The 53,701-nt window shown below is 72.4% G+C and carries 46 protein-coding genes and 3 pseudogenes; 19 read left to right on the top strand and 30 right to left on the bottom strand.

Annotated features, from left to right (window positions below):
• Positions 1 to 721 (top strand): annotated as a pseudogene (locus ACFQLX_RS21255) (hypothetical protein); the annotation flags it as partial.
• A 179-nt stretch (positions 722 to 900) separates the two neighbouring features.
• On the opposite strand, the gene ACFQLX_RS21250 reads toward ACFQLX_RS21255, so the two are convergent.
• The 6 genes and pseudogenes from ACFQLX_RS21250 to ACFQLX_RS21225 all read right to left on the bottom strand — a co-directional run bounded on the left by ACFQLX_RS21250 (position 901) and on the right by ACFQLX_RS21225 (position 9,263).
• The gene (locus ACFQLX_RS21250) at positions 901 to 1,107 is read right to left on the bottom strand and encodes a hypothetical protein (protein ID WP_386417493.1); all 207 of its coding nucleotides are present in this window, start codon (positions 1,105 to 1,107) and stop codon (positions 901 to 903) included.
• Between the two features lie 257 nt (positions 1,108 to 1,364).
• Positions 1,365 to 2,384: a tryptophan--tRNA ligase gene (locus tag ACFQLX_RS21245; RefSeq protein WP_386417491.1), complete on the bottom strand. Its 1,020-nt coding sequence runs from the start codon at positions 2,382 to 2,384 to the stop codon at positions 1,365 to 1,367.
• A gap of 176 nt (positions 2,385 to 2,560) precedes the next feature.
• Positions 2,561 to 3,472 (bottom strand): hypothetical protein, encoded by a 912-nt coding sequence (locus tag ACFQLX_RS21240; RefSeq protein ID WP_386417489.1) that lies wholly within the window; start codon positions 3,470 to 3,472, stop codon positions 2,561 to 2,563.
• Between the two features lie 329 nt (positions 3,473 to 3,801).
• Positions 3,802 to 7,650, bottom strand: a complete 3,849-nt coding sequence (locus ACFQLX_RS21235; protein ID WP_386417487.1) for a DEAD/DEAH box helicase — start codon at positions 7,648 to 7,650, stop codon at positions 3,802 to 3,804.
• Between the two features lie 390 nt (positions 7,651 to 8,040).
• Positions 8,041 to 8,433, bottom strand: a pseudogene (locus ACFQLX_RS21230) (FUSC family protein); the annotation flags it as partial.
• Between the two features lie 162 nt (positions 8,434 to 8,595).
• Positions 8,596 to 9,263: pseudogene (locus ACFQLX_RS21225) on the bottom strand (class I SAM-dependent methyltransferase).
• 117 nt (positions 9,264 to 9,380) lie between these two features.
• Here ACFQLX_RS21225 and ACFQLX_RS21220 point away from each other — a divergent pair.
• The 5 genes from ACFQLX_RS21220 (at position 9,381) to ACFQLX_RS21200 (ending at position 15,036) form a co-directional block, all read left to right on the top strand.
• Positions 9,381 to 10,430 (top strand): phosphotransferase enzyme family protein, encoded by a 1,050-nt coding sequence (locus tag ACFQLX_RS21220; RefSeq protein WP_386417485.1) that lies wholly within the window; start codon positions 9,381 to 9,383, stop codon positions 10,428 to 10,430.
• Between the two features lie 207 nt (positions 10,431 to 10,637).
• Positions 10,638 to 11,741: an esterase/lipase family protein gene (locus ACFQLX_RS21215; RefSeq protein ID WP_386417483.1), complete on the top strand. Its 1,104-nt coding sequence runs from the start codon at positions 10,638 to 10,640 to the stop codon at positions 11,739 to 11,741.
• 11 nt (positions 11,742 to 11,752) lie between these two features.
• The gene (locus tag ACFQLX_RS21210; RefSeq protein WP_386417481.1) at positions 11,753 to 12,778 is read left to right on the top strand and encodes an alpha/beta fold hydrolase; all 1,026 of its coding nucleotides are present in this window, start codon (positions 11,753 to 11,755) and stop codon (positions 12,776 to 12,778) included.
• Entirely contained in the window at positions 12,775 to 14,223 is a 1,449-nt protein-coding gene (locus tag ACFQLX_RS21205; RefSeq protein ID WP_386417479.1) for a carboxylesterase/lipase family protein, read from the top strand. The genes ACFQLX_RS21210 and ACFQLX_RS21205 overlap by 4 nt, the downstream gene beginning before the upstream one ends.
• A 75-nt stretch (positions 14,224 to 14,298) precedes the next feature.
• On the top strand, positions 14,299 to 15,036 hold the full coding sequence (locus tag ACFQLX_RS21200; RefSeq protein WP_386417477.1) for a class I SAM-dependent DNA methyltransferase: 738 nt from the start codon (positions 14,299 to 14,301) through the stop codon (positions 15,034 to 15,036).
• Between the two features lie 21 nt (positions 15,037 to 15,057).
• Here ACFQLX_RS21200 and ACFQLX_RS21195 read toward each other — a convergent pair whose 3' ends face one another.
• The 5 genes from ACFQLX_RS21195 to ACFQLX_RS21175 all read right to left on the bottom strand — a co-directional run bounded on the left by ACFQLX_RS21195 (position 15,058) and on the right by ACFQLX_RS21175 (position 18,722).
• Positions 15,058 to 16,599 (bottom strand): DEAD/DEAH box helicase, encoded by a 1,542-nt coding sequence (locus ACFQLX_RS21195; RefSeq protein WP_386417475.1) that lies wholly within the window; start codon positions 16,597 to 16,599, stop codon positions 15,058 to 15,060.
• Positions 16,600 to 16,773: 174 nt separating this feature from the next.
• A complete protein-coding gene (locus tag ACFQLX_RS21190) occupies positions 16,774 to 16,977 on the bottom strand; it encodes a cold-shock protein (RefSeq protein ID WP_386417473.1) in 204 nt (67 codons plus the stop codon).
• A 434-nt stretch (positions 16,978 to 17,411) separates the two neighbouring features.
• The gene (locus ACFQLX_RS21185) at positions 17,412 to 17,696 is read right to left on the bottom strand and encodes a hypothetical protein (protein WP_386417471.1); all 285 of its coding nucleotides are present in this window, start codon (positions 17,694 to 17,696) and stop codon (positions 17,412 to 17,414) included.
• Between the two features lie 198 nt (positions 17,697 to 17,894).
• Positions 17,895 to 18,131, bottom strand: coding sequence for a LemA family protein (locus ACFQLX_RS21180; protein ID WP_386417469.1), 237 nt, complete (start codon positions 18,129 to 18,131; stop codon positions 17,895 to 17,897).
• A gap of 168 nt (positions 18,132 to 18,299) precedes the next feature.
• A complete protein-coding gene (locus ACFQLX_RS21175) occupies positions 18,300 to 18,722 on the bottom strand; it encodes a YjbQ family protein (protein WP_386417467.1) in 423 nt (140 codons plus the stop codon).
• 85 nt (positions 18,723 to 18,807) lie between these two features.
• Here ACFQLX_RS21175 and ACFQLX_RS21170 point away from each other — a divergent pair, with 85 nt between their 5' ends.
• The 3 genes from ACFQLX_RS21170 to ACFQLX_RS21160 all read left to right on the top strand — a co-directional run bounded on the left by ACFQLX_RS21170 (position 18,808) and on the right by ACFQLX_RS21160 (position 21,030).
• Positions 18,808 to 19,164, top strand: a complete 357-nt coding sequence (locus ACFQLX_RS21170; protein WP_386417466.1) for a VOC family protein — start codon at positions 18,808 to 18,810, stop codon at positions 19,162 to 19,164.
• 2 nt (positions 19,165 to 19,166) lie between these two features.
• On the top strand, positions 19,167 to 19,568 hold the full coding sequence (locus ACFQLX_RS21165) for an NUDIX hydrolase (RefSeq protein WP_386417464.1): 402 nt from the start codon (positions 19,167 to 19,169) through the stop codon (positions 19,566 to 19,568).
• Positions 19,569 to 19,695: 127 nt separating this feature from the next.
• The gene (locus ACFQLX_RS21160) at positions 19,696 to 21,030 is read left to right on the top strand and encodes an esterase-like activity of phytase family protein (protein WP_386417463.1); all 1,335 of its coding nucleotides are present in this window, start codon (positions 19,696 to 19,698) and stop codon (positions 21,028 to 21,030) included.
• Positions 21,031 to 21,113: 83 nt separating this feature from the next.
• Here ACFQLX_RS21160 and ACFQLX_RS21155 read toward each other — a convergent pair whose 3' ends face one another.
• Both ACFQLX_RS21155 and ACFQLX_RS21150 read right to left on the bottom strand, forming a co-directional pair.
• Entirely contained in the window at positions 21,114 to 21,629 is a 516-nt protein-coding gene (locus ACFQLX_RS21155; RefSeq protein ID WP_386417461.1) for an O-acetyl-ADP-ribose deacetylase, read from the bottom strand.
• 42 nt (positions 21,630 to 21,671) lie between these two features.
• Positions 21,672 to 23,489 carry an ABC transporter ATP-binding protein gene (locus ACFQLX_RS21150; RefSeq protein WP_386417459.1) on the bottom strand — a complete coding sequence of 606 codons (1,818 nt, stop codon included), beginning with the start codon at positions 23,487 to 23,489 and terminating at the stop codon, positions 21,672 to 21,674.
• 123 nt (positions 23,490 to 23,612) lie between these two features.
• On the opposite strand from ACFQLX_RS21150, the gene ACFQLX_RS21145 reads away from it, so the two are divergent.
• On the top strand, positions 23,613 to 24,071 hold the full coding sequence (locus ACFQLX_RS21145; protein ID WP_386417457.1) for a MarR family winged helix-turn-helix transcriptional regulator: 459 nt from the start codon (positions 23,613 to 23,615) through the stop codon (positions 24,069 to 24,071).
• Between the two features lie 7 nt (positions 24,072 to 24,078).
• On the opposite strand, the gene ACFQLX_RS21140 is transcribed toward ACFQLX_RS21145, so the two are convergent.
• Positions 24,079 to 24,828, bottom strand: a complete 750-nt coding sequence (locus ACFQLX_RS21140) for a hypothetical protein (RefSeq protein WP_386417456.1) — start codon at positions 24,826 to 24,828, stop codon at positions 24,079 to 24,081.
• 135 nt (positions 24,829 to 24,963) lie between these two features.
• Here ACFQLX_RS21140 and ACFQLX_RS21135 point away from each other — a divergent pair, with 135 nt between their 5' ends.
• Both ACFQLX_RS21135 and ACFQLX_RS21130 read left to right on the top strand, forming a co-directional pair.
• Positions 24,964 to 26,778, top strand: a complete 1,815-nt coding sequence (locus ACFQLX_RS21135) for an ABC transporter transmembrane domain-containing protein (protein ID WP_386417455.1) — start codon at positions 24,964 to 24,966, stop codon at positions 26,776 to 26,778.
• Entirely contained in the window at positions 26,775 to 28,601 is a 1,827-nt protein-coding gene (locus tag ACFQLX_RS21130) for an ABC transporter ATP-binding protein (protein WP_386417454.1), read from the top strand. Before ACFQLX_RS21135 ends, ACFQLX_RS21130 begins: the two co-directional genes overlap by 4 nt.
• A 73-nt stretch (positions 28,602 to 28,674) precedes the next feature.
• Here ACFQLX_RS21130 and ACFQLX_RS21125 read toward each other — a convergent pair whose 3' ends face one another.
• Positions 28,675 to 29,469, bottom strand: coding sequence for a metal-dependent hydrolase (locus ACFQLX_RS21125; protein WP_386417452.1), 795 nt, complete (start codon positions 29,467 to 29,469; stop codon positions 28,675 to 28,677).
• A gap of 155 nt (positions 29,470 to 29,624) precedes the next feature.
• On the opposite strand from ACFQLX_RS21125, the gene ACFQLX_RS21120 reads away from it, so the two are divergent.
• Positions 29,625 to 32,138: a DEAD/DEAH box helicase gene (locus ACFQLX_RS21120; protein ID WP_386417451.1), complete on the top strand. Its 2,514-nt coding sequence runs from the start codon at positions 29,625 to 29,627 to the stop codon at positions 32,136 to 32,138.
• A gap of 50 nt (positions 32,139 to 32,188) precedes the next feature.
• Here the strand turns inward: ACFQLX_RS21120 and ACFQLX_RS21115 are convergent, their stop codons facing one another.
• Positions 32,189 to 33,253, bottom strand: coding sequence for a DUF6397 family protein (locus ACFQLX_RS21115; RefSeq protein ID WP_386417449.1), 1,065 nt, complete (start codon positions 33,251 to 33,253; stop codon positions 32,189 to 32,191).
• Positions 33,254 to 33,369: 116 nt separating this feature from the next.
• Between ACFQLX_RS21115 and ACFQLX_RS21110 the strand changes: the two genes are divergently transcribed.
• On the top strand, positions 33,370 to 33,798 hold the full coding sequence (locus ACFQLX_RS21110) for a PPOX class F420-dependent oxidoreductase (protein ID WP_386417447.1): 429 nt from the start codon (positions 33,370 to 33,372) through the stop codon (positions 33,796 to 33,798).
• A 22-nt stretch (positions 33,799 to 33,820) separates the two neighbouring features.
• On the opposite strand, the gene ACFQLX_RS21105 is transcribed toward ACFQLX_RS21110, so the two are convergent.
• The 5 genes from ACFQLX_RS21105 to ACFQLX_RS21085 all read right to left on the bottom strand — a co-directional run bounded on the left by ACFQLX_RS21105 (position 33,821) and on the right by ACFQLX_RS21085 (position 38,873).
• Complete coding sequence (locus ACFQLX_RS21105) at positions 33,821 to 34,438, bottom strand: GTP-binding protein (RefSeq protein ID WP_386417445.1); 618 nt, start codon at positions 34,436 to 34,438, stop codon at positions 33,821 to 33,823.
• Positions 34,419 to 34,832, bottom strand: a complete 414-nt coding sequence (locus tag ACFQLX_RS21100) for a DUF742 domain-containing protein (protein WP_386417443.1) — start codon at positions 34,830 to 34,832, stop codon at positions 34,419 to 34,421. The genes ACFQLX_RS21105 and ACFQLX_RS21100 overlap by 20 nt, the downstream gene beginning before the upstream one ends.
• A 14-nt stretch (positions 34,833 to 34,846) precedes the next feature.
• The gene (locus tag ACFQLX_RS21095; RefSeq protein WP_386417441.1) at positions 34,847 to 35,287 is read right to left on the bottom strand and encodes a roadblock/LC7 domain-containing protein; all 441 of its coding nucleotides are present in this window, start codon (positions 35,285 to 35,287) and stop codon (positions 34,847 to 34,849) included.
• Positions 35,284 to 38,010, bottom strand: coding sequence for a sensor histidine kinase (locus ACFQLX_RS21090; RefSeq protein WP_386417439.1), 2,727 nt, complete (start codon positions 38,008 to 38,010; stop codon positions 35,284 to 35,286). Before ACFQLX_RS21090 ends, ACFQLX_RS21095 begins: the two co-directional genes overlap by 4 nt.
• Before the next feature lie 89 nt (positions 38,011 to 38,099).
• Positions 38,100 to 38,873: an MHYT domain-containing protein gene (locus ACFQLX_RS21085; RefSeq protein ID WP_386417437.1), complete on the bottom strand. Its 774-nt coding sequence runs from the start codon at positions 38,871 to 38,873 to the stop codon at positions 38,100 to 38,102.
• Between the two features lie 277 nt (positions 38,874 to 39,150).
• Between ACFQLX_RS21085 and ACFQLX_RS21080 the strand changes: the two genes are divergently transcribed.
• The gene (locus tag ACFQLX_RS21080; RefSeq protein ID WP_386417435.1) at positions 39,151 to 39,486 is read left to right on the top strand and encodes a hypothetical protein; all 336 of its coding nucleotides are present in this window, start codon (positions 39,151 to 39,153) and stop codon (positions 39,484 to 39,486) included.
• A 68-nt stretch (positions 39,487 to 39,554) separates the two neighbouring features.
• On the opposite strand, the gene ACFQLX_RS21075 is transcribed toward ACFQLX_RS21080, so the two are convergent.
• Together ACFQLX_RS21075 and ACFQLX_RS21070 are read right to left on the bottom strand one after the other, a co-directional pair.
• The gene (locus ACFQLX_RS21075) at positions 39,555 to 39,740 is read right to left on the bottom strand and encodes a hypothetical protein (protein ID WP_386417434.1); all 186 of its coding nucleotides are present in this window, start codon (positions 39,738 to 39,740) and stop codon (positions 39,555 to 39,557) included.
• Between the two features lie 136 nt (positions 39,741 to 39,876).
• Positions 39,877 to 41,031 carry a citrate synthase gene (locus ACFQLX_RS21070; protein WP_386417433.1) on the bottom strand — a complete coding sequence of 385 codons (1,155 nt, stop codon included), beginning with the start codon at positions 41,029 to 41,031 and terminating at the stop codon, positions 39,877 to 39,879.
• A gap of 92 nt (positions 41,032 to 41,123) precedes the next feature.
• Here ACFQLX_RS21070 and ACFQLX_RS21065 point away from each other — a divergent pair, with 92 nt between their 5' ends.
• Entirely contained in the window at positions 41,124 to 42,365 is a 1,242-nt protein-coding gene (locus ACFQLX_RS21065; protein ID WP_386417431.1) for a citrate/2-methylcitrate synthase, read from the top strand.
• 12 nt (positions 42,366 to 42,377) lie between these two features.
• On the opposite strand, the gene ACFQLX_RS21060 is transcribed toward ACFQLX_RS21065, so the two are convergent.
• Together ACFQLX_RS21060 and xylA are read right to left on the bottom strand one after the other, a co-directional pair.
• On the bottom strand, positions 42,378 to 43,349 hold the full coding sequence (locus ACFQLX_RS21060; RefSeq protein WP_386417429.1) for a serine hydrolase: 972 nt from the start codon (positions 43,347 to 43,349) through the stop codon (positions 42,378 to 42,380).
• A 228-nt stretch (positions 43,350 to 43,577) separates the two neighbouring features.
• Positions 43,578 to 44,759 (bottom strand): xylose isomerase, encoded by a 1,182-nt coding sequence (gene xylA / locus ACFQLX_RS21055; protein ID WP_386417427.1) that lies wholly within the window; start codon positions 44,757 to 44,759, stop codon positions 43,578 to 43,580.
• A 148-nt stretch (positions 44,760 to 44,907) separates the two neighbouring features.
• Between xylA and xylB the strand changes: the two genes are divergently transcribed.
• The gene (gene xylB, locus ACFQLX_RS21050) at positions 44,908 to 46,335 is read left to right on the top strand and encodes a xylulokinase (protein WP_386417425.1); all 1,428 of its coding nucleotides are present in this window, start codon (positions 44,908 to 44,910) and stop codon (positions 46,333 to 46,335) included.
• Positions 46,336 to 46,377: 42 nt separating this feature from the next.
• Here xylB and ACFQLX_RS21045 read toward each other — a convergent pair whose 3' ends face one another.
• On the bottom strand, positions 46,378 to 47,373 hold the full coding sequence (locus ACFQLX_RS21045; RefSeq protein WP_386417423.1) for a hydroxyacid dehydrogenase: 996 nt from the start codon (positions 47,371 to 47,373) through the stop codon (positions 46,378 to 46,380).
• Between the two features lie 259 nt (positions 47,374 to 47,632).
• A complete protein-coding gene (locus ACFQLX_RS21040) occupies positions 47,633 to 49,123 on the bottom strand; it encodes an SCO1417 family PLP biosynthesis transcription factor (RefSeq protein WP_386417422.1) in 1,491 nt (496 codons plus the stop codon).
• Between the two features lie 190 nt (positions 49,124 to 49,313).
• Between ACFQLX_RS21040 and yczE the strand changes: the two genes are divergently transcribed.
• Positions 49,314 to 50,009: a membrane protein YczE gene (gene yczE / locus ACFQLX_RS21035; RefSeq protein ID WP_386417495.1), complete on the top strand. Its 696-nt coding sequence runs from the start codon at positions 49,314 to 49,316 to the stop codon at positions 50,007 to 50,009.
• Between the two features lie 256 nt (positions 50,010 to 50,265).
• Positions 50,266 to 50,640 (top strand): RNA polymerase-binding protein RbpA, encoded by a 375-nt coding sequence (locus tag ACFQLX_RS21030; RefSeq protein WP_386417421.1) that lies wholly within the window; start codon positions 50,266 to 50,268, stop codon positions 50,638 to 50,640.
• 107 nt (positions 50,641 to 50,747) lie between these two features.
• Here the strand turns inward: ACFQLX_RS21030 and fxsA are convergent, their stop codons facing one another.
• From fxsA to lnt, 3 genes are all read right to left on the bottom strand, one after another.
• Positions 50,748 to 51,320 (bottom strand): FxsA family membrane protein, encoded by a 573-nt coding sequence (fxsA, locus tag ACFQLX_RS21025; protein WP_386417420.1) that lies wholly within the window; start codon positions 51,318 to 51,320, stop codon positions 50,748 to 50,750.
• Positions 51,321 to 51,323: 3 nt separating this feature from the next.
• Complete coding sequence (locus tag ACFQLX_RS21020; protein ID WP_386417419.1) at positions 51,324 to 52,091, bottom strand: polyprenol monophosphomannose synthase; 768 nt, start codon at positions 52,089 to 52,091, stop codon at positions 51,324 to 51,326.
• A partial coding sequence (lnt, locus tag ACFQLX_RS21015) for an apolipoprotein N-acyltransferase (RefSeq protein WP_386417417.1) occupies positions 52,088 to 53,701 on the bottom strand: 1,614 nt, incomplete at its 5' end. The genes lnt and ACFQLX_RS21020, both read right to left, overlap by 4 nt.

Raw genomic sequence — 53,701 nt, 5'->3', positions numbered from 1 at the left:
AGCGCCAGCATCGCGATCACAGCGAGCGACGACCCGTTACTGGGAAAGGCTCACTACCGCGCAGGCCCTCGCCACCGCCGGACGCTGGGCTGAAGCCGCCCGCCACCTCCACCAGCACCGAGGCGTAGGCGACCGCATGCTCGACGGCCGCCAGATCAAGATCCTGGCCCACCTCGCCGACCACGACCATGCCGGAGCCCGCAACCTGATCGAGCACACCAGAGCAGGAGACCCCTGGGAGGGAGCGGTCACCGCGGTGCTCACCCTCCTATGCGGCACACCGCCGAGCACGGACGAAGCCGCCCGAGCCTGCGCCGCCCACCAAACCCTCGAAGCCACCGCCCCCGGCCTACCGGTCTTCCACACCCGCCTCGGCCTGGCACTCCACGACGCCCTCGCCGCCACGCACCCCAAGGAAGCCCGCAGCACAGCCGAACTCACGATCACCCGAACCTTGACCGCCGCCGACGGCTACACGGCCCGCGACCTCCTACGCCACCCCGGCTGCCGAACCCACCTCACCGCAGCCCAGGAACGGCAGCTACACATGCTGCTGGAAGCCACCGCCCTGGACAGCGGCGCCTTACCGGCGCACCACGCAGAGACGGTGAACCAGGCGCTGGACCTGAGCCAGCAGGCCATCCGCAACTCCCTCGCAGCCACCATGATCCCGAGCACACGGCATCCAACACCTGAAGTCGACCGTGACCACGACAACTGAGGGAGAGCACCAGGAGGGTTGCGCCCCTGCAAACTTCGCGACGTGTCGTGACAGCACATGTGGGCGCGGGAATGCCTCTCAGGCGCGACCCGCGTCCCGACCCGACTGGCCATGGCGGTCGTGGACCTGTGCATGCGGCCGACCAAATCACCGCCGCGACTGCATCCCGATGAGCTGCCCTACGGTCCAGCCGAATCGCCAGTAGCGGGACTCCACACTCCGAGCCGTTGAAGACGCTTCTGCCTGAGCTTTTCACTGAAGGCCGTCAGGGCGAACACGAGGCACATGAGCAGCCACAGTCCAAGCAGAGGCAGGCCGTTTCCCAGGGTGGCCGCTTCCTGCCAGCTCATGGCAATCAGCGGCAGCGCGATGATCGTTCCGATCATCGACCCTGCGAGGAGAGGACGGCGAGCAGCGAATCGCTGGAATCGGGTAGGGGGGTTCAAGCCGCCAAGTGCCCGATCGGACGCCCAGAATGCCGTGGCGACACGCCTACCGGTCCGCTCGGCGACACGACGGATAAATGTCATGCGCATACTGTATGTCGGCTTGCCCCGCGAGGAGTTGCCCGCCGACCACCAAGCGCGCACCCGACCAGCCACGCTGTCGCCACCGTGGTTGCATACCGACGGCGTGGGCGTCCTCAGCCGATACCGATCGCCTGGCGGACCTGCTCCAGTACGGGGCGCGCGCGCTTGCGGGCCTTGGCCGCGCCCAGCGCAAGGAGGTCGTCCAGTTCGCCGCCGGGCACCATCAGCGCGTCGTAGCGCTCGCGCATCGGAGCGATATGGTCGTTGAGGGACGCGAACAGGGTGTTCTTCAGATCGCCCCAGCCCATCCCGCCGGCCGCCAGTCGCTCGCGTACCTGCGCGCTGTCGGCCTCGGGGGCGAAGTGCTGGAGGATCTGGAAGACCGCCGAGGCATCCGCGTCCTTCGGCTCCTCCACCGGCGTGCTGTCGGTGGGGATCTTGCGTACCAGCCTGCGCAGTTGGGCCTCGGGGGCGAACAGGGGGATGGTGTTGCCGTAGGACTTGCTCATCTTGCGCCCGTCGGTCCCCGGCAGGCTGCGCCCGCTGTCCTCCTGGGGGATGACGGCCTTGGGAATCTTCAGGGCGAAGGTCTGGCCGTAGTGGGCGTTGAAGGCGCCGGCAATGTCGGCGGCGTACTCCACGTGCTGGAGCTGGTCCTTGCCCACCGGCACCAGGTCGGTGTCCATGATGAGGATGTCCACGGCCATCAGCACGGGGTAGTTGAACAGCCCCATGTTCACGCCCGCGTCCAGGTCCGCTACGCCGGCCTCGCGGTTGCGGTCGCGGGCGGCCTTGTAGGCGTGGGCGCGGTTCATCAGCCCCTTGGCTGAGAAGCACGACAGGACCCAGTGCAGCTCGAAGATCTCCGGCACGTCCGACTGCCGGTAGAAGACAGTGCGTTCAGGATCCAGGCCGCACGCCAGCCAGGTCGCCGCCACCGAACGAGTCCACTGGTCCAGCGACTTCGGATCCCGCACCGTCGTCAGCGCGTGGTAGTCGGCGATGAAGTAGATGCTCTCCGCACCACCTGCCAGCTCCAACGCGGGCTTGATCGCCCCGATGTAGTTGCCCAGATGCGGCTCACCGGTCGGCTTGATCCCGGTAAGCGACACCTTCGCCTCAGCGGTCCCCATGGTCGAATCCTATCGGGCTGATCGCCGGCCTCTTCGTACCGCCAGACGGGAACGCGTCGTCAGTCAGGCCCACCACTGCCGCGGCCCCGGCACGATGTCGCTCCTCGCCCCCGCAGCGTGGCCGACAGCTGGTAGACGGCCGTGAATCTCCCAGCACTGCCGGAAGCGCGTGCCTTTCATGCCAGCCGGGGGATCTGCTCCAGATCGAGGCGATACCAGTCATCACCCGTCAGGAAGTGCAGGTCGAAGCCGCGACCGATGACCTGCGTCTTCGGGGGAAGCGTCTTGCCGTCAGGAAGAACGACCCTGTACTCACATTCCGGCTGGAAGTCCTCACTTTCGAGTTCGCCAACGACCAACCGCGCGCACGCTTCGCCGTAGCCTCCGAACAACGCGACACGCGTCCCGTCGACTGCCAACGCCTTCGCGCCCCGGACCGGGTTACGCCATCCTGCGACCGCCTCATCACGCACTCGAACGATCGGGAAGTCGGTGTAGTAGCTGGTCCACGCATCCTCACCATCCACATTGAGGGCGTAGCAGTCGCTGATGAAACCCGACGGTTCGTTGCCATCGGAGGGGAACGTGTAGGTCGGCTCGAGGTCGGAACTGAAGCGGACCAGTCCGCTGGAGCCGATACCGGCGGGTCCAGGACCGCCCCAGCCATAGTTGCCGAAGATACCTTCATCGAAATAACCCACCCACACTTGCCCGCTGCGCGTCGTGAGGAGGTGCTCGATCCCGTCGCCCAGAGTCGCCTCGGCCCGCACCGTGCCGTCCGCGTCGTAGATGATCGCGTTACGGTCAGGGCCCTCCGGACGCCATCGGCATCGAGCACCCACCACCAGGACGCGCCCGTCGGGCAGCGGCTGCACGTCCGCGTGGGCAAGGGAAAGCTCCTTGATGGCCGTGCTCTCACCCGCCTTCGGGAAGTGCGTCGAGACCCGCGCGGCCACTGGGCGCGCGCTACGGGCGTCCGGGAAAGTCGCGAAACCGGGCGACGTCGTCACCGACCGCAACCGTTCAAGATCCTGCAACGCTGCCCAGAGCGTCACGACCTGCCCATCCGGCCCGACGGAAGCGGCCACTCGCTCCTCACCCGGTCCGCCCGTGATGACGGCGTGGTGGCGCAGCCTCAACTTCGACACCCTCTTCCCGCCCGCCAACCTGCGCAGCCGCTTCCTCCACGCGTCCATCCCCCACCCCTTTACTCCGCTACACCAGGAAGAGGCTCGTTCCGCACCGGTTGTTCCCTGCGCCGTACCGACCCCGTAGCAGGATCCAAGCGCACCGGAACTCCTCCACTGCGGGCGCCCCCACGGGAGTGCGGCACCTTACGGGCACAATGCCGCAAATTTGAGCATTCGCACGACCGGTGAAGTCCGTTGTGGCAAGCCGGGGTGGCATGTCTCCCCCATCAGTCCAGATGGCAATAGCGCTCGGATCGCCACCTCTGGATCTGGTCATGCTGGGACAGATCCTTGAAATAGCGGTGCCTCGACCAGGCGTCGAAGTCGCCGATGACGATGAGACGGCGACGCGCCCGGGTGATGGCGACGTTGAGGAGATTGGGCGTCTTGGATGCCCAATCCCGAGATCCGACCTGGGCAGCGCCGGTACCCAGGACCAGGATCACGATGTCCGCCTCCTTACCCTGAGTCGTGTGTACGGTGCCGTAGCGCCTGTCCGTGAGGCGTTGCCCCACCGCCCTGTCGATACCGTGGACAACATCCCGGAACGGGCTGACGACGAAGAGCGACTCGCTCAGTCTGCGATCCAGTTCGCGCGGGCCAACCCTCGGCGCTGCGTCGCCCGGGAGATCGCCGGTATCCGACTGGATCTCTCTCGCGATCTCCCGCTCCGTGCGCTTGCGGATCTTGTCGATGACGTCCTGCAGTGCCCGGCCTTCTCCTGGATTCCACTTCTGCTCGCCTGGCAATGCGGGCACATCGATCCATACGTTCCCCCGAACCAGTGGGAAGTCGTCCTGCTCTCGGTCGACTCCGTAGACCATCATCCCGTCGTAGGCAATCTTGTTGCTGATGTCGAACATCAGGCGATCGCAACGGCGATGCACTCTCAGCGGAGAGCCCAGCCAGGTGTCGCCGCCCTCCTCGTTTGCCAGCCAGGTGCCGAACGGGTTGAGGCGGTCGGCGAGTGTCTGGACGGAAGCCGCACCTGGGGCCCAGTCAAGATCCACGTCAAAATGGTGGGCGAGTCGGCGCTGACCCTTCCAGGGAAGGGTGACCACGGGTTCGAGTTGCAGCGGATCACCGACGACGACCGCTCGGCGTGATCGCCATAGAGCGCCGACGACCTCCTGGGGTGCGGCCTGGCCGGCTTCGTCGACGAACAGCCAGCCCAACGCCTCGCTGCCCAGTTGGCTGAACATGCGGCCCAGGGAGGCGAAGGTCGTCGACATCACCGGGACAATCAGGAACAGCACCTGCCAGGCTGCGAGTACCACGTCGGCGGGCAGGTCGGCCGGCGCCTGCCCTTTGACCACGTCCATGACCGCCAGTAGGTTCTTGCGTACCCGGTCGGGCGCCGTGGCCAGGAGCGCGCGATGCAGATCCAGGGCCGCGAGGAAGAGCTCGGATCGAGCGTCAGCGAACTCGGGGTCCATCCAAGGCGAAGAGAGTTCTCGTATCTCCATCGCCTGCCGATCATCAGAGGGTGCCCGCCACTCCCGTCCTGGCACGCGGTCTCCCCACCGCCCTTCGGCTTCTGCCACCCGCTGGAGTTCCGCTTGCCGGGCCGATCGGCGGCGATCCACCTGTGCGCCGGCCTCGACCGTTGTCGCGACTTGCCGCTGATACGCCTGCCTCCACGCCGACACTTGAGCCTCCGCCCGCCTGATCGTGGCTGCTGCCGCAGCTACCTCTCGCTGCGCGGTGCGTAGCTGGGCACGGCATGTGTTGCGGGCGGCTTCCAGGCTGACGAGGTGCGCATCCGCCATTTCCAGTGCCGTCTGAAACGGGATCCGTTCGATCTCCCACCGGCGGAGAGCTTCACGGGCGAACAGGCGCCTGACGCGACCGGGCTTCCCTGCATCATGGACGTGAAGAGCAGACTCCGCCGCCCTGACACCTTCTTCCCCCTCCCGCACCTTGTCTTCGGCGTGATCAAGTCGAGCCCGCGCGTGCACCATCGCGAGGCTTCGCTCTCGCTCTTCCTCTCGGTGGGCGCCAAGAGCGGCCTCGACGCGTTGCTGCTCCTCTTGCGCGACGAGGGCATGGCCTTGAGCTGCTGTCTCTCGTGCCAGAAGCTCGTCCATGACGGCGTCAGGACCGTCCAACTTCGCCATGAGATTCGCGATCTCCTGGCGCTCGTCAGCCAGTTCGCGCACCCTGCTTCGGGTTCGTGTAAAGCGTTGGACGGCCTGCTTCCAACTCTCGGTCCCGAGTGGCAGCGTCGTATCGTCGGCCTCGATGTCCGCCGCTCCGGCGCTCTGTGAGGAGGCCATACGACGGCGATCATGCTGCAGCTTCAACATCGCGTGCAATCCTGGGCTGGAGTGCTCCCCGCTTGCCGGCCGCCCCCGCGAGTGGGCTGCCTTCGCTGGATCCGTCCACCAGAAACGCTCGACGAACTCGGTACGGTTGCTTCGTCGGCCCAGTCGGGCGGCTATCGCACCCCAGGCGTCTCCTTCGAGGAGCAGGCCAGCCGGGCCGCTGAGGTAATCGGCACGCGATCGCCACGCTTCGCCGATCGACCGCGCTCCGGGCACTTCCAACGTCACGTTCTCCACCGCTCCGTTGTTGGACGAAGCGATCACGATCTCGAAGCCGGTAAGGGCGGGGGCCAGGGCGTGGAAGGCGCGCTCGTTCTTCCTGCCGGCCGTCTCCTCCGTACGCCACGAGAGTCGTTTGCCGCCGAAGGCGGCCTCTGGCCGCTCCAGGGTCGCCAGCCGCTCGGCTCGCTGGACTACCAGGGCAGCGATCAGGTCGCGCAGCATGGTTGTCTTCCCCGTACCCGGCGGCCCGTTGACCGCGTAGATACCGCGCCCGTCATCAGGACCTAGAGTTGCCAGGATACGGTTCACGGCGAACTGCTGGCTGAGGACGAGCGGTTGATCGACATCGGCGAGCCACCGGCCCGCAGGCATCATCGATGGCTGGACACTGTCCAGGACTGCCTCGGGCATGCAGCGGACATCGACGCGGGGCAACCGATCCAGCTCGGCTTCCGCACGCAGGTAGTCCACCAGTGCGGTGCCAGCCTGCCCCGCCTCGAGGGCGTCTGCCACCTGGTTCAGATCGTCCGCATAGAAGCTGTTGAGGAAGGTACCTCCGGGCGCCTCGTCGGCACGGCGGATCGGGACCGGGAGGCTCTTGATGCGGATCGTGGCGGGGGTGAGAGCATCGTCGATCCCGAGCTGCGCAGCCACCCACCGGGTGATGGCGGCCAGGTCATGGGCGTCAAGGATCTTCGTACCCACCTCAGCTGGGGGCTCGTTCGCCTCTGCTCTTTCCTGCCCTTCGCCAGTACGTGGCGCCTCACTGGAAGGAGTCGCTCCGCCCTGCTCCCGCCCGGTGAGCCTGGTGGCGGCAGCGTCCAGGAGGTCCCCACCGACCTGCTCGATCATCTTCGCGGTCACCGCGCCTGCCAGCGGACCAAGACCCGCCCCGACGACAGCGGCAGCAGCTCCCAAACCGCCTTTCGCCGCGCTCGTGACCAGCCGGGACGTGAGGCCCCCCACCGGACCAAGTCCCGAGGCGACGGACCCCTCGTCGACTTCGGGCTGGCATTCGACTTCGACTTTTCCGTCGCCGAGATCCAGCAGCCGCTGGAGCAGGTGAGTGCTGCACTGCTCGAAACCCACCAGCCACTGGTCGTCATGTGGCCCGGGATCAAGTGTCTGCCCTACTGCCCACGCGCATGAGGACAGCGTGACACCGTCCTTGATCAGTCGGCCGTCCTGATTCACGATGAAGCACAGCATGGCACTGTCGCCGCCTGTCCGCCCGTCGAAGTCCCGTTCGATCTCGGGCGCGCGGAACTTCTCCAACAGGATGTCCCGCACCTTGCTGATGGGGAAGATTCCCGCGTACACGGTGTGCTGCCATACAGACTTGGGGCCGGGGCGCCCGCGGCTCACCTGGGAGCCCGCTTCCCAGGGCAATGGTCGACCCACCTGTACGGCGAAGACGTTCTTGCCCGGGCTGACCCGGTCCACGTTCGGGGGACTGAAATACTCCACAGCCCGCCAGAAGCGCAGGATCCTCGCTCGCCGCTGCCGCTCGCCTCGCAACTGGCCGACCATCCCCAACCCCCGTGATCGTCGATCTCGGGCACCGTAGCAGAGGCCACGGACATCAACTGGTGGGTCGCGGCACCGCCGCCGCAACAACAAGACCGAGGCGCTCTGGGAAGACACGCTGGGTCGTCAGACGAGTGGGGTGTCCTCATACACCGGGGGGCTGCAGTGTTGCGCTGAGACAAACAGAGAACGGTCCGCCCGCTCCCCGTCGCCTTGCATGTGGCGCCGACGCGATCATCCCGATAAACCTGATGGACCATCAGGAAAGTCAGCGCTGGGTCAGCATCAGCCCTGTTAAACGTGAGCGAACCTGCTCGAACTCGGGAACGAAGAGACGCCGCTGAGGGGGCCGCCGACCTGGGAAAACCCGGCTAGGGTGGGGATTCTCGCGCCGTGCCCTCTTGACGTGACGAAGAACATCATGAAGCCGAAAACCCCGAGGGCGTGCCCGCACGCGCCCCAGCGGCGTGCGTAGGCGCCGCAGAAGACCACCGCGACGAACGCGGCGTCACGGGCCGCGGGGAGGTGCTCCAGCAGCGTCGCCAGCGCGAGCACCGGCAGGCCCACGGCGGGCAGCAGGGCGGTGGTGGCGGCCTGGCGGCGCACGGTGGGGTCCGCCACGACGAACAGCGCCAGCATCGCGGCGAGCCCACCGGTGATGACCGCCGCGAGAGGCAGTCCCGCCGACGCCACCGCGACGACGCCCAGCCCCACTCCGAGCACGGCGCGGGCGGAGGTACGCAGCCGAAGGCGCCCGGGGTCCGGGGCGATCCAGTTCCGCTTCATGTCCGCCTGCTCCTCCTGTCTCGCCGGCCTCGTGCTCGGGTACGGGCGCACGCGTCCGCGTCCGGGCGCACGACAAGCCGCGGCCGGGTCTCCGGCCGCGGGGATGGCACCGTGGTCGATCTCACAGCGGCGTCCGGCCCGGCGACCGGCATGGCCCGGTCCTCAGACGGGGCGCTCGGCCATGACGACCACGCCCGGCCCGCTGTGCTCGTCCGCGGGGAGGCGGAGTTCGGCGACCGGGTGCAGTCCGGCCTGCTCGATCAGGTCCACGAGCTGCTCCGGCCGCCACTTGTACGTGGTCCAGCGAACGGGCACTCCCCCGTAGGCCTCGGTACGCACCACGTCCTCGTCCCCGACGTGGGTGGCGGCGATGAAGTGCCCGCCCGGCTTCAGGGCGTACGCGACCTGGGCGAGAACCTGGGGAAGGACGTCGCGGGGGAGGTTGAACAGCGACCACCACCCGAGCACGCCGCCGAGGGACGCTTCACCGAGGTCGAGCTCGGTGGCGGAGGCGACGCTGAAGCGGCAGTGCGGATAGAGCCGGCGTGCGTTCTCGATCATCCGGGGGAGAGGTCCACCCCGGATACGTCGAGTCCCCGTTCGGCGAGGTAGCCGGTCACCGTGCCGGGGCCGCAGCCGACATCGAGGACGGGCCCGAGACCGCCCACGGTGTCGGCGAAGGCGTCGATCGACGCCTTGAGCCAGGGATGGCGGCGGATGTCACCCATGCCCGTCGTCGCCACCATGTGGGCGTAGTTGTCGGCCACCTGGTCATAGGACTCACGGACCACGTCGAGATCGGTCGGGCGGTCAATACGATGCGCGCGCATCGGCCAACGATCGCAGACTTCCGTCAACAGCCGCCCCTTCACCGACGATCAACCGTCCGACTGACCACCCCCGTGCCGCCTTACCGCGGCTCCAGCAACGTATGGGAGACCCTGGCCGTGCCCGACGACGCCCTGTACCAGCCCGATCCGGACCGGGTGGCCGCCCTGCTGCGCACGGAGTACGGCATCACCGCGCAGACCATGGCACCCACCGCCAGGGGCACCGAGACGTACAACTACCGCGTCGAGAGCGGCGAGGGCCCGCTGTTCGTCAAGGTCTACCCGCCCGCAGCCGACCTCGACCAAGCACGCCGGGCCGCCGCCCTGGCGCACTTCACCGCCCGCGCCGGCCTGCCCGTACCCGCCCTGCACCCCACCACCGACCGCCGCCTGACCACCGACGGCGATCCGCCGCTGAGCGTATGGGAGTTCGTCCCCCACACCGGCACCGCCGAGAGCGGCTTCACGGGAACCCAGTGGGAGGCCGCCGGTGCGGCGCTCGGACACCTCCACCGCGTCCTGGCCGCCCACCCGGACGCCGCCCCCGTCCGCCAACCCGCCTACAAGGCCTGCGACTTCGACCGCGGCCACCGGCGCCTCACCGCCACCGTCGAGGGCTACCGCGCCAAGGCGGCCTCCGGCCGCCCGCTCACCGAGTTCGAGGCGTGGGCGCAGCAGGCCGCCGCCGAGAAACTCGCCCTCCTGCCGCGCATCGCCCCGCTCCTGGACACGCTGCCCGCACTGACCGTGCAGATCGTCCACGGCGACCTCACCACCCCCAACCTGCTCCTCGACGGTGACGACGTCGCCGCCATCGTCGACTTCCGCCCCACCGTCGCGCGCTTCGCCGCCTGGGAACTCGCCCGCCTGGGCGCCGACCCCCGCAGCATCCTCGCCACCCCCCACTGGCTCCAAGGACTCGCCCGCTTCACCGCCGCCTACCGAGACGCCCACCCTCACGGCCTCCCCGAGGACCTCACCCACATGATCGCCGTCGGCGCCTGCTACACCATCAACTCCACCTACCCCCTGGCCGAACCCCTCCGCGCCCCCGCCACCGTCGACAAACGCCTCGAAACGTACGCCCGCGCCCGCCACGCCGCCAGCATGACCATGCTGCGGCACCTGGAGGACACCCGCCTCCGCATGGCGCAACCCCTTCGCTGACCGACCCAGACGATCCGGAGGCGGACGCGACGGTGCGTCAGGAGAGGCGGCGCCGGGGCGGCATCCGGCGCGGAGTCGGCCGCTCCGTATCCATATCCCCCGCCTCTCTTGTGTAGTTCACGCACATGACGGCATCCACGCTCGGCTGCCTACCGTGGGCAGCGCGCGCCGGATGCCGCGCGCCGTGGCCGAGTCCTTGAGGAGTCGATGATGCGCGGGAAGTCCGTACGGCTGGTCCGGTGGCGTTTATGCCTCGTCCTCCTCCTGGCGTTGGCCGGGTTGCCGGCCTCGGGCGGCTCCGCCGCGGCGGCCGCTCTTCCCCCGTACCTCTCGCTTGAGGCGGGCTACGGCGCCGGCATCGTCACCGGCGGCTGGGAGCGCGTGGAGCGCTATCTGGACACGACCAGCGGTTTCCGTACGGAGGGCTTCCCGCCGGATGGCCGCGGTGACCAGGACGGCAAGCGCGTCACCTACTTCGGTGGCACCACCCGCCCGTACTCGGGCCGCTTCCTGCTGTACTCCGCCCCCGGCTGGAACACCGGCAGCCGCCCCACGCCGGTGCTCCTCGTCCACGGCGCGAACGACTCGGCCGACCGCGCCTGGGCCGATCCGGGCGAGGCGGGCGGCTACGGCTGCGGTGCGGCATCCTGCCCCTCCACCGGTCTGATGCAGTACCTCGCGGGCCGCGGGCACCGCGTCTTCGCCCTGGGCTTCGCGCACAAGCAGGGCGACAACCTCATGCAGGCGCAGACGGTCGGCGACGCGATCGCGGTGATCAGGGCGAAGCTCGGCGTCTCCCAGGTCGACCTGGTCGGCTGGAGCAAGGGCATGATGTCGACGCGCGCCTACGTCTCCTCCCTGAAGCCGACGTGGGGGCGCCCCTACGCGGGCGACGTGCGCAGGCTCGTCACCCTCGGCGGCCCGAACGGCGGCTACGACTACCCGTACGCGCACGGCTGGGCGCACGACTTCTCCATCTGGCCGGAGTGCGGCGGCAAGGTCAACGCCCCTTCCCCGCACTCCCACATGACCTGCTACGGCCTCTACACGGCGCACCCCGAGTTCTCCATGACACCGGCCGGCGTCCCCGCCGCCGTCCCGACGTACCTCCTCGCGGGCGGCTCCGCGGACGTCCTGGGCATCTTCAACGAGAACCGCGGGCCCAGCGACGGCGTGGTCTTCACCTCCAGCGCCCTGGACACCGCCGGCATCCCGACCGTCGGCGGCAGGGCCACGATCACCGGCGCCAACCACCTCGAACTCGGCTGGCACAGCGCCGCCACCGCCCAGACAGCCGCCTGGCTCTCCTGAAAGGACCGGAGTTGACCCCGCCACGCACCCGCCGCGTCACCACCGACCGGCTGACCCTCCAGCTCACCGACCTCCGCGACGAGGGCGAGGCCGTCGTCCTCGTCCACGGCAACGTCTCCTCCGCCGCCTTCTGGGACACCACCCTCGCCGCGCTCCCCGAGCGCTACCGGCCGCTCGCCGTCGACCTGCGCGGCTTCGGCGGCAGCGATCCGCTACCGGTCGACGCCACCCGGGGGCTGCGCGACTACGCCGACGACCTCGCGGCGCTGCTCACCGAACTGGGCGTCGAGCGGGCGCACTTCGTGGGCTGGTCGATGGGCGGCGGCGTGGTCATGCAGTACCTGCGCGACCGGCCCGCGGCCGTCCGCTCGCTCACGCTGGTCAACCCGGTCTCCCCGTACGGATTCGGCGGTACGCACGGGGTCGACGGCGTGCTCAACGCCCCCGACGGCGCCGGTTCCGGCGGCGGCACGGCCAACCCCGAGTTCGTACGGCACCTCGCGGAGAACGACCGCAGCGGGGACTCGCCGCTCTCCCCGCTCTCGGTGCTGACGAGCTGCTACGTCCGGCCGCCGCTGCGCCTGGCGCACGAGGCGGCGTACGTCGAGGCGATGCTCTCCACCCGTACCGGCGACGACCACTACCCGGGCGACAGCGTGCCCTCCGAGGCGTGGCCGGGGATCGCGCCGGGGACGCGGGGGGTGCTCAACTGCCTTGCCCCGACGCACTTCCGCCTCGACGACCTGCACCTCGTCGAGCCCAAGGCGCCGGTGCTGTGGATCCGGGGCGAGGACGACGTGATCGTCTCGGACGCCTCGCTGTTCGACCTGGCGAACCTGGGCGCGGCGGGTGTGGTGCCGGGCTGGGACGGGACGCCGGCGCAGCCGATGGTGGCGCAGACGCGCCGGGTGCTCGACCGCTACGCCGCCGAGGGCGGCAAGGTGCGCGAGGTCGCCGTGCCCGAGGCGGGGCACGCGGTGCACCTGGAGCGGCCCGAGGAGTTCCACGCGGCACTGCTGGAGGTCCTGTCGGCATGACGGTCACCACCCGCCAGGGCCGGGTGCGCGGGCGCCGCTCGCCGCAAGGGGTGTGGTCCTTCCTCGGACTGCCGTACGCCGCCCCGCCGTTCGGCCCGCGCCGCCTGCGCGAGCCGGAGCCGGTCGAGCCCTGGACGGGGGTGCGCGAGGCCACGGCGTACGGACCGACGCCCCCGCGCGCGCCCTACACCCCGCCGTTCGACGCCCTCATCCCGGAGACCACCGTCCCCGGCGAGGACTGCCTGAACCTCAACGTGTGGACACCCGCGCCCGATCCGGGCGCGGGGCTGGCGGTGATGGTGTGGCTGCACGGCGGGGCGTTCTCCAACGGCTCGGCCGCCGCGCCCGGTTACGACGGGAGTGCCTTCGCCCGCGACGGGGTGGTCTATGTCTCGGTCGACTACCGGCTGGGGGTGGACGGTTTCCTGCACCTGGACGGCCGGCCCGACAACCGCGGACTGCTCGACCAACTCGCCGCCCTGCGCTGGGTGCGCGACAACATCGCCTCCTTCGGCGGCGATCCGGACCAGGTCACGGTCTTCGGCGAGTCGGCGGGCGCGATGAGCATCGGCGTCCTGCTGGCCGGGAAGGAGGCGCGGGGCCTGTTCCACCGCGCCATTTTGCAGAGCGGGGCATGCCACCACTTCCTGCGCCGCTCCTCGGCGGCGCGGATCACGGCGCTGCTGGCGCGGCGGCTGGGGGTGGCGGCGACGGCGGAGGCTTTCGCCGCGCTGCCCCTGGCGGAACTGCTGCCCGCGCAGGCGGCGTTGCGCGGCGAGCTGAACGCGCGCCCCGACCCGGCCCTCTGGGGCGAGGCGGCGCTGAACATGATGCCGTTCGAGCCGGTGGCGGACGGCCTCGCCCTGCCGCCCGCCGACTGCGGCGTCGGGCTGCTGGTCGGCAGCAACCGCGAGGAGTACCGCCTCTTCCTGGCCCCCACCGGCCGCCTGGACGCCGTCACGGAGCCGCGCCTGACCGCCCTGGCCGCCTCCTACGGCGTCAACCCGCCCGGGGCACTGGCCTGTTACCGCGAGGGGCGACCGGGGGCATCACCGGGCGAGCTGCTGGACGCGGTGGCGACGGACTGGTTCTACCGCGTCCCGGCGATCCGCCTGGCGGAGGCCGTACCGGGCTCGTACGTCTACGAGTTCGCCTGGCGCTCCCCCCGCTTCGGCGGCCGCCTGGGCGCCTGCCACGCCCTGGAACTCCCCTTCGTCTTCGACCGCCTCCAGGATCCGTCGTACGCCCCGCTGCTCGGCCCCGCCCCGCCCCAGCCCCTCGCGGACGCGATGCACCGGGCGTGGATCGCCTTCGCCCGCACCGGAGACCCCGGCTGGCCCGCGTACGACAAGGCCGGCCGCACCACGATGGTCTTCGCGGACGACTGCGCCCCGAAGAAGGACCCCCGCGCGCAGGAGCGGCTGCTCTGGGAGGGGGTCCGCTAGAAGACCCCCAACCCGCCTGTCGCCGAATGCAATTGCGTCGACAGCGCCCCGCCGCGCCCGGCAGAGTGGGCGCCCATGACGAGCAGTGAGCTGTGGGGCCGCGCAAGCGCCGAACGCTACGACGCCGAGGAGGGCGAGTCCTCCTCGGCCACCGCCCTGGGCCCCACCCTCGACTTCCTCGCCCGGCTGGCCGCGGGCGGCCGGGCCCTGGAGTTCGCCATCGGCACCGGACGGGTGGGCGTCCCCCTGCGGGAGCGCGGTGTGCCGGTGGCGGGCATCGAGCTGTCGGAGCACATGGCGGCCGTCCTGCGGCGCAAGGTCGACGAGGAGACCCTCCCGGTGGTCCTGGGGGACATGGCCACGACCACCGCCCCCGGCGAGTTCGCCCTGGTCTACCTCGTCTACAACACCATCTCGAACCTGCTCACGCAGGACGAGCAGGTCGAGTGCTTCCGCAACGCCGCCCGCCATCTGGCGCCCGGCGGCCGGTTCGTCATCGAGCTGGAGGTGCCGCCGCTGCGGCGCCTGCCGCCCGGCCAGGTCGCGGTGCCCTTCGACGTCTCCGCGCGCCACCTCGGCTTCGACACCTTCGACCTGGTCAACCAGCTCCTGGTCTCCCACCACGTCACCCGCGAGGAGGACGGCGGCTACCGGCGCGAGAACTCCCGGCACCGGTACGCCTGGCCGGCGGAGCTGGACCTGATGGCCCGGATCGCCGGGCTGGAACTGGAACGGCGTGTCGCCGACTGGGACGACACGCCGTTCACACAGGACTCCGAGAAGCACATCTCCGTGTGGCGCAGGCCGGCCTGAGACCGGCCCGCACCCTGCGGATCAGGCGCTGCGCCGCACCCGGGACGCCTTGCGGGCGTCGTCCATCTGGCGCGCCTCCGCACTGCGGCGCGAGCCCCCGCGGCTGCTCTGGCCGGGGCGGCTGCCCATGCCCCGGAAGGGCGCGCCGTTGCCGTTGCCGCTACCGCGCTTGGGGCGCTTGGCGGCCGGGGCGGGCTGGGCAGCGGGCGGGTTCACCACGACGGGGATGTTGGAGGGGGCCTGGGCGCCGGTGATACGGCTCAGCTCGGCCTCGCCGGAGCGTACCTGCGTGATCTGCGGCCGGATCTTCGCGTCCGACATGAGGCGGGTCACCTCACGGCGCTGCTCGGGCAGCACCAGCGTCACGACACTGCCGGACGCGCCGGCGCGGGCCGTACGGCCGCCCCGGTGCAGGTAGTCCTTGTGGTCGCCGGGCGGGTCGACGTTGACGACGAGGTCGAGGTCGTCGACGTGGATACCCCGGGCCGCGACGTTGGTGGCCACCAGCGCCGTGACGTGGCCGGTCTTGAACTGCGCCAGGGTGCGGGTGCGCTGGGGCTGCGACTTGCCGCCGTGCAGGGCCGCCGCCCGTACCCCGCTCTTGAGCAGGTGCTTGGTGAAGCGGTCGACGGCGTGCTTGGTGTCCAGGAACATGATCACGCGCCCGTCGCGGGCGGCGATCTCGGTGGCGGTGGCGACCTTGTCGGCGCCGTGCACCTGCAGCAGGTGGTGCTCCATCGTGACGACCGCGCCGGCCGAGGGGTCGACCGAGTGGACCACCGGGTCGTGGAGGTAGCGGCGGACCAGGCGGTCGATGTTGCGGTCCAGCGTGGCCGAGAACAGCAGGCGCTGCCCGTCGGGGCGTACCTGGTCCAGCAGCTCGGTGACCTGGGGCATGAAGCCCATGTCGGCCATCTGGTCGGCCTCGTCCAGCACGGTGATGCCCACCCGCTCCAGGCTGCAGTGCTTGTTGGCGATGAGGTCCTTGAGCCGGCCCGGAGTGGCGACGACCACCTCGGCGCCGCCGCGCAGCGCGCTGGCCTGCCGGTTGATGGACATGCCGCCGACCACGGTGGCCAGCCGCAGCTTCAGCAACGTGGCGTACGGGGTGAGCGCGTCAGTGACCTGCTGGGCCAGCTCGCGCGTGGGGACCAGGACGAGGGCGAGCGGCTTGCGCGGCTCGGCGCGCTGGCCGGCGATACGGCCGAGGAGCGCCAGGCCGAAGGCGAGCGTCTTGCCCGATCCGGTGCGCCCGCGGCCCAGGACGTCGCGGCCCGCGAGGGAGTTGGGCAGCGTGGCGGCCTGGATGGGGAAGGGCTCGTGCAGGCCGAGGCTGTCGAGCAGCTCCAGCAGTTCGGCCGGCAGGCCCAGCTCGGCGAAGGAGGTGACGGCCGGAAGGGCCGGTGTGAGGGTGGTCGGGGGCGCGAACTCGCCCTGGGGGGCGGCCGCCGGGCGGCGCGCGCCGCTGTTCGAGCCGGCGCCGGAGCGCCTCCTGCCCTGGCCGCCGCTCTGCGGGGCGCCCTGGGAGCGGAAACGATTGTGGGAACGTGCTGAACGGTCCATGGAGAACCTTCCTCGATTGGGCACGCATCGAGGAATTCTCGGCCGAATTAGGCCGAATGAATTGCAAGCACGAGCCGGATATAACATCAGACGAATTCGCCTGACGGGGAAAAACAAGAAGCTGGGGGCCTCACCCGGAGGTGAGGTCCCCAGCTACCCTCGTACGCTGCGACGTCAGGCAGGAGTGATGTTCTCCGCCTGCGGGCCCTTCGGGCCCTGGGTGACGTCGAAGTTCACCTTCTGGCCCTCCTGGAGCTCACGAAAGCCCTGGGTGGCGATGTTCGAGTAGTGGGCGAAGACGTCGGGGCCGCCGCCGTCCTGCTCGATGAAGCCGAAGCCCTTTTCCGCGTTAAACCACTTGACAGTGCCAGTAGCCATGTGCCATATCCCCTTCGGGGCAATACTTTGGAGATCACACCGTGTGAACCCCTGCGTTGTCATATGAACCCCGTCCGGATGAGCACCGGAGACACGAAAACGCCTGACAGCATACAGCTGCCAAGGCGCTTGAAGTTTCGGGAACCACAACTGCAACTTACGTCTAGTTTAGCACAGGCCCACCCTCGCGCAATTTTCCACCCGGCGCGGCGCGTCTGTTTTCCGTGCGCTCGGTGCGCTCGGCCCGGTCAGCGCGGCTTCGATCCCGCTGCCGAAGACGGCCGGACGTGGCGACCTTCCGGCCCCGCGGCTCGCACCGGCTCCGCGGAACGGATCGTGCGGGTGCCCCGCGAGACTCTCAGCCGCACCCGGGCGCCCGTCGCGATGCCCTGCGAGGCCGCGGGCGGCGAGCAGCGGGCGGCGCCAGGCGGTGGTCAGGTCCGTGTTCCCCTCGTCCAGGGCCAGGAACCGAGCCGCCCCCTGTCCTTGCGCGGCTCCATCCGCGCCAGGAACGCCGCGAGCAGCGTCCAGCGGTTGACCCTGCCGGCCACCGCAAGGCCGAGCAGCACACTGCCCACCCAGCCGGCGCTCAGCACCAGCCCCGGCTGACACATCGAGCCGCCGCCGTGCGGGGCGATCACGACCGCCCAGCCGGGCTGCCGCGGCCTGCTCGTCGAGGCGCCGAAGCCGGGGCGCAGTCGCGGGTAGCGGATCCGCACCGGGCGCCAGGTCCCTCCGTACGAGGACCGCACGCGCCGCCGGTCTCCGGAGTCGAAGCCCCGGAGCCGGCGGGTCAGGCTGGTGACGCCGGGCGTGGGCGCACCGCCGCTCGCCGTGCGGGTGGCGGTGCGGTCCAGTACCCGCTGCTCGTAGGCAACCAGCCCCGGCGCCGCCCCGGTGGAGCTGTTCGGTGAGCGTCACGCGCACCTCACCTGGACGGCCTCGTGCGCGGCGGCGACCGCCTCGAAGGTGCCGCGCTCGTGAGCGGCGTGGCCGCGCGCCCCCTCGACGAGATTCGCTATCAGCCCGTGCCGCCGCTTCAACTGCACGTCGATCCGCGCCCGCGAAGCCTGCGTCTGGTTCCGCAGCCGAACGAGCCGGTCGCAGGTCCGGACGACCCGCCACCCGGATCCGGCAACGATCGCACCCACCATGACACCCGCGGTGTCGCCCCACCAGAGACCCTGGAAGATCCGACCCCCTGGTCGGTCGACGTGATCATATTCGGGCGCCGAGGCCCGTACGGCCCGGGCGCCCGCCCATGGGATTGCGCGTGCCCGCGTCCGTGACCTGGGACGAAGCGGCCATCGGGCCGCGGTCCGCTAGCAGAGGAAGCTCAGGCGGACCTGTCGGTGGGGGTTGTCCGTGTTCGTGTCCACCAGGCAGATCGACTGCCATGTGCCCAGGGCCGGCTTTCCGCCGATGACCGGGAGTGTGGCGTACGGCGGGACGAGGGCCGGGAGGACGTGGTCGCGGCCGTGGCCCGGGGTGCCGTGGCGGTGGCGCCAGCGGTCGTCGGCGGGGAGGAGGTCGCGCAGGGCGGCCAGCAGGTCGTCGTCGCTGCCCGCGCCGGTCTCGATGACGGCGATGCCGGCCGTCGCGTGGGGGACGAAGACGTTGAGCAGGCCGTCGCGGCCCGGTGCCGCCCCGGTCAGGAACGCCTCGATGTCGCGGGTGAGGTCGACCACCCGCTCGCGGGAGCCGGTGGCCAGCCGCAGGACTGTGCTCGTGAATCGGTCGGTCATGGCGCCATCCTCGTACGGGCCGCGCGCCCCGGCCCGGTGGCGGCCCGAACCGCTCGCCGGGCGGGCAGCCCCTAAGCTCGGGGACATGCCCGCACGTTTCAAGGATCTCGCCCTCGACGCCCGCGACCACCAGCTGCTCGCCGACTGGTGGTGCCGGGCGATCGGTTACGTCCGCCGCGGCGCCGGTGCCGGTGAGGAGCGGCCGGCCGACTGGCCGGTCCCGATCGTCGATCCGGCCGGCCGCGGACCGCTGATCTGGCTCAACGCGGTGCCGGAGGCCAAGTCGGTGAAGAACCGGATGCACCTGGACGTCGTCGGCGACACCGCCGAACTCCTCGCCCTGGGCGCCACCGTGGTGCGCCGCCGCGACGAGGGGATCGAGTGGGACATCCTCGCCGACCCCGAGGGCAACGAGTTCTGCGTCTTCGCACCGCAGGACTGAGCGTGGGGAAGCTGATCGACACCGTCGCCTGGATCCACCTCGCCGACGGGCGGGTGCTGGGTGCCCGTTCGCGCGGGGAGGAGCTGTTCTACATCCCCGGCGGCAAGCGGCACGACGGCGAGAGCGACCGCGAGACGCTGCTGCGGGAGGTCGAGGAGGAGCTGACCGTGCGCCTTCTCCCGCAGTCCGTACGGCACTTCCAAACGTACGAGGCCGCCCTGCACCGCCCCGGCGACGACCGGACCGTCCGCATGGCGTGCTACACGGCGGAGTTCACCGGCACCCTCGCCGCCAGCAGCGAGATCGAGGAGCTGGCCTGGCTGTCGTACGCGGACCGGGAGCGCACGCCGCCCGTGGACCGGCTGGCCTTCGACGACCTGCGGGCGGCGGGGATGCTGCGTTAGCCGCACCGTGGCCCGTTGTTCATCTGGATGCGAACCGGGGTTCGACAGGTCCGTCGAACGTGGAGCGGCGCGCGGTCGAATGATCGCGTATCGCGCTCTTTGACGGATCTTTTGACGGAGGCTCCGCATGTCCCGGTTCCGCTCGGCCCGCCGCCCGCTGGCGATCGCCCTTCCCCTCGCCGTGGTGGCGGGCATCGCCGTGGCCGGACAGGCCATGGGTGAGCCCGAGGCCGAGGGCGGTGCCCGGGTCACCGGTTCCGCCACGCTGCCCGACCTGCCGCTGGCGGAGTTCAGCAACGGGCTGCTCGCCGGGACGGTGGCGGACGACCGGGGCGTCGACCTCGGCGGCATCGGCAGCGACATCTTCCCCACGGGCACGGCGGGCGAGTTCTGGACGGTGACCGACCGCGGCCCCAACGGGCAGATCAAGGTGGACGGCGCCAAGCGCCGCACCTTCCCCGTGCCCGGCTTCGACCCGGCGATCGTCAGGATCCGCGTGGCGGGCGACCGCATCGAGGTGGTCGACTCGATCCCGCTGACCACCCGCTCGGGCAAGGCCGTCACCGGTCTGCCCAACCAGGCGTCGCGCGACGAGGCCCCGTACGACTACAGCGCCTCCACCCCGCTGGAGTTCGACCCCAACGGCCTGGACACCGAGGGCATCGTCCGGGCGGCCGACGGCACCTTCTGGCTGGCCGACGAGTACGGGCCCTCGCTGGTCCACGTCGCCGCCGACGGGGAGATCCTCACCCGCTACGTCCCCAAGGGGCTGGCGCTGACCGGCGCCGACTACCCGGTGGTCGAGGTGCTGCCCGAGATCCTGCTCAAGCGGAAGGTCAACCGCGGCTTCGAGGGCCTGGCGCAGCTGCCCGGCGGCGATCTGGTGCTGGCCGTGCAGAGCCCGCTGTCCAACCCGGACAAGAGCACCGGCGACCCCTCGCGCAACACCCGCCTCATCCGCTTCAACCCCAGGTCGGGCGCCGTCACCGCGGAGTACGTCTACCGCTTCGAGCCGGTCGGGGTCGTCGAGCCGGGCCAGACCGACACCGCCGAGCTGAAGCTCTCCTCGCTGGTCGCCATCGGCAGCAAGCAGCTGCTGGTGCAGGAGCGTACGGACAAGGGCGCGCGCCTGTACAAGGTGAAGCTCGACGCCTCGGCGAACGTCCTGGGCTCCGCCTGGGACTCCGCGGCGACCAGCCCCTCGCTCGAGAAGCTGGACAACCCGGCGGGCGCGGGCGTCCCGGTGCTGGCCAAGAAGCTCGTGGTCGACCTCAACACCCTCCCCGCCGTCCCCGGCAAGATCGAGGGTGTGGCCGTCACCGGGCCGAGCACGATCGTGGTCATCAACGACAACGACTTCGGCATGACGGACGGCACCGGTGCCTTCGACGCGGCCGGCCGCCTGGTGGACAGCGGCATCGAGACGAAGGTGGTCACGATCGAGCTGGGCGAGTCGCTGTAGCACCTCGCCGTGAAGCCGCCCCTTTCCGGCTGCCGGGAGGGGCGGCTTCGTGCTGTCCGGGTCAGCGGGCCGGGCGGGCGCCCTTATCCGAGCGCCGCCTCGAAGGCTTCGTACGCGCGGGCGTCGAAGAGTACGAAGCGGATCTCCTCGAACGGGCCGTGCGCCGCCGCCTCCCGCACCGCGGCCACCGCGATACGCGCGGCGTCGTCCATCGGCCACCCGTACACCCCGGTGGAGACGGCCGGGAAGGCGACCGTCCGTGCTCCCAGCTCGCCGGCGACCTTCAGGGACTCGCGGTAGCAGGAGGCCAGCAGGGACGGGTCGCAGGCGGCCGCCTGGTAGACCGGGCCGACCGTGTGGATCACCCAGCGGGCCGGGAGCAGGCCGGCCGTGGTGGCCACCGCGCGGCCGGTGGGCAGGCCCTTGCCGTAGTGGGAGGCGCGCAGGGCGCGGCACTCCGCGAGGATCTCCGCGCCGCCCCTGCGGTGGATCGCGCCGTCGACTCCCCCGCCGCCCAGAAGTGAGGAGTTGGCGGCGTTGACCACCGCGTCGACCTGCTGTGCGGTGATGTCGCCCTGGACGAGGGTGATGGCGGTCATGGCGTCACCGTAGCGGCGCCCCGTCCGGCGCATCGAGCGGGTTTACGCGACCGCTACCGGCTCTCCGGTCGTCGCGTCGCGGCGGACCAGCGCCGCGTAGTGGCCGTCCGCCGCGAGCAGTTCCCCGTGGGTGCCCAGTTCGACGACCCGGCCGGCGTCCAGGACGGCGATCTGGTCGGCGTCGCGGACGGTGGAGAGCCGGTGCGCGATGGTGATCGTCGTACGTCCGGCGGAGAGGGCCTCCACCGCTTGCTGCACGGCCCGTTCCGTGCGGGTGTCCAGGGCGCTGGTGGCCTCGTCGAGGATGAGCACCGGCGGGTCGCGCAGGATCGTACGGGCCAGGGCCAGGCGCTGCTTCTCGCCGCCGGAGAAGCGGTAGCCGCGTTCGCCCACCAGGGTGTCGTAGCCCTGCGGGAGGGCGGCGATGTGGTCGTGGATCTGCGCGGCGCGGGCGGCGGCCTCCAACTCGGCGTCGGTGGCGTCCGGTTTGGCGAAGCGCAGGTTGTCGGCGACGGAGGAGTGGAAGAGGTAGGTCTCCTGGGAGACGACGCCCACCGCGTCCGCCAGGGTGTCGAAGGCGAGGTCGCGGACGTCCACACCGTCGAGGGTGAGGCGGCCGGCGGTGACGTCGTACAGGCGCGGCACCAGGTAGCTGAGGGTCGTCTTGCCCGAGCCGGTGGTGCCCACGACCGCGAGGCTGCTGCCGGCGGGGACGGTGAGGTCGACGCCGCTGAGGGTGTCGGTGGCCGCGTCCGCCTCGTAGCGGAAGTCGACGGACTCCAGGCGCACCTCGCCCCGGACGCGCTCCAGGGGGACGGGCTCGGCCGGTTCGGTGAGGTCGATCGGCAGGTCGAGGTACTCGAAGATCCGCTGGAAGAGCGCGAGGGACGCCTGGACCTGCACGCCGGTGGCGAGCAGGCTGACGGCCGGGCGGAAGAGGCCCTGCTGGAGGGAGACGAAGGCGACGACCGTGCCGAGGGAGATGGCGGCGCCGCCGCCTGCCATGGCCAGGCCCGCGGCCCAGTAGATGACGGCCGGCATCGCGGCCATCACCACGCCGATGACGGCCATCCGCCAGCGGCCGGCCATGCTGGCGCCGATCTCCAGGCCGGCCAGCCGCTCGGACTCCTGCGCGAAGTCGCGGGTGAGGGAGCCGGCGCGGCCCATGGTGCGGCCCAGGAGGATGCCGCTGACGCTGAGGGACTCGGTGACCTGGGCGGCCATCGCGGCCATCTGCTTCTGGCGCTGGGAGGTGATCCTCTTGCGCTCGCGGCCGACCTTGCGGCTGATCCAGACGAAGAGCGGCAGGAGCAGCAGGGAGACCACCGTCAGCCGCCAGTCGAGGGCGAGCATGGCGACGACCGTGGCGATCACGCTGGTGGCGTTGGAGACGAGGGAGGTCGCGGTGGAGGTGACGGTGGCCTGCATGCCGCCGATGTCGCCCGCGATACGGGACTGGACCTCGCCGGTGCGGGTGCGGGTGAAGAACGCCAGGGGCATCCGCTGGAGGCGGTCGTAGACGCCGGTGCGCAGGTCGTGCATGACGCGCTGGCCGACGGTGGTGGAGATCAGCGTCTGCAGGACGCCGAAGACGCCGCTGAGCACGGCGACGGCGATCATGCCGGCGGCGAGGAGGGCGAGCAGGCCCGTACGGCCCTGGGGGATCGCGGTGTCGAGCACCTCGCGCAGCAGGAACGGGGAGGCCACGGAGACCAGGGAGGACGCCGCCACCAGCAGGGCGACGAGCGTCAGGCGCGCGCGGTAGGGACGGAAGAGGCGCAGGATCCGGCGGACCTGGGCGGGCTTGTCGGGGTCGGGGGGCGGGGGTGTCCACTCGGGGGTGGCGTGCGGGTGCTGCATGGGCCTCCTAGGGGCTGGGGCCGGCGGTGGTCGCCGGCGGACCGGGGACGGCGCGGTCGGCTTAGAGCATAGCTCATTGTTACCTATGCTCACAATGAGCTTGATCCTGATAGGCTCGGCCGTATGCCCTCCCCCGAATCCCCCGAATCCTCCGGTCGGCTCGCGGAGCAGCTGCTGCTCCTGACCCGCCGGCTGCACCACGCGCAGAAGCACGCCTTCCGCCCGCTGGGGCTCACGCCCGCCCAGTCGCGTCTCCTGCGTACCGTCGGAGCGCATGCGCAGCGCGGCTCCGCCCCGCGGATGGCCGATCTGGCACGGCAGTTGGAGGTGGTGCCCCGCGCGGTGACGAGCCTGGTGGACGCCCTGGAGGAGCGCGGCGCGGTGCGGCGCGCGCAGGACCCGGCGAACAGGCGCGTGGTGCTGATCGAGCTGACGGACGACGGCCGGGCGCTGCTGGGGAAGCTGCGCCGGGCCCGGCAGTCCGCCGCCGAGGGCATCCTCGAACCGCTGGGCGCCGAGCAGCGCGAGGAGCTGGGCGGGCTGCTCTCGGCCCTGCTGGAGCAGGGCGAGGGCGGCTGCTGAGCGGACCTCAGTCCTGAGGGGAGCCCTGGGGGCCGTCCTGGGCGAGCGCCGCCCTGTCGCCCATGACGATCACGGGATGCCGGTCGGGGTCCAGGGTGCGCAGCAGGGTGCGCATCCCCTCCTTCGGGAGGCTGACGCAGGCGGACGTACCGCTGCCGTGGTCCAGGTGCAGCCAGATGCCGCCGCCCTTGGAGCCGCCGCGCGGGCGGGTGGGGTCGAGCGGGGAGGTGCCGGTCAGGCGGTTGTAGTCGATGGCGATGACCAGGTCGAAGTCGTGGCGGTAGTTCGGTTTCCAGTAGCTGGGCGCGGTGAAGGCCGCCGAGCGCGTGTAGGGCAGCCGGACGCCGGGGGCGGGGAGGACACCGCCGGCGTCGGAGAGCGTGAAGACGCCTATGGGGCTGCGCTTGTCGCCCTCGTGGTGGTCGGGGGTCCAGCCCCTGCGGCCGTTGTGGGCCGGCCAGGACGCCTCGCGGTGCCAGCGGTCGCCGCGGCGGGTGTAGAGGGCGGCGAGGGAGTCCGCGGAGTCGCGGCCCCGTCCGTAGACCGCGACGACCTGGCGGCTGTCCGCCGGGATCCTCGCCCGCAGGGCGGCTCCTATGCCGGGGATGCGGGCGGTGTCCCGCTCGGGGTGCGCGTCGGCGGCCGGGGCGCTCGCGCGGTGGCCGCCTGCCGTACCGGCGTCGTGCGCGGCGGCCGAGCAGCCTGCCAGTGCGACCGACGTCAGTACGAGTCCGACTGTCGCCGTTCGAATCCGCATGCGTCCATCCTCGCACTGGGGCCGCGCAGGGGGGACCGGCGGCCCGAAAAGCAGTTGAATCGCGAAATCGAACCCGCGAAGGTTGCACAGTCACCCACTCCCTGCCCTTTCCGCACATCCGACGTTTGGGATGCCATGCGCCTGCGCGAACTTCCGTTTCCGGACCCCGGCGATCCCGACGTCCGCTCCGGGCTGCGATTCCTGGTCTGGCTGGGGCGCCGGCAGCTGGGCGGGCAGATCGCCTCGCTGCTGTGGGGCCTGGTCTGGATGCTGCCGATCGGCTTCATGCCGATCCCGCTGGGCATGGCCGTCCAGGCCGTCATCGACCGCGACAGCGGACGGCTGATGTGGGCGGGGGTGCTGCTGCTGGGGCTGGGGGTACTGCTGGCGCTGGGCGACAGCATGATCCACCGGGCGGCGGTCACCAACTGGATCTCCTCCGCCGTACGCATCCAGCAACTGCTCGCCCGCAAGGCCGCCGAGCTGGGCTCGGTGCTGACACGGCGGGTCGCGGCCGGCGAGGTCGTCGCGGTCTCCACCGGGGACGTGGAGAAGATCGCCTGGTTCGTGGAGGCGTTCTCGCGCTGTACGGCGGCGTTCGTGACCGCCTTCGCGGTGGTGGGGGCCATCGTGCTCTACTCCCCCGAGCTGGGCCTGCTGGTCGCACTCGCCCTGCCGGTGGTGGCGCTCGCGCCGCTGCCGCTGCTGCCGCGCGCCACCAAACGCGCGGACGAGCAGCGGGAGAAGGCCGGAAAGGCCACCGAGCTGGCCTCGGACACGGTGGCCGGGCTGCGGGTGCTGCGCGGGATCGGCGGCGAGGAACTGTTCCTCGAGCGCTACCGCAGCGCCTCGCAGGAGGTCCGCCGTGCCGCGGTGCGCAGCGCCCGGATGTGGGCGCTGATCTCGGCGGCGCAGGTCGTGCTGCCGGGGCTGCTGCTGATCGGCGTGGTCTGGCACGGGGCCTCGCTCGCCCGCGCCGGGACGATCTCCGTGGGCGAACTGGTCACGGTCTACGGCGGGGTGAGTTTCCTGCTCTTCCCGCTGCGGCACTTCAGCGAGATCGCGATGGCCTACTCCTTCTCGAAGCCGTCCGCCGCCCGGGCGGCCCGGGTGCTGGCGCTCTCGCGGAGTTCGGAAGGGGTGGCCGGTGCTGCGGGCTCTGCGGGTGCTGCGGGCTCTGCGGTCGACGGCTCCGCGAGCGGCGATCTGACCGATCCGGGCAGCGGGCTGCTGGCTCCCGCCGGGATGCTGACCGCCGTGGTCTGCGGCGACCCGGACGAGGCCGGGCGGATGGCCGACCGGCTGGGCGGGCATCCACCGGAGCCGGACGGCCGGCCGTCGGCCGAGCTGGGCGGGGTGGCGCTGGACGGGCTGACGCTGGCGCAGGCACGGCGGCTGGTGCTCGTACAGGACAAGGATCCGGTGCTGCTCTCCGGCACGCTGGCCGAGCTGCTCGACGTGCCCTCCTCCGGGGCGGTCGGCGCGAAGGAGGCGCTGGAGGCGGCGCAGTGCGGGGACGTGCTGGCGGCGCTGGCGCAGGCCTCGGTGGACGACTCCGGCGATCCGATGCGTACCCGGATCACGGAACGGGGGCGCTCGCTCTCGGGCGGCCAGCGCCAGCGGCTGGCGCTGGCGCGCTCGCTGGTGGCGGACCCGCAGGTGCTCGTCCTGGACGAGCCGACCAGCGCCGTGGACTCCCACACCGAGGCGCGGATCGCGACCGGGCTGCGGGAGGTGCGCCAGGGGCGTACGACCGTGGTGTTCAGCTCCAGTCCGCTGCTGCTGGACCGCGCCGACCGGGTGGTGTTCGTCGCCGGCGGCGAGGTGGCCGCGGTGGGGCGCCACCGCGAACTGCTGCGCGGCCACCCGCACTACCGGGCCGTGGTGACCCGCGAGGCCGAGGACGCGAACGCCGCCGCCGAGCCGGTGGAGAGGGAGGAGTCCGCATGATCGGCATGACACCGCCCGGCTACGATCCGGCCGTGCCGCGGACGGCCACGACCCTGCCGGTGGGCTCGCCCACGACCGTGCGGGACTACGTACGGGAGCTGCTGCGCCGCCACCGGCGGGCGTTCGTGCTGCTGGTGGCGGTCAACGCGGTGGCCGTGACCGCCTCGATGGCCGGGCCCTACCTGCTGGGCGCACTGGTCGAGGACCTCTCGCGAGGGGCGAAGGACCTGCGGCTGGGGCCGGTCATCGGCCTGTTCGCGGTGGCGCTCGCCGTGCAGGCCGTGTTCGTACGGCTGGTGCGGCTGCGCGGCGCGATGCTCGGCGAGCGGATGCTGGCCGATCTGCGCGAGGACTTCCTCGTGCGGTCCGTCGGGCTGCCGCCCGGGGTGCTGGAGCGGGCCGGGACCGGCGATCTGCTCTCGCGGATCACCACGGACATCGACCGGCTGGCCAACGCGATGCGCGAGGCCGTGCCGCAGCTGTCCATCGGCGTGGTGTGGGTCGCGCTGCTGCTCGGCGCGATCACGGTGACCGCGCCGCCGCTGGCGGTGGCGGTGCTGCTCGCGGCGCCCGTACTGCTGGCGGGCTGCCGCTGGTACTTCCGCCGGGCGCCGCAGGCGTACCGCTCGGAGGCCGCGGGCTACGCCGCGGTCGCGGCGGCGCTCACCGAGACGGTGGACGCCGGGCGGACCGTGGAGGCGCACCGGCTGGGCGGGGAGCGGGTGGCGCTCTCCGACACCCGGATCCGCCAGTGGGTGGCCTGGGAGCGCTACACCCTCTATCTGCGGTGCATGTTCTTCCCGGTCTTCAACGCCACCCACGTCGTGATCCTCGGCGGGGTGCTGATGCTCGGCGGCTGGTTCGTCTTCGAGGGCTGGATCACGGTGGGGCAGCTGACCACCGGCTCGCTGCTGTCGATGATACTCACCGAGCCCATCGGGATGATCCTGCGCTGGTACGACGAACTCCAGGTCGCCCAGGTGTCGTTGGCGCGGCTGGTGGGTGTCCGGGAGATCGGCGGGGACGCGGGCGACGACGGGCTCGACCCGGCCGGGCGCACCGTCCACGCCGACCGGGTGCGCTTCGGCTACCGCGCCGGCTCCGACGTGCTGCACGGGGTCTCGCTGGAGGTGCCGCCCGGCACCCGCGTGGCACTGGTCGGCCCCTCGGGAGCCGGCAAGTCGACGCTCGGGCGGCTGCTCGCCGGGATCTACGCGCCGCGCCGGGGGGAAGTGACCCTGGGCGGCGCCCAGTTGGCGCGGATGCCGGCGGAGCGGGTGCGCGAGCATGTGGCGCTGGTCAACCAGGAGCACCACGTCTTCGTCGGCTCCCTGCGCGACAACCTGCGCCTGGCCCGCGGCGGCGCCTCCGACACCGAGCTGTGGGCCGCGCTGGCGGCTGTCGACGCGGCACAGTGGGCGCACGCCCTGCCGGAGGGCCTGGACACGGAGGTCGGCTCCGGCGGCGCCGTGCTGACCCCGGCGCAGGCCCAGCAGACGGCGCTGGCCCGGCTGGTGCTGGCGGATCCGCACACGCTGGTGCTGGACGAGGCCACCTCGCTGCTCGACCCCCGGGCGGCCCGGCATCTGGAGCGCTCGCTGGCCCGGGTGCTGGACGGCCGCACGGTGGTGGCCATCGCCCACCGGCTGCACACGGCCCACGACGCGGACGTGATCGCGGTGGTGGAGGACGGCCGTATCAGCGAGATCGGCAGCCACACCGAACTCGTCGCCGCCGACGGCCCCTACGCGGCGCTCTGGCGCTCCTGGCACGGCGACGCGGGCACCGCCACCCCGGTGCGCGCTCCGGCCGCCGAGGGCTGAACTCCGCGGCGGGGGCGGCGGGTCGGGCGTCCCCGCCGCCACCGGAAGTCAGGCCCGGCAGGGACGGTCGGCCTCAGCCCAGTATGCCCAGCGCGGCGAGCCCACCCGCCGCGCCCGCCACGGCGAACACCGGCATCAGCACCTTCAGCTCCACCCAGCTCCCCGCGCGAAAGCGCATGAACTCGGGCGGCCCCAGCGGATACCACCGCCGGCGCCCCAGCGGGATCGGCCAGAGGATCGGGCAGCCGGAGACCGTGAGCGCGTCGCCTATGCAGTGCACGATCGAGCCCAGCACGATCGGCAGCCCCAGCCACAGGTACTCCTGGCCGGGGGCGGTGAACAGCCAGTCCGAGCCGTTGCCCGGCTTGTCCAGCACGCCGGCGAGGATCCACGCACTCGTCGCGCCCAACAGCCACACCAGGACGTCGCTGGACATCCGCGCCGCCTTCCACAGCAGCCCCTCGATCGCCAGCACCATGTGGACGAAGAGGATCGCGACGACGGCCCACCGCCCACCGAGCACCGCGAGCGCGGAGAATCCGGCGCCGACCAGGACCGCCCAGAGCCAGGTGTGGGTGAGGGTGCGGTGGCCGCCGGAGCGGCGCGGGTCACCGGGTTTGCGCGTCGACTTGTACGCGGCGTAGGAGAGCTTGTCGATGATCTCGCAGAGCCCTCGTGAGAGCGGCCCGAAGGCCCGGGAGATCGTCGCGGACTTGTGGTCGAGATCCGGCGCCAGCGCCGCACCGGCGCAGATCAGCGCCCCGACCGCGAGCACCGGCCACGGCATCTCGTAACCGGCCGCCGTCAGCGCGGCGCCCAGCCCCAACCAGGCCGCCGCCCCCGACAGCGAATGCGCTGGACCCATCATGCGACGTCCCCCACCCCTCGTGGTTCCACTCTCGGCGGCCCTACCGGCCCTCAGCAGCCCGCACCGGCTCAGCACCGGCGCGCCACAATAGCGCGGGCGATCTTCGCGTGGACCCGCGGTCCCCCAACCCCGCCGAAGGAGGGCAGTATGGGGGCGTGACCCTTATCGATCAGCTGCCGAGCACCGCCGACCCCGACGCCCTCTTCGAAGCCTTCGCGGGCTGGACCGAGGAGCGGGGCATCTCCCTCTACCCCGCGCAGGAGGAGGCGCTGATCGAGGTGGTGTCGGGGGCCAACGTCATCCTCGCCACTCCCACCGGCTCGGGCAAGAGCCTGGTGGCGGCGGGCGCGCACTTCGCCGCGCTCGCCAACGACCAGGTGACCTTCTACACCGCTCCCATCAAGGCACTGGTCTCGGAGAAGTTCTTCGAGCTGTGCAAGATGTTCGGCACGGAGAACGTCGGGATGCTGACGGGTGACGCCTCCGTCAACGCCGACGCCCCCGTCATCTGCTGCACCGCCGAGGTACTCGCCTCCATCGCGCTGCGGGACGGCCGGAACGCCGACATCGGCCAGGTCGTGATGGACGAGTTCCACTTCTACGCCGAGGCGGACCGCGGCTGGGCCTGGCAGATCCCCCTGCTGGAGCTGCCGCAGGCGCAGTTCGTGCTGATGTCGGCGACCCTCGGCGACGTCGCCCGCTTCGAGGAGGACCTGACCCGGCGTACGGGCCGTCCCACCGCGGTGGTGCGCTCCGCGACGCGCCCCGTGCCGCTGTCCTACGAGTACCGGACCACCCCCCTCACCGAGACGCTCACCGAGCTCCTCGACATCCGCCAGGCGCCCGTCTACATCGTGCACTTCACGCAGGCGCAGGCCGTGGAGCGGGCGCAGGCGCTGATGAGCATCAACATGTGCACCAAGGAGGAGAAGGCGAAGATCGCCGAGCTGATCGGCAACTTCCGCTTCACCACCGGCTTCGGCCGCCACCTCTCGCGCTTCGTGCGCCACGGCATCGGGGTCCACCACGCCGGGATGCTGCCCAAGTACCGCCGCCTGGTGGAGAAGCTGGCACAGGCGGGGCTGCTGAAGGTCATCTGCGGCACCGACACCCTGGGGGTGGGCGTCAACGTCCCCATCCGCACGGTGCTGTTCACTGCGCTGACGAAGTACGACGGCACCCGGGTGCGTACGCTGCGGGCCCGCGAGTTCCACCAGATCGCCGGGCGGGCCGGGCGGGCCGGCTTCGACACGGCGGGCCTGGTGGTGGCGCAGGCGCCCGAGCACGTCGTGGAGAACGAGAAGGCCCTCGCCAAGGCGGGCGACGATCCCAAGAAGCGCCGCAAGGTGGTCCGCAAGAAGGCGCCGGAGGGCTTCGTCAACTGGAGCGAGGACACCTTCGACAAGCTCATCGCCTCCGATCCGGAGCCGCTGACCTCCCGCTTCCGGGTCACGCACGCGATGCTCCTGTCCGTCATCGCCCGTCCCGGCAACGCCTTCGAGGCCATGCGCAGGCTGCTGGAGGACAACCACGAGTCGCGCCGCAACCAGCTGCGCCACATCCGCCGCGCCATCGCCATCTACCGCTCGCTGCTGGCCGGCGGGGTGGTGGAGCAGCTCGCCGAGCCCGACGCGCAGGGGCGCATCGCCCGGCTGACCGTGGACCTGCAGCAGGACTTCGCCCTCAACCAGCCCCTGTCCACCTTCGCGCTGGCCGCCTTCGACCTGCTGGACCCCGAGTCGCCCTCCTACGCGCTGGACATGGTCTCGGTCGTGGAGTCCACCCTGGACGACCCCCGGCAGATCCTGCACGCGCAGCAGAACAAGGCCAAGGGCGAGGCCGTCGCGCAGATGAAGGCCGACGGGGTGGAGTACGAGGAGCGGATGGAGCGGCTGATGGACGTCAGCTACCCCAAGCCGCTGGAGGAGCTGCTCTCCCACGCCTACGACGTCTACCGCCGCTCGCACCCCTGGGTCGGCGACCACCCCCTCTCCCCCAAGTCCGTCATCCGCGACATGTACGAACGGGCGATGACCTTCAGCGAGTTCGTCTCCTTCTACGAGCTGGCCCGCACCGAGGGCATCGTGCTGCGCTACATCGCCGGCGCCTACAAGGCCCTGCAGCACACGGTCCCGGACGACCTGAAGTCCGAGGACTTCCAGGACCTCGTGGAGTGGCTGGGCGAGATGGTCCGCCAGGTCGACTCCAGCCTGCTGGACGAGTGGGAGCAGCTCGCCAACCCGGAGGAGGAGTCCGCCCAGGAGGCGCTGGAGCACGCCGACGAGGTCAAGCCCGTCACCACCAACGCGCGCGCCTTCCGCGTGCTGGTACGCAACGCCCTCTTCCGCCGGGTCGAGCTGGCCGCCCTGGACAACGTGGCGGAACTGGGCGCCCTGGACGGGGAGTCCGGCTGGGACGCCGACCGGTGGGGCGAGGCCCTGGACGCCTACTGGGACGAGTACGAGGACCTCGGCACCGGCCCCGACGCACGCGGGCCCAAGCTGCTGCAGATCGAGCAGGACCCGGCGCACGGCCTGTGGCGGGTCCGGCAGACCTTCGACGACCCCAGGGACGACCACGACTGGGGCATCACCGCCGAGGTGGACCTGGCCGCCTCCGACGCCGAGGGCCGCGCCGTGGTCCGGGTGACGGACGTGGGCCAGCTCTGAGGAACGGGCCGGGGGGCGCGGGCGATCCGCGGCCCCCGGCCGTCCTCTCCTCACCGCGCCGCTCCCGGGCGCAGACCCAGCCGGCGCAGCAGCCCCCGCGCCCGCTCCGGGGACGCCCCGCACAGCGCCGCGGAGGGCGGCGCGAGGCCGTCCGCGGCGCGCGCCTCGCTGAGCGCGAGGCTCAGACCCACCCGGTAGCGAAGGACCTCGTCCGCCTGCTCCGCCCGCAGCACCGCGGCCGCCACCAGCCGGGCCTCGGGTGAACTGCTCCGCGCCGTGAGCGACTCCGGGCGCAGCTCCGCCAGCCTGGCGCGCTCCGCGCCGTCCACCACCAGCTCGGCGACCTCCGCGTCCGGCAGGACCGCCGCCTGCACCGCCGCCCGGCTCCAGGGGTCCTCCTGCGCCGCTTCCCCGGCGAGCAGCCACCGCACGGTGCGCTCACGCCAGAGCCGGGGCCGCCAGTCGCCGCCGTCGGCCACCAGTGCCCGGACCCCTTCCGGTGTGCAGTCCCGCAGCAGCTCCGGCTCGCGCTCGGCGAACTCCTCCAGCTCCTGCGCGAGATACAGCCACACCACCGCCCGGTAGCGGTTCACGGAGAAGCGCATGGGTGCGAAGCACCCCGCGCGGGCCAGTCTGGCGAATCTGGCCGCCCCGATACCGAGCAGCCGCGCACCCTCCAGGGTGCCCACCAGTCGTAGCTGGGCCCGCAGCGCCTCCGGATACCCCGCCTCGCTCCGCACCCGGTCGATCTCCGCCCACGGCACCCGGCGCCGCCCGTGCGCACCGGCCGTCGACCGCACCGCACCCAGCTGGACAGCGACCTCCAGCTCCCGTGGCTTCAACCCCAGCTCGACCGCCGCGCGGGCCAACGGCACCACCGCCTCCGGCCCGCCCGGCGGCCTGCAGCGCGCGCTGCCCACCGACCTGCCCACCACGGCGGCCGACCGCCGACTGCCGGCTCCGGGCCGCTCCGGCGCCTCGGCCCGCCCGGGCGGGCGGCCCCCCGGCCCTGCGGACAGCGGCCTTGTCCGCCCCCGCCGCTCGGTCCGCTGCTCCGCCCGCTGTCCTGCCCGCGGCTCCAGCCGCCCGCTTCCCCGCACTGTCTGCTCGGTCACGTCCCTGCCCCCGCTCGTTCGCGATCACGTGGTCGCGCAATCACGCGACTACATTGCGTAACGAAACTACCGAGCGTCGCGGAGCTCCCGCAGTTGCCTGTGGATAACTTGGAGCCATGGCAGAGAAGATGACCGAAGAGCAATGGCGTGCCTTCGTCCTGGCAGGCACCCGCACCGGCAAGCTCGCGACCGTACGCGCGGACGGCAGCCCCCACATCGCCCCGATCTGGTTCCTGCTGGACGGAGACGACTTCGTCTTCAACACCGGCGCCGCCACGGTCAAGGGCCGCAATCTCGCCCGCGACAACCGGGCCGCGCTGTGTGTGGACGACGACCACGCCCCGTACGCCTTCGTGATCGTCAACGGGCAGGTCGAACTCAGCGACGACCTCGACGAGGTCCGCTCCTGGGCGACGCGGATCGCCGCCCGCTACATGGGCGAGGAGCTGGCCGAGCAGTACGGCGAGCGCAACGGCGTGCCCGGTGAACTCCTGGTACGGCTGAGGCCCCACCAGGTGCTCGCCGAGGCCGACGTCGCGACCTGACCGACCTCCTCAGCCGACCTGCTCAGCCGACCGGATCGGCCTCCACGGAGTCGAGCAGCCGGGCGGTGTGCATCCGCCCGGCATACTCGACCAGTCGGATGAGCACCTCCTTTCCCGAATCCTTGTCCCGGGCGTCGCACAGCACCACCGGAGTGCCCGAGTCGAGGTCCAGGGCACGGGACACCTCGTGCGCGCCGTAGGAGCGCGAGCCGGGGAAGCAGTTCACCGCTACCAGGAACGGGATGTTCCGGTGCTCGAAGTAGTCCACGGCGGGGAAGCAGTCCTGGAGGCGGCGGGTGTCGGCCAGCACCACCGCGCCGAGCGCTCCCGTGGCCAACTCGTCCCACAGGAACCAGAACCGGTCCTGCCCGGGTGTGCCGAAGATGTAGACCGCGAGCCCCGACCGGATGGTGATCCGGCCGAAGTCCATGGCCACGGTGGTGGTGGTCTTCTTCTCCACCCCGTCGATGTCGTCGACCGTCTGACCCGCCTCGCTCAGCTGCTCCTCGGTACGCAGCGGGCGGATCTCGCTGACGGAGCCGACCAGGGTGGTCTTGCCCACCCCGAATCCCCCGGCGACCAGTATTTTCAAGGTCAGCGCGGTTCCGTCGACAGAGCGGTCAGAGTGCACGGAGTCCATCGATCACTTCTCTCAGGATCTTCTCGTCGGGCAGCAGTGCGGGGGGCACAGGACGGCTGACCCGGATGACGTTCATCTCCAGCAGGTCGCCGAGGAGTACGCGTATGACCCCGACCGGCAGATCGGCCTCGGCGGCCAGTTCGGCGACCGTCTGCGTCTCCACCAGGCACAGGTCGATCAACTGCCGGTGCTCGTAGCCGAGCGCGGCCCGGTCCGCCTGGGCCAGTGCGGCCTCCTCGACGTCGATCAGCGCGATCAGGTCGAAGGCCACACTGGTCGGTCCGGGGCGGGTGCGCCCGCCCGTCATCGCGTACGGGCGGACGAGCGGGCCGGCCTCCGCGTCGTACCAGTGGCTGCCGCCCGGGGGCGTGCCGTGGAGCTTCTCCGGGTTCATCTCACTCCCCACCCTCATCCACCGCTCGGCGGCTCGTTGGTCATCACTCGCGGCGGGGTGTGCAGATGCTCCCCCACGCGCTTCACCAGCCGGGCCATCTCGTAGGCGATCAGACCCATGTCCGCGTGCGCGGAGCTGAGGACGGCGAGGCAGGAGCCGTCGCCGGCGGCCGCGACGAAGAGGAAGCCCTCGTCCATCTCGACCATCGTCTGGCGTACGTCGCCGGCCCGGAAGTGGCGGCCGGCGCCCTTGGCCAGGCTGTGGAAGCCCGAGGCCACGGCGGCGAGATGCTCGGCGTCCTCCCGGGAGAGGGTGCCGGATGCGCCGACCGCGAGGCCGTCGTTGGAGAGCACCACCGCGTGCTGTGCCTCCGCCACGCGCGCCACCATGTCGTCCAGGAGCCAGTCGAGCTCACCGGAGCCGTGGGCGGGGTTGATCGTGCCCGGCTCGATCATTCCTGGTCTCCTTCGTGCTTCCTTCTGCTGTCGTCTTTTCCGGCGGCGGGTCTCGCTTTGCCGCCGGAGGGGCTGCCGGAGCGGCCGCCGCTCAGGCCCCCGCCGCGGACCCAGCCGCTGCGGTAGGCCGCCATCCGGGCCCGAGCCTCCTCCGGGCTGCGGTCGCGGGGGGCGCGCGGCGCGGGGCGGCTGCCGTTGGAGGGCTGCTCCCTGCCGCCTGCCACCTCGCGCAGTTGGGGCGCCAGGTTCGCCTGCCGCACCCGGCGCGGCAGATCGGCGTCGTCGGGGACGTACGGGCTCTCCCGCCGCTCGAACGTATACGGATCCTCCCGCGTCGCTGGCGCGGGGGCCGGTGGGGCGGAGACCGGGACCGCCTGGGCGGACAGCGGGCGCCGGGTCTTGCGCTGCGGCAGGTCCACGACGTCCTCGCCGGGGGACGGCCGCGGGCTGAGGGCGACACGCTCGCGGCCGGGGTCGAGCGGGCGCCCGGCCGGTACCGGCTCGGGCACGCGCTCCATCATCCGCTCGCGCAGCGGTGACTGCTCGAGCGGGGGCGCGCCGCCCTGGGCCGGCGGGGCGGCCTCGGTGGGGCTCTGCAGCAGGGCGCGCGGGAGGAGGACGACCACGGTGGTGCCGCCGTAGGGGGAGGCCCGCAGGGAGACCTTGATGTCGTGGCGGGCGGCGAGGCGGCTGACGACGAAGAGGCCGAGGCGGTCGCTGTCGAAGAGGTCGAGCGTCTCGGACTCCTCGATGCGCTGGTTGGCGGCGTCGAGGGTCTCCTTGCCCATGCCCAGGCCGCGGTCCTCGATCTCGATGGCGTAGCCGTTGCCGACCTGCTCACCGTAGATGCGCACCTTGGTGTGCGGCGGGGAGAACTGGGTGGCGTTCTCGACGAGTTCCGCCAGCAGGTGGGTGAGGTCGGCGACCGCGGTGCCGGACACGGACTGCTCGGGCAGTGTGCGGATCTCGATACGGGCGTAGTCCTCGACTTCGGAGACGGCGGCCCGTACGACGTTCTGCAGCGGGATGGGCATCCGCCAGGCGCGGCCGGGGGCCGAGCCGGAGAGGATGATGAGGCTCTCCGCGTGGCGGCGCATCCGGGTGGTGAGGTGGTCGAGCCGGAAGAGGTCCTCCAGCTCTCCGGGGTCGTCGGCGCGCCGCTCCATGCTGTCCAGCAGCGCGAGTTGGCGGTGCACCAGGACCTGGCTGCGGCGGGCGAGGTTGACGAAGACGCCGGAGATGCCGCTGGCCAGCTCGGCGCGCTCCACGGCGGCGAGCAGGGCCGCCCGGTGGACGGTGTTGAGGGCCTCGCCGACCTGGGCGATCTCGTCGTCGCCCGGCAGACCGACCGGCGCCTCCCGGTCGATGTCGAGCTCATCGCCGGCGCGCAGCCGCCGCATGGCGTAGGGGAGTTTGCGGCGGGCGAGGGCGAGCGCGCTGTTGCGCAGGCTGACCAGCTCCACGACCAGGCCGCGGCCTACGCGCACGGAGATGACGAGCGCGGCGACGACGGCGAGCAGGCCGAGCAGCACCGCGGCGCCCGCCGCGGTGAGGACGCCTTCGGTGAGCGGGTCGGAGCGCGTGGCGGCGGCCCGTGCGGCGCTGTCGGCGATCTCGTCGAAACCGGCCTGCACGGTGCTGGAGGCACGCTCCCAGTCGGCGGCGGAGACGGCGCCGCCGGCGTCCCGGCCGGGGGCGGCGGCGCTCACCCGTGCCTCAAGGGAGGCCAGTTCCTGGAAGAGGGGTCCGCGGGAGAGCTGCTGCCAGGTGTCGCGCTCGCGCTTTTGCAGGTCGTCGGCGGCGGACTCCAGGGCGGTGCGGGTGGCGGCGGCTCCGATGAACGCGCGCTGCTCCCGCGCGTCGAGGGAGCCCGTGCGCTGCCCCCAGGTGAGCAGCGCGCTCTCGCGGGAGAGCATCTCGCCGGCGCGGGCGAAGTCCAGCAGGACGCGGGCCTCTGAGGCGGCCGCGGTGTCCTGGATGCCGCTGAGCGAGCCGCCGATCCGGAAGGCCTTGTCGACGGTCGCGGTGTACTGCCCGTACGCCTGCGACCAGTTCGTACGCCCCTCGTGGACGGCGGTGCGCAGCTGCGCCAGCCGCTGCCCGGCGGCCACGAACTCGGCGAGCCGGGTGACGGCGCCCTCCGGCAGCCCCTTGCCCTCGGCGACGGTGTGGCCCGGGGCGGCCAGGAGCGGGGCCAGGGCGCGCTCCGTGGTGCGGGACTGCTTCTCCACGGCCGCCCAGCCGCTCTGCTCGGGGGCGGCGAGGTAACGGGCCACCGCCAGCCGCTCGTTCTGCAGCTCCGCCACGGCCTGGGAGAGGGGTGCGCGGACCTGCGTGTCGACCTGCTGGAGCTGGCGCAGCCTGGCGACGTCCTGCGCGGTGGTGACCGTGGCGTAGCCCCACAGCGCGATGAGGGAGACCACCGGCACCATCAGGACGGAGATGACCCGGGCGCGGACGGTGCGCGGGCGCAGCCCCCGGCGCCTGCCGTGCTCTGCCGCGGCCGGCGCTGCCTCGGGGCGCTCAGTGGAGCCGCCTCCCGGGGAGCGCCGGGTGGTGTCCCAGACCGGGGGGGCCGTTTCGTCGGCCGGCGGGCCGGCGTGCCGGCGCCGTCCCCGGTCGGGCGGCTCAGCGGTGGTACCGCTGTGCCGGAGCCGTCGCTCGGCTCCGTTCGGCCCGGGCCCCGGGGGCCCGTCGGCCGGTGTGCTGCCAGGTGTTCGCATCGCGACCTCGTGTCAGGAAGACGCCCCCGTGAGAGGCAGTTGAGCAGTCGAGCGGTGGTTGCCGTGCCGCCCGGGGGCGGCGGGGAGGACTAGAGGACGGCGCTCTCCTCGATCCGTTGCGCCGACACGGAGTCGGCCTGTTCCTGCGCTGTCGGGGAGAGCGCGACGAAGGCGGAGGTGAGGAAGAGGTAGGAGCCGAGGCCGACGGCGAGGGGGAAGATGAACTGCATCGCCGTGGCCCCGGCCAGCGCGCCCGCGGCGGGCTCCATGGTGGCCTTCACGGCCGCCATGCCGGTGTAGTGCATGCTGCTGACCGCTGCCCCCATCACCAGGGAGGCCAGTCCCACGGCGAGCGGGGAGCGGATGTTCAGCGCCGCCCACAGCGCCGCCGTGGCGGCCACCACGGCGATGGCGACGGAGAGGCCCACCAGCAGCGGGTCGTAGGAGAGGGTGCCGTTGATCCGGACCGCGGACATGCCGATGTAGTGCATGCTCGCCACGCCCAGGCCGGTCGTGAGGCCGCCGAGCGCCAGGGCGCTGCCGCGCCCCTGCCCGTAGCCGACGGCGAACACGCCGCCGCCGACGACGGCCATGGCGACGACCAGGCTCAGCACGGTGAGGGGCACGTTGTAGCGGATCTCCGTACCGCTGACGCTGAAGCCGAGCATCGCGACGAAGTGCATCGTCCAGATGCCCGTACCGAGCGCCGAGGCGGCGGTGATGAGCCAGTTGCGCCGGGCCGCGCCCGACGCCGCGAGGGCGCGCAGGGTGCAGCGCAGTGCCAGGGCCGCTCCGATGCAGGCCATGGCGTACGAGAGAAGGGGTGTCAGCCAGCCGAAGGTGGCATGGTCCAGGTGTCCCATATCTCCTGGACGCTAGTCCGATTGGGGGCGCACGCCGGGGGCGCTGTTCGAAATCTGATCGGATTTGACAGTTTTGAAAGGTGAATTGACCGTCTCGCGATCGAAGTTGGCAGCGGATGGCGGACTTTCCGCTGTCATATGCCGGGCGGTTCATCGGAGTTCATCGGAGTTCATCGGCGGCCGTCGTCGGCCAGCAGCGGCGGCCGTGCGATCGTGCGCTGGAGCGGGTAGCAGAAGACTGACAGCAGCAGCGAACATCCGAGCGAGGTAGGTCCAGGTGCGCCACAGCCTTCGCATACTCCCCGGCCGTACGTTCCTCCGGCACTGGTTCCCCCATCGCACCGGGGAGCCGGCGCGGCAGACGGCCGCGGACCGGCCGGCGGCCGCGGAAGCGCGCCGCCACAACCTCTTCGAGGCGGCGGCCGTGTACGTCGCGGCCTGCGCCGAGAACGACGAGCAGGGCAGCGCCGAGGCCGCCCGGTGGGTGCAGCCGGAGGCGCTCACCTTCGGCGTGCACGAGCTGGCCTGCCGGGCGCTGATCGCCCTGGCGCGCGAGCGCGACGAACCCCCGCAGACGGTGGCGCGCAGCCTGCTGGGGCTGCCCGCGGCCTGAGGACTTCCTCCCCACCGCCTCCCTGCCGGCCGTACAGCCGCGCCGGCGGGGAGGTCCGCGCCGCCGCCTCAGCGATCCAACTGCTTGCGCGTGATCCTGCGCAGCCGCCGGCGCTGGGACGGGTCGAGCAGCAGATACGCGGCGGTCGGCACACCCACGAGCACCAGCAGGGTGAGCAGCAGCGATTCGGTGACGATGAGCAGCAGCACCGCGGCGGCCACACCGCCGACCATCACCTTGGTCTTGTTGGACATCTTCCAGCCCTCCTCGGCGGCTCGAACACCGCCCTCCCGGTGGGAGAACGCGCGGCCGCGCGGCCAGGTTCCGTTATCCCACGCGGGGGCCGTTCCCGTCCTCCTGCCCAAGGACGGGAACGGCCCCCGAGGGGAGTCAGGGAAGCGGCTGCGGCGCCTCGGGGCCCACGTAGCGCGCCGCCGGGCGGATGATCTTCGAATCCTCCGCCTGCTCCAGGACGTTGGCACTCCAGCCGACGACCCGGGCCGCGGCGAAGGTCGGCGTGAACATCTCGCGCGGCAGGCCGCAGAGCTCCATCACCACGCCGGCGTAGAACTCCACGTTCGTGTGCAGCTCCCGGCCGGGCTTGAGCTCCGCGAGGATCTCCACGACCCTGCGCTCCACTTCGACCGCGAAGTCGGTCAACGGGCCTCCGATTCCCCGGGCGATGCCTTTGAGCATCCGCGAACGCGGGTCCTCCGTACGGTAGACGGGGTGGCCGAAACCCATGATCCGCTCGCCCGCCAGCACCCGCGCGCGGATCCACGGGTCGATCCGGTCGGGGGTGCCGATGGCGTCCAGGGTGTCCAGCGCGCGGCTGGGCGCGCCGCCGTGCAGCGGTCCCGACAGGGCGCCGATCGCGCCGGTCAGGCAGGCGCCGAGGTCGGCGCCGGTCGAGGCGATGGTGCGCGCCGTGAACGTCGAGGCGTTGAACCCGTGGTCGATGGTGGAGATCAGGTACGCCTCGACGGCGCGGACCCGCGCGGGCTCGGGCTCCTCGCCGGTGAGCATGTAGAGGTAGTTGGCGGCGTACGGCAGGTCCGCGCGCGGCTCCACCGGCGCCAGTCCCCGGCCGATGCGGTGCAGCGCCGTGAGGATCACCGGCACCTTGGCGCAGGCGGCCAGGGCGTCGGCCGTGCGCTGCTCGCGGCCGATGTCGTACAGCGGCCGGAAGTCCGCCGAGGCGGCGGTCTGCGAGAGGGCGGTACGCAGGCCCGCCAGCGGCCCGGCGAGCACGCAGGAGCGGGCGATGGCGGGCAGCGCCTCGCGGACGTCCTCCGGCAGCGGGCGCAACACGGCGGTACGGGCCAGGAATTCGGCACGCTGTGCCTCGCTCGGCAGCTCTCCGTGGAACATCAGGTACCAGACGTCCTCGAAGCCGCGCCGCTCGGCCAGTTCCACGGCCGAGTACTGGCGGTAGTGGTAGAAGCCCTCGCGTCCGCGCACATCGCCGAGCCGGGTCTCGGTGACGATGACGCCGCTGAGCCCTCGTGGGGCCTCGATGGGGACATTGACCGGAAGCGTTGTCATGACTGTTCCTCCCTTGCACTCAGTGCCACCATCTACCTTGACCGAAATCCTGTCAACGTTGATTGAATCAATGTTCTAGAGTGGACGACATCATGAGTGGTCATCAGGACGGGTTGAGTACCAAGCAGGTCGCCGAACGGCTCGGGGTGAAGCCCGAGACCGTCTACGCCTATGTCAGCCGCGGGCTGCTCACCAGCCGCAAGTCCCCCGGCGCGCGCGGCAGTTCCTTCGATCCGCAGGAGGTCGAGACCCTCGCCCGCCGCCACGGCCGGCCCCGTGCGGGCAGCGCCGGAGCGGAGGGCGCGGCGCCCGGCTCCCCGGCCGTCCGCACGGCCGTCACCCTGATCGACGGGGATCGCTACTACTTCCGCGGAGTGGAGGCGACGGCCCTCGCGGAGGCGTATCCGTACGAGGAGGTCGCCGACTGGCTCTGGACCGGCCGGCTCACCCCCGGGCTGCGGTTCACCGCCCGGGAGGAGCTGCTCCGCGCCGCCAGGGCGGCCGTCGCGGCCCTGCCCGCACACGCCACCCCCGTGGACGGGCTGCGCACCGTGGCGGTGGCGGCCGCGGCGGCCGACCCCCTGCGCTTCGACCTGTCGGCCCCCGCGGTGCACACCACGACGCGCGGCCTCGTCGCCGCCTTCACCGACGCGCTCCCGGCGGCGGGCCGCCCACCCGCGCGCGGCGCGCCCCTCGCCCACCGCCTGTGGACGCGTCTCAGCCCGGCGTCCCCCCACCCCGCGGCCCTGCGCTGCCTGGATTCCGCGCTCGTCCTGCTCATCGACCACGACCTGGCCGCCTCCACCCTCGCCGCCCGGGTCGCCGCCTCCGCCCGCGCCAACCCCTACGCGGTCGTCTCCACCGGCCTCTCCGCACTCGACGGCCCGCTGCACGGCGCGGCGAGCGGCCTGGCGCACCGGATGCTGCTGGACGTGCTGGAGCGGGGCGCGGCGCCGGTGGTCTCCGAGCACTTCCGTGCCGGCCGCCGGGTGCCCGGACTCGGCCACCGGCTCTACACCGGCGAGGATCCGCGCGCCCAGCTGCTGTTCAGCCTGCTGGACGAGGTGCCCGCGGCCCGGCGGGCGCTGGACGCGGCGCAGGAGGTCGTCGAGATCTCCGCGCGCCACACCCCGCTGCACGCCAACGTCGACCTCGCCCTGGCCGTCCTGTCGTCCTCGGCCGGCATGCCCGCCGAGGCCGGCGAGACGGTCTTCGCCGTGGCCCGTACGGCGGGCTGGATCGCGCACGCGCTGGAGGAGTACGGGGAGCGGCCGCTGCGGATGCGCCCCAGCGGCAGCTACACGGGACCGCGCCCGCCGCAGCCGCTGCCGTGACCGGCCGGCGGGTCACGCCGTGGGCGGGCTCGTCTCCACCAGGGCCCGTACGGCCGCCGAAGCCGCCTGCTCCACCAGCGCTATGCCGTCCTCACGGGTGGGCTGGTCCGCCGTCAAAACACTGAGCAGCAGCCGGTGCCCGTCGCGTTCGACGACGCCGATGCTGTTGACGTCCCACAGTTTCGTACGGCTGCGCATCAGCCAGCCGTTCTTCAGCACGCGCGGCGCCCCGGGCCCGGCTGCCGTTACGCCCCAGTCCTGGCCCGGGACGATCGCGCCCATCAGCGAGGCGACGTAGCGCCTGGACTCCCCTGACAGCGGCGAGTCCTCGGCGAAGACCGCCCGCAGCAGCGTGAGCTGGTCGGCGGCGGTGGTCTGCGTCAGCCCCCAGGTCCCCCAGCCGCCGGCGGTGGTGGCGCCCAGGCCCAGGGTGCCGTTGGCGCGGTCGAGGGCCTGCGGACCGCCCAGGACGCTCCACAGCCGGTCCGTGGCCTCGTTGTCGCTGGAGCGGATCATCGCCGACGCCCACTGCCGCTGGACGGCGGTGAGCGCGGCGCCGTCGCGCTCACCGCGCAGCAGCAGCGCGGCGAGGATGTCGACCTTGACGATGCTCGCCGTGTCGTACGTACCGGTGCGGGCGCCGTAGACCGCCCGCGCCCCGGTGTCCAGATCCTGGACGGCGAGCGTGTAGCGCCCGGCGTGCGGGCCCAGCGCGTCCAGGGCCCCGCGGACCGCCTTCGCCGGGTCGGGCGCGCGCACCGGGGTGGCGTGCCGGTCCGCGGCCTGGGGCGGCAGCGCGCGGGCCGCCGGCGCGTCGGGCGCGGCGAGTACCGCGCGGGGCGCCGGGACGGGGGTCGCCGTACTGCCGGAAGCAGGCGATCCGCTGGCGGTGAGGGCGGCCGCGACGGCGAGCAGGCTGACAGCGGCGGCCGGCCGCCACGTACCCCGTCCGGCAGGCGCTCTCCACGCCGGAACCTTCCGCACCGCGCCCCTCCCGCCCGGCTCCCCGGATCGCGACGCCGCCGGGGACGGCGGCGCGGGACCGGGGAGTCAGAGATCGACACGGCGGTCCTGTACGCGAAGGGATCACTCCACCGAGCGCCGTGGCCAGCAAAGGTATCCCGCACCCAGCCCGGGTTGAACCCTTGTTCGGGCACGATATGTGGCTGTTACCTCAGCGAGACGGGGGCCGTCGCGAGGACCGCGGGCGCTTCACCGCCCGCACGCCGCCCGCACGCCCAGCAGATGCTCCACCGCCAGCTGGTCCAGCCGCTCGAAGGCCATCCCGCGCCGCGCTGCCGCGTCCGCGTCGAAGTCCTCAAGGGCACTGCGGTCGGCCAGCAGCCCCGCCAGCCCGGACGCGTCCGCCGTGGGCCGCGCCAGCTGGTCCAGCCGGCTGTCGAGCAGCGCCGCGCGGACCTCGGGATCGGCCCGGAAGGCGGCCGCGCGCTCCTTCAGGATCAGGTAGGTGCGCATGCAGCCGGCCGCCGAGGCCCACACGCCGGCGCCGTCCTCCGTACGCGGCGGCTTGAAGTCGAAGTGGCGCGGACCGGCGTATCCGCCCCGCTCCAGCAGGTCGACGAGCCAGAACGCGGAGCGCAGGTCGCCGGCGCCGAACCGCAGGTCCTGGTCGTACTTCACGCCGCTCTGCCCGTTCAGGTCGATGTGGAAGAGCTTTCCGGCCCACATGGCCTGGGCGACGGCGTGCGGGAAGTTCAGCCCCGCCATCTGCTCGTGCCCCACCTCGGGGTTGACGCCGAAGAGTTCGGGCCGCTCCAACCGCTCGATGAACGCCAGGGCGTGCCCGACGGTCGGCAGCAGGATGTCGCCGCGCGGTTCGTTGGGCTTGGGTTCGAGGGCGAAGCGCAGGGCGTGACCCTGCCGCGTGACGTACTCGGCGAGCAGGTCGAATGCCTCCTTCATCCGGTCGAGTGCCGCCTGGACGTCCTTCGCGGCGCCCGACTCCGCGCCCTCCCTGCCTCCCCAGGCGACGTAGACGGTGGCGCCGAGTTCGGCGGCCAGGTCGATGTTGCGGATGGTCTTGCGCAGGGCGTAGCGGCGTACACCGCGGTCGTTGGCGGTGAAGGCGCCGTCCTTGAAGACGGGGTGGGTGAAGAGGTTGGTGGTGGCCATCGGCACCTTCAGGCCCGCGCTGTCCAGTGCCTGCCGGAAGCGCTTGACGTGCCTCTCGCGTTCGGCCTCCGAGGCGCCGAAGGGTATGAGGTCGTCGTCGTGGAAGGTCACGCCGTACGCGCCGAGCTCCGCCAGCCGCGCCACCGTCTCGACGGGGTCCAGCGCCGGGCGGGTGGCGTCCCCGAAGGGGTCGCGGCCCTGCCAGCCGACGGTCCACAGGCCGAAGGTGAACCTGTCCTGCGGGGTGGGGATGTACGTCATGACGCCCTCCGCGGCTGTGTCCGTCAGGGTCCGTCAGGGTCCGTCAGGGTCCGCCTGCGTCCGTCTGTCGCCACCCCGACGCGTTCGTTAGAGTCCTCGACAAATTAGTGCGCACGTCCGGTCCGGGGAAGAACACGCGGAGGTCGCCATGGGTCCGTTCGTCGCCGGTGTGGACAGCTCGACGCAGTCGGTCAAGGTGCTCGTCGTTTCCGCGGACACCGGCCGCGTCGTGGCCGAGGGCCGCGCCCCGCACACCGTGACGGCGGGCGGCGCGGCGCGCGAGAGCGATCCGAGGGACTGGTGGCGGGCGCTCGGCGAGGCGCTGGCCGACTGCGGCGACGCCGTACGCCAGGTGGCGGCCGTCTCCGTCGCCGGGCAGCAGCACGGCCTGGTCACCCTCGACCGCCACGGCGAGCCGGTGCGCCCCGCGCTCCTGTGGAACGACGTCCGCTCCGCGCCGCAGCGCGAGCGCCTGCTCGCCGAGCTGGGCGGGGCGAAGGCGTGGGCCCTGCGCACGGGCAGCGTGCCCGCGCCGTCCTTCACGGTCACCACGTGGGCATGGCTGCGGGAGCACGAGCCCGGGGCGGCCGCCGCCACCGCCGCCGTACGGCTGCCGCACGACTACCTGACGGAGCGGCTGACAGGGACGGCCGTGACCGACCGGGGGGACGCCTCGGGCACCGGCTGGTGGGACGCGCGCGGTGAGGTGTACGACGAGGAGACCCTCGCGCACGTCGGGCTGCCCTCCGACCGCCTCCCCCGCGTGCTGCGGCCCGGGGAGGCGGCCGGCACGGTACAGGCCGGACTGCCGCTCCCCCGCGGCGCGCTGGTCGCCGCCGGGACGGGCGACAACATGGCGGCGGCGCTCGGGCTCGGCCTGCGCCCCGGGCAACCGGTGCTCAGCCTCGGCACCTCCGGCACCGTCTACGCGGTCTGCGAGGAGCGGCCGGCGGACCCCACCGGCACGGTCGCCGGATTCGCGGACGCCCGCGGGGACTGGCTGCCGCTCGCCTGCACCCTCAACTGCACGCAGGCGGTGGACCGGTTCGCCGCCCTCCTCGGCCGCTCCCGGGAGGAGGTGGAGGCGGGCTCGACGGCGGTGGTGCTGCCCTTCCTCGACGGCGAGCGCACCCCCCATCTGCCGCACGCCTCCGGACTGCTGACCGGGCTGCGGCACGACACCACCCCCGGACAGCTGCTGCAGTGCGCCTACGACGGCGCCGTGTACGCGCTGCTGACCGCGCTGGAGCTGGTGACCGGAACGCGGGGCGAACCCGGCGCCCCGCTGCTGCTGATCGGCGGCGGCGCCCGCGGGGCCGCCTGGCGCGAGACGGTACGCCGGCTCAGCGGGCGCCCCGTACAGGTGCCCCGTGCCCAGGAGGTGGTGGCACTGGGCGCGGCGGCGCAGGCGGCGGGGCTGCTGCTCGGGGAGGATCCCGCGGCGGTGGCGCGCCGCTGGGGCACCGCGAAGGGCCGTCGCTACGAGGCGGTGGACCGGGACGACGGGGCGCTGGAGCGCATCTCCGCCACGCTGCGGGACGCCGGGACGCTGCTGCGCCGGGGCCCAGGCGGCTGAGGCGCGGCGCCTGCGGTCACGCGGGCGTCTCACGCGGTCGTCTCACGCGGTCGTCGCCAGGATCTCCCGCGTCATCTCGTGCCGCAGCGGTTCGGCGGCCAGGTGCCGGGCGATCTCGTCCACCACGATGCGTCCCTGCCGCCGGCGCACCTGTACCGCGCCCGCCGCCTCGTGCGGTGTGAGCAGGACGTTCGGCAGACCGCGCAGGGGGCTGGAGACGGGGAGCGGCTCCTCGTCGTACACGTCCAGCGCGCCGTCCAGTCGGCCGTCGCGCAGTTCGTCCAAGAGGGCCGCGGAGTCGACCAGCCAGGAGCGGGCGGTGTTCACCAGTCCGGCGCCGTCGGGCATCAGCGCCAGTTCGCGGCGGCCGATGAGTTCGCGGGTCTCGGGGATCGCCGGGGCGTGCAGGGAGACGATGCGCGAGCGCCGCAACAGCTCGTCGAGGGAGACGAGTTCGGCGCCCAGAGCGGCCGCCCGGTCGGCGTCCGCCAGCGGATCGGCGAGCAGCAGGACGCCGCCGAGCGCCCGGACCATCTCCATGTACGCGCGGCCGGTCCGCGAGGCGCCGACCACCCCGATCACCGAGCCGCGCAGTTCGCTGGCCGGCAGTGTGCCGTACTTGGTGCGCGTCCAGCCCGCACCGGAGTGCAGGGCGTGGTCGAAGCGGTGGATGCGGTGCAGCAGCGCGAGGGTGAACGCCAGGGAGACCTCCGCCACCGCGGGCGCCATCGCCTCGCCGGCCTGCGAGACACGGATACCGCGGGCGAACACCTCCTCGCCGACGAGGAAGCGCAGCGCCGCGCCGGTGTGGGCGATGAGCTTCAGCCGGGGTGCCTCCGCCAGCAGCGGACCCGCCAGCCGCGGGGTGTTCCAGCCGGTGACGACGACCTCGGCCGCGGCCAGCTCCTTCGCCAGCTCCTCGGGATCGACGCCGCAGACCCGCAGTTCCCCCGCCGCCTCCAGCTCCCCCCACTGCTCCGGGGTGAAGAACAGCCTCCGCAGCCCCTCTTCGAGAGCGACGACGATCGTGGGGCGCATGGGTCCTCCGCAAGGCGTCAGGCGAACGGGATTTCGGCTCAGCCCCGAACCCTAGATGGTTCGTTCGGGCCGCCGCAGGGGCCACACCTGGTCCTGGCGGCCTTTCAGGTGTTTCGTCGCCCCGACACCGTCGGCACCTCCGCAGAAGTCCGTCCGTTTTGCCACATATCTATAGTCTCTCGCCGTGGCTCGCCGCCGTCGCCCAGCGCAAGGGTCCCGACGGCGGTGAGCCGACCCCTCCCCCGCCCTCGCCGCGGCCCTACGCGATCAGCGAACCCACCGGTTCCGCGGGAGAGGTCCCGCCCTCCGCCACGAAACGCACCGCGGCCGCCAGCCGCGCCACCGCCTCCTGCGCCACCGCGCCGTCCACGATGAACGGCACCCGTACGAAGCCCTCGAAGGCGCCGTCCACCCCGAAGCGCGGCCCGGACGGGATCCGCACCCCGAAGCGCTCCCCCGCCTCCGCGATCCGCGAGCCCGACTGCCCGCCGGTGCGCACCCACAGCGTGAGTCCGCCGCGCGGCAGCTCGAAGCGCCACTGCGGCAGGTGCGTGCGCAGTGCCCCGGCGATGGCGTCGCGGTTGGCCCGCGCCTGCTCCCGCCGCAGCGCCACCGCCTCGTCCCAGCCGCCCGTCTCCAGCAGCCAGCCCACCGCCAGCTGCTCCAGTACGGGCGTACCCAGGTCCGCGTACGCGCGCGCCGAGACCAGCGAGCGGATGATCTCCGGCGCGGCCCGCACCCAGCCGATCCGCAGCCCCGCCCAGAACGCCTTGCTGGCCGAGCCGACCGTCACCACCGTCGAACCGCCCGGGTCGAAGGCGCACATCGGCGGCGGCATCTCCTGCGGCCCGCCGTCCAGGGAGATCTCCATCATCGTCTCGTCGGCGATCAGCGCCGTACCGGCCGACCGCGCCGCCTCCACCAGGGCGCGGCGCTGCTCGGCGCCGGCCAGCGCGCCGGTGGGGTTGTGGAAGTCGGCGATGACGTACGCCAGCCGGGGCGCCGCGTCGCGCAGGATGCGCCGCCACACGGGCAGCTCCCAGCCCGCGAGCCCCTCCCCCATGGCCACCGGCACCAGCCGCGCACCCTCCTCGCGCATCAGCTGCAGGATGTTGGCGTACGAGGGCGAGTCCACGGCGATCCGCTCGCCGCCGCCGGCGAAGAGCCGGATGAGCGCGGCCATGGCGCCCATCGCCCCGGTGGTGATCATGATCTGCTCGGGCATGGTGGGCACCCCGCGCGCGGTGTAGCGCGCGGCGACGGCCTCCCGCAGCGCCGGGAGCCCGGCCGGGTAGTCGCCGTGTGTCCGGGCGTATAGCGGCAGTTGGTCCAGCGCCCCGTGCATGGCGCGCGTCAGCCACGGCTCCGGGGCTGGCAGCGCGGCGCAGCCCAGGTCGATCATCGAGCCGTCGGACTCGGGCGGCAGCGGTTCCAGGCCGCGGGTGGGCAGCGGGTGGCCGGCCGGCAGCGAGGTCCAACTGCCCGCGCCGCGCCGGGACTCCAGGAAGCCGGCCGCCCGCAGGTACTCGTAGGCGGCCGCGATCGTCGTACGGCTGACGGAGAGCGCCAGCGCCAGCTCACGCTCGGCCGGCAGCCGGGTGGCGACGGGGATGCGCCCCTCCAGCACCAGCAGCCGCACGCCGTCCGCCAGTGCCCGGTAGGCGGCGACCTTGCGGCCGGCGGGCGGCTGCTGGGAGCGCAGCAGCCGGGCCAGCTGCACCGCACCGATCGCCGAGGTCCACTGAACCATCGCTACCAGTCCACCTTTCCTGGATTGGCCATGGAGCCGAGAGGTTTCCGGGCCACAGAGTGGCACGTGTCGGTCCGCCAATGCCAGAGGGGGATGAACTTTGTCCGGTTCATCGCAGTCCACGCCGCGCTCCACCGCCCAGTCCACCGTCCAGCCCACCACCCAGTCCACCTCCCGGTCGGCCCGCGCCGTGCGCCGCCTCGCGCGCGAGCCCCGCCTCCCGCGGCGGCTGGTCCAGCTCTACGCCGGGCTGCTGCTGTACGGGGCCAGTTGCGGACTGACCGTCGACGCGGGGCTCGGCGTCGACCCCTGGGACGTCTTCCACCAGGGCGTGGCCGAGCGCGTCGGCCTCTCGATCGGCACCGTCTCGATCATCGTCGGCGCCCTGGTGCTGCTGCTGTGGATCCCCCTGCGCCAGCGCCCGGGGCTGGGTACGGTGTCCAACGTCGTGCTGGTCGGCGCCTCCATGGACGCCGCGATGGCGCTCACGCCGGACGCGCACAGCCTGCCGTACCAGATCCCCCTGCTGCTGGCGGGCATCGTCCTCAACGGCGCGGCCACCGGGCTCTACATCACCGCGCGCTTCGGCCCGGGCCCGCGCGACGGGCTGATGACGGGACTGCACGCGCGCACCGGGCGCTCGATCCGCGCGATGCGCACCCTGATCGAGGTGACCGTGCTGGCGACCGGCTGGGCGCTCGGCGGCACGGTGGGCGTCGGGACGGTGCTGTACGCCGTCGCCATCGGCCCGCTGTCGCAGTACTTCCTGCGCGCCTTCACGATCGACCGGAATCGCCCGGACCCGGCCCCGCGCCCCGCGAAGGCGATCGCGCCGGGCCGCCCGGCCGACCCGGCCGGCGACACCACCGGCGCCGCGTCAATTTAGGGGTCCGGGGCGCGGACCGGTAGGGTACGCCCTTGGCCCGCTCGGTGGACCGTTACGCATCCTGCGAGATGACTTCAGAAGATGACATCTCCTTTCGTATGTGAAAAAACGGACAACAGCGGGTACTGGCAATGGGGCGGCACGACGGGCGACGCGTATTCCGAAACGGGAATCTTCATCGCCCACCGGACGTTGACCCGGATGACGACGACAGCGACACCTGTCCTGTGGGCGACAAGCCCGGGAGGCACGATTCATGAGTGAGCGAGCTCTTCGCGGCACGCGCCTCGTGGTGACCAGCTACGAGACGGACCGCGGCATCGACTTGGCTCCGCGCCAGGCCGTGGAGTACGCATGCGAGAACGGACATCGCTTTGAGATGCCGTTCTCGGTCGAGGCGGAGATCCCGCCGGAGTGGGAATGCAAGACCTGCGGCGCCCAGGCTCTGCTGGTGGACGGCGACGGTCCGGAGGAGAAGAAGACCAAGCCCGCTCGTACGCACTGGGACATGCTCATGGAGCGGCGTACCCGCGACGAGCTGGAAGAAGTGCTCGCGGAGCGACTGGCTGTGCTGCGCTCGGGCGCGATGAACCTCGCGGTGCACCCGCGCGACACCCGCAAGTCGGCCTGACGGCCGAGATCCTGCGTTCAGGGCCTGCCCCCCTCGGTTGAGGGGGGCAGGCCCTCGGCGTATCCGCAGGCGCCCGAAGGCCGGTCCGCACGGGCCGCCCGGCAGGCTCAGGAGCCCTGCGGCGGCTCGTCCTCCCGCACGACCTCGCCCTGCACCACCTTGCCGTCCGGCCGGTGGATACGGGCCTGGGTGAACGCCGTGTTGAGGCCGCCCAGCTGATCGGGCACGGCGGCCCGGCGCACCGCCCGCTCCACCCGGCGGCGGACGAAGGAGCGCACCGGAGGAAGCAGCAGGAGCAGCCCGAGGGCGTCCGAGGCGAAGCCGGGGAAGATCAGCAGCAGCCCCGCGAGCATCGTGAGCGCGTTACCGGAGCCGTCCGGGCGCGCGCCCGGCGCCGCCCCCGGCTGGAGTGCCTCGCTGAGCCCCCGCCAGGCCCGGCGGCCGGCCCGCTTGACCACCACGGCGCCGAGCACCGCTCCGGCGACCATCAGGGCCAGCACCCCGAGCACCCCCACGCGGGAGCCGATCTCGATCAGCAGCCACACCTCCAGCACCACCCACCCCGCCACTACCAGCGGCAGGAAGCGGGCCGCCCCGCGCCGTCGCCGGGGCGGGCGCGCACCGGGGCCCGAGGGGGGTGGCGGGCCCGCCGGGCCCTCGTACGGCTGGGGAGTCGTCATGACTCAAGTGTGCCTGCGGCCGAGGAGCTGGCGCGCGCGGGTGGCCAGTCCCCAGGAGGTGACCCGCCAGAGGGCCTCCACGACGATGTCCCGGCTCATCTTGGAGTCGCCGCGCTCGCGCTCCACGAAGGTGATCGGCACCTCCACGACGTGGAAGCCGCAGTGCGAGGCCCGGCGGGCGAGGTCGACCTGGAAGCAGTAGCCCTGCGAGGCGACGTCCGTGAGCCCGAGGCCCTCCAGGGTCTCGCGGCGGAAGGCGCGGTAGCCGCCGGTCACGTCGCGGATGGGGACGTCCAGCATCAGCCGGGAGTACGTGCTGCCGCCGCGCGAGAGCAGCACGCGGTGGCGGGGCCAGTTCACCACGCGCCCGCCGGGCACCCAGCGCGAGCCCAGCACCAGGTCCGCGCCGCGCAGCGCGGTGAGCAGCCGGGGCAGCTCCTCGGGCTGGTGGGAACCGTCGGCGTCCATCTCCACGAGCACGCCGTAGCCCTCGTCCATGCCCCAGCGAAAGCCCGCGAGGTAGGCGGCGCCCAGCCCCTCCTTGCCGGCCCGGTGCAGGACGTGCACGTGGTCGTCCTCGGCGGCCAGCTCGTCGGCCAGCTTGCCCGTGCCGTCGGGGCTGTTGTCGTCGGCCACCAGGATGTGCGCCTCGGGCACCGCGGCGCGCACCCGCTCCACGATGGGTCCGATGTTCTGCGCCTCGTCGTACGTCGGGATGATCACGAGTACGCGGCCCAGCGGTCCGTAACTCCGCTGTCCACCCTGCTTCACAGCTGGCCCTTCCCTTCCTTGCGGGCGCGGCGGCCGAGGAGGTAGGCGGCTGCGCAGGACACGAGGCCCACGATAGCGAGCACCCACTCGGGTCCGGGACCCAGCCGGTCGGAGAGCGTCCGGTCGTCGCGCAGCGGCAGCTCGGCCGTGAGCACGTCGCGGGTGAACTCCTTCGTCTCCTGGCGGATCGTCCCGTCCGGGCCGACGACGGCGCTGATGCCGCTGGTGGCCGCGGTGACGATCGCCCGGCCGTGCTCCACGGCGCGCAGCTTGGACATGGCGAGCTGCTGCTGGGGCTGGCCGGTGTTGCCGTAGGTGGCGTTGTTGGTCTGGATCACCAGGGCGCGGGCCCCGGCGTTCACGGTGTCGCGGACGATCTGGTCGTACGCCACCTCGAAGCAGATGACGTCCCCCAGCCGCGCGGGGCCGACCTGCAGCACTCCGGTGTGGTCGCCGGGGTAGAAGTCGCGCGGGACGCGCTGCAGCCGCGTGATGACCTTGCTGAGCTGCTCGCGGAAGGGCACGTACTCGCCGAAGGGCACCGGGTGCTGCTTGGTGTACGAGGCGCCGGGGCCCTTGACGGGGTCCCAGACGATGCCCTGGTTCTCGACGTAGCCCTCCTTGTGCGGGTAGTCGACGAGGGCGCCGACGAGGACGGGCACGCCGATGTCGCGGACGGCCCCGTCGATGGCGGCGCGCGCCTCGGGTTCGGTGTACGGGTCGAGGTCGGAGGCGTTCTCCGGCCAGATCACCAGGTCCGGGCGCGGGGTGCGCCCCGCCCGTACGTCGGCGGCGAGCTCGGCGGTGGCGGCGACGTGGTTCTCCAGGATCATCATGGGACGGCCGAGGAAGTTCATGCCGGGCTGCTGCACGTTGCCCTGGACGACGGCGATACGGACGGTCTCGTCGGCCGCCGAAGGCACCGGGACGGCGAAGCCGGCGAGGAGGACGGCGACGCCGAGTCCGGCCGGCAGCACCAGGCCGCGGACGGCCCAAGCTGCCGGACCCGCCGCTGCCGGGCGCGGTGCCTCCCGCAGCCGACGGGCGGCCAGGAGCGCCGCCGCGAGGAGCGAGCCGCACAGGGCCACCGCGAAGGTGACGAGCGGGGCGCCGCCGAGCGCGGCGAGCGGGGTGAAGGGCGAGTCGGTGTTGGCGAAGGCGAGGCGGCCCCAGGGGAAGCCGCCGAAGGGGATCCGGTCGCGGGCCCACTCCTGCGCCACCCACAGGCAGGCGCCCCACAGCGGCCAGCCGGGCAGCCGCGAGACGGCCGCCAGGGCGGGGCCGAGCGCCAGGAAGAACGCCGCCTGGACGGCCGCGAGGCCGATGGTGGCGTCCCAGCCGATGACGTGCAGCCACGCGAGCAGCACGAGGAAGAACGGGAAGGCGAAGGCGAAGCCCAGCCAGCTCGCCCGGCCGGCACCGCCGCCGCGGACCAGCAGCGCCAGTGCCGCCACGGCGAGCAGGGAGAGCGGCCAGAGGCCGTACGGCGGGAAGGCGAAGGCCAGGGCGACGCCGGACAGCGCCGCGAGGGCGGAGGCGGGCAGCGTCCGGCGGATCGCCGCACCGGCGCGCCGCAGCCGGCCCGGGCGGCCGGCCGGCGGCGGCGCGGG

It is taken from the genome of Streptomyces polyrhachis (assembly GCF_042663125.1).
Lineage (GTDB): Bacteria > Actinomycetota > Actinomycetes > Streptomycetales > Streptomycetaceae > Streptomyces > Streptomyces polyrhachii.
The sequence above is the reverse complement of the archived record's forward strand: the minus strand, read 5'-3'. Positions and strand labels throughout refer to the sequence as shown.

What these genes read in the sequence shown, in the direction of transcription:
- ACFQLX_RS21190 (WP_386417473.1), bottom strand. Translation starts at nt 16,977, where the DNA reads ATGGCTACTGGCACTGTCAAGTGGTTTAACGCGGAAAAGGGCTTCGGC.
- ACFQLX_RS21110 (WP_386417447.1), top strand. Translation starts at nt 33,370, where the DNA reads ATGGCAGAGAAGATGACCGAAGAGCAATGGCGTGCCTTCGTCCTGGCA.
- ACFQLX_RS21065 (WP_386417431.1), top strand. Translation starts at nt 41,124, where the DNA reads ATGAGTGGTCATCAGGACGGGTTGAGTACCAAGCAGGTCGCCGAACGG.
- ACFQLX_RS21105 (WP_386417445.1), bottom strand. Translation starts at nt 34,438, where the DNA reads ATGGACTCCGTGCACTCTGACCGCTCTGTCGACGGAACCGCGCTGACC.
- ACFQLX_RS21245 (WP_386417491.1), bottom strand. Translation starts at nt 2,384, where the DNA reads ATGGGGACCGCTGAGGCGAAGGTGTCGCTTACCGGGATCAAGCCGACC.
- ACFQLX_RS21170 (WP_386417466.1), top strand. Translation starts at nt 18,808, where the DNA reads ATGCCCGCACGTTTCAAGGATCTCGCCCTCGACGCCCGCGACCACCAG.
- ACFQLX_RS21040 (WP_386417422.1), bottom strand. Translation starts at nt 49,123, where the DNA reads ATGGTTCAGTGGACCTCGGCGATCGGTGCGGTGCAGCTGGCCCGGCTG.
- ACFQLX_RS21145 (WP_386417457.1), top strand. Translation starts at nt 23,613, where the DNA reads ATGCCCTCCCCCGAATCCCCCGAATCCTCCGGTCGGCTCGCGGAGCAG.
- ACFQLX_RS21085 (WP_386417437.1), bottom strand. Translation starts at nt 38,873, where the DNA reads ATGGGACACCTGGACCATGCCACCTTCGGCTGGCTGACACCCCTTCTC.
- ACFQLX_RS21100 (WP_386417443.1), bottom strand. Translation starts at nt 34,832, where the DNA reads ATGAACCCGGAGAAGCTCCACGGCACGCCCCCGGGCGGCAGCCACTGG.
- ACFQLX_RS21045 (WP_386417423.1), bottom strand. Translation starts at nt 47,373, where the DNA reads ATGCGCCCCACGATCGTCGTCGCTCTCGAAGAGGGGCTGCGGAGGCTG.
- ACFQLX_RS21200 (WP_386417477.1), top strand. Translation starts at nt 14,299, where the DNA reads ATGACGAGCAGTGAGCTGTGGGGCCGCGCAAGCGCCGAACGCTACGAC.
- ACFQLX_RS21215 (WP_386417483.1), top strand. Translation starts at nt 10,638, where the DNA reads ATGATGCGCGGGAAGTCCGTACGGCTGGTCCGGTGGCGTTTATGCCTC.
- ACFQLX_RS21075 (WP_386417434.1), bottom strand. Translation starts at nt 39,740, where the DNA reads ATGTCCAACAAGACCAAGGTGATGGTCGGCGGTGTGGCCGCCGCGGTG.
- xylA (WP_386417427.1), bottom strand. Translation starts at nt 44,759, where the DNA reads ATGACGTACATCCCCACCCCGCAGGACAGGTTCACCTTCGGCCTGTGG.
- fxsA (WP_386417420.1), bottom strand. Translation starts at nt 51,320, where the DNA reads ATGACGACTCCCCAGCCGTACGAGGGCCCGGCGGGCCCGCCACCCCCC.
- ACFQLX_RS21195 (WP_386417475.1), bottom strand. Translation starts at nt 16,599, where the DNA reads ATGGACCGTTCAGCACGTTCCCACAATCGTTTCCGCTCCCAGGGCGCC.
- ACFQLX_RS21135 (WP_386417455.1), top strand. Translation starts at nt 24,964, where the DNA reads ATGCGCCTGCGCGAACTTCCGTTTCCGGACCCCGGCGATCCCGACGTC.
- ACFQLX_RS21250 (WP_386417493.1), bottom strand. Translation starts at nt 1,107, where the DNA reads ATGATCGGAACGATCATCGCGCTGCCGCTGATTGCCATGAGCTGGCAG.
- ACFQLX_RS21235 (WP_386417487.1), bottom strand. Translation starts at nt 7,650, where the DNA reads ATGGTCGGCCAGTTGCGAGGCGAGCGGCAGCGGCGAGCGAGGATCCTG.
- ACFQLX_RS21090 (WP_386417439.1), bottom strand. Translation starts at nt 38,010, where the DNA reads ATGCGAACACCTGGCAGCACACCGGCCGACGGGCCCCCGGGGCCCGGG.
- xylB (WP_386417425.1), top strand. Translation starts at nt 44,908, where the DNA reads ATGGGTCCGTTCGTCGCCGGTGTGGACAGCTCGACGCAGTCGGTCAAG.
- ACFQLX_RS21070 (WP_386417433.1), bottom strand. Translation starts at nt 41,031, where the DNA reads ATGACAACGCTTCCGGTCAATGTCCCCATCGAGGCCCCACGAGGGCTC.
- ACFQLX_RS21130 (WP_386417454.1), top strand. Translation starts at nt 26,775, where the DNA reads ATGATCGGCATGACACCGCCCGGCTACGATCCGGCCGTGCCGCGGACG.
- ACFQLX_RS21175 (WP_386417467.1), bottom strand. Translation starts at nt 18,722, where the DNA reads ATGACCGACCGATTCACGAGCACAGTCCTGCGGCTGGCCACCGGCTCC.
- ACFQLX_RS21180 (WP_386417469.1), bottom strand. Translation starts at nt 18,131, where the DNA reads ATGGTGGGTGCGATCGTTGCCGGATCCGGGTGGCGGGTCGTCCGGACC.
- ACFQLX_RS21125 (WP_386417452.1), bottom strand. Translation starts at nt 29,469, where the DNA reads ATGATGGGTCCAGCGCATTCGCTGTCGGGGGCGGCGGCCTGGTTGGGG.
- ACFQLX_RS21160 (WP_386417463.1), top strand. Translation starts at nt 19,696, where the DNA reads ATGTCCCGGTTCCGCTCGGCCCGCCGCCCGCTGGCGATCGCCCTTCCC.
- ACFQLX_RS21205 (WP_386417479.1), top strand. Translation starts at nt 12,775, where the DNA reads ATGACGGTCACCACCCGCCAGGGCCGGGTGCGCGGGCGCCGCTCGCCG.
- ACFQLX_RS21030 (WP_386417421.1), top strand. Translation starts at nt 50,266, where the DNA reads ATGAGTGAGCGAGCTCTTCGCGGCACGCGCCTCGTGGTGACCAGCTAC.
- ACFQLX_RS21140 (WP_386417456.1), bottom strand. Translation starts at nt 24,828, where the DNA reads ATGCGGATTCGAACGGCGACAGTCGGACTCGTACTGACGTCGGTCGCA.
- ACFQLX_RS21150 (WP_386417459.1), bottom strand. Translation starts at nt 23,489, where the DNA reads ATGCAGCACCCGCACGCCACCCCCGAGTGGACACCCCCGCCCCCCGAC.
- ACFQLX_RS21095 (WP_386417441.1), bottom strand. Translation starts at nt 35,287, where the DNA reads ATGATCGAGCCGGGCACGATCAACCCCGCCCACGGCTCCGGTGAGCTC.
- ACFQLX_RS21155 (WP_386417461.1), bottom strand. Translation starts at nt 21,629, where the DNA reads ATGACCGCCATCACCCTCGTCCAGGGCGACATCACCGCACAGCAGGTC.